Genomic DNA, 53,793 nt, shown 5'->3' on the forward strand with positions numbered 1-53,793 from the left:
TCAAGCGGAACAGCCGCGGCTTCGGGTTGCCGGGCTGCGGCCGCGCCGTGATCGTGCCGACCTCCACGTGGCCGAAGCCGAGCGCGCCGAGACCGGGGATGCCGAGCGCCTCCTTGTCGAACCCGGCCGCCAGGCCGAACGGCGACGGGAACTCCAGCCCGAGGGTGCGCACCGCGAGGGACCCGTCCGGGCGGGTCAGCGCCCGAGCGAGGGTGCGCAGCACCGGCCATCCGAGCATGCGGATGACGACGAACGCGAGGTGGTGGGCGGTCTCGGGGTCGAAGCGCGACAGGACGAGCCGGAAGAGGAGTCGGTACATGCCGCGCTCCAGGCTACTGGAGCGCGGCGCCCTCGCCCTCCGTGTCGTGTTCGGGGGCGTGCGCGACACGCAGCAGCGTGATCGCGGCCTCGAAGTCCTCGAGCGAGTCGAAGCCCTGGTAGACGCTCGCGAAGCGCAGGTAGGCGACCTCGTCGAGCTCCCGCAGCGGCGGCAGGATGGCGAGCCCGATGTCGTTGGCGTCGATCTGCGCCACGCCCGTCGCCCGGATGGTCTCCTCGACGCGCTGCGCGAGGAGCGCGAGGTCGGCATCGCTCACGGGGCGCCCCTGGCAGGCCTTCCGCACGCCCGACACGATCTTCTCGCGACTGAACGGCTCGACGATGCCGGAGCGCTTGATCACGTTGAGGCTCGCGGTCTCGGTCGTCGAGAACCGCCGCCCGCACTCGGGGCACTGGCGGCGTCGCCGGATCGACAAGCCGTCATCGCTCGTCCGCGAGTCGATGACCCGGCTGTCGGGGTGACGGCAGAAGGGGCAGAACATCCCGCTCAGGATACCCGCGGCGGCCGCGAGACGCGTGGTCGGTTCACTCGAAGCGACGCTGTACGGCGTCGCCGTGCGCGCTGGAGCTCGAAGCGAAGGCCATTTCTGGCCTTCGCCGCGACGCCAGCGCCGACGCCCGTCCGGGGCGTCGGTTCACTCGAAGCGACGCTGTACGGCGTCGCCGTGAGCCGGCAGCTGCTCCGCGTCGCTGAAGGCGCGGATGCGGTCGGCCACCTCCGCGAGGCCCTCGCGCCCGTATCGCACCACCTGCTGCGGGCGGAGGAAGGTCGCCGCCCCGAGGCCCGAGGAGAACCGCGCCTGTCCACCGGTGGGCAGCACGTGGTTCGACCCGGCGAGGTAGTCGCCAAGGCTCACGGGCGAGTACTCGCCCAGGAAGACGGCGCCGGCGGCGTCGATCCGCGCGAGCAGCGCATCCGGGTCGGCGGTCAGCAGCTCGAGGTGCTCCGGGCCGTAGAGGTTGCTGAACTCGGCGGCGGCGGGCAGGTCGTCGACGAGCACGATCGCCGACTGCGGTCCGTCGAGCGCGGCGGCGGCACGGTCGCGGTGCGCGGTCGCGGCGAGCTGGGGCTCGAGTGCGGCGGCGACGCGCACGGCCAGCTCGGGGGCGTCGGTGACGAGGATAGCGGCGGCGAGCTCGTCGTGCTCCGCCTGGCTCAGCAGGTCGGCCGCGACGAGGACCGGGTCGGCCTCCGCGTCGGCGATGACCAGGATCTCGGTGGGACCCGCCTCGGCGTCGATGCCGACGACGCCGCGCACGAGGCGCTTCGCCGCGGCGACGTAGACGTTGCCGGGCCCCGTGACGATGTCGACGGGGTCGAGCCCCGCGTCGGGCACGCCGTAGGCGAGTGCGCCGATGGCGCCCGCACCGCCCATCGCGAACACGTCGGAGACGCCGAGCAGCCCCGCCACGGCGAGGATGGTCGGGTGGACGGACCCGCCGTGCTCCGCCTGCGCAGGCGAGGCGATGACGACCGAGCCGACGCCCGCGACCTGCGCGGGGACCACGTTCATGATGACGCTGGACGGGTAGACCGCCTTGCCGCCCGGCACGTAGAAGCCGGCGCGCGCCACGGGCTGCCAGCGCTGCTCGACGCGCGCGCCGGGGCCGAGTTCGGTGACGGCGGGCGGCGGCACCTGAGCCGCGGAGGCGCGGCGCACCCGGGTGATCGCCTCCTCGACGGCGGCGCGCACCGCGGGGTCGAGCGCCTCCACGGCCGCCGCGATCGCCTCCGGCTCCACCCGCAGAGCGGTGGGACGCACGCCGTCGAAGCGCTCCGACTGGTCGCGGAGCGCCTCCGATCCGCGCGCACGGACGTCCTCGATGAGGGCGTGGGCGGCCTCGGCAGCGACGGCCACGTCCACACGGGCGCGCGGGATGAGTGCGCCGAGTTCGGCGCGTGTCGGACGGGTTCCACGGAGGTCGAGGGTCTGGATCATCGCGAGACAATGCTAGGGGGCGTGGAATGCGCCGGCCCCGCACGAGGTTGGAACCAGACGATGGAACACGAGAGCACCGCGCACGAACCCCGGATCGTCGACGATCTGTCCGCCTTCAAGCTGGCGTTCCGACGGCTCGCCGCCGGGGTGTCCGTCGTGACGGCGCGCGACCCCGACGGCCACCCGGTCGGCTTCACGGCGACGTCGCTCGCATCGCTCGCCGCCGTGCCTCCCCTCGCGACCTTCAACATGGCGCGGGTGTCGAGCGCCTGGCCGGCGGTCGAGCAGACCGACCACGTCGTGATCCACATCCTCGGCGCGCGCAATCGCGACGTCGCGGCGACGATGGCGGGTGACCACGACCACCGCTTCGACGGAGACCACTGGGCGCCCGGCCCGCTCGGCCTCCCGCTGCTGAAGGACGTGCCCGCCTGGATGCTCGGCCGCATCGTCGGCCGCTACCCGGTGCACGAGAACGCCGTCATCGTGGTGCAGATCGAGGACGGCGGTCTGGGCGCCGAGGACGAGGCGATGCTCTACCACGAGCGCAGCTACCTGCGCCCCGGCGACCCCGCCTAGCGTCCTCCGCCGTCGTCAAACAACGCAGTTCGGGCCGAGGAGGCTCTTCAGCTCGCCGTAGAGGTCGGCCGTGACGGCGACCGGGTAGGGGATCTCGAACAGCCGGGCGGACTCCCCGCGCACCAGCCGCAACCGCACCTCGTTGTCGCCCCGGTGACGGATGAGCACGTCGCCGAGCGCGGAGACCACCTCGGTCGTCGCCCGGTTCTCGGGCACCTGGATGACGAGGGGACCCGAGCCGAGGCTCTGGCCGGTGTCGGGCAGGAACATGCTCTGCGCGTGCAGTCCGATGCCGTCGTCGCGCTGGCTGACGCGCGCACGGATCACGGCGATGGTGTCGCTCTGCAGCCCCGGGGCGAACTCCTGGTAGGTCTTGCCGAGGAACATGACGCTCACCTCGCCGCCGAAGTCCTCGACGGTGACCACGCCGTACGGGTTGCCCGACTGACGCGCGGTGCGGTGCTGGACGCTCGTGAGGAGCCCGGCGACGGTGACGATCTCGCCGTCCTGGATCGACTCCGAGGCGAGCAGCTCGCCGATGCCGATCGACGCGTGCTTGGCGAGCACGACCTCGAGACCGTCGAGCGGATGCTCCGACACGTAGAGGCCCAGCATCTCGCGCTCGAACGCGAGCTTGTCCTTCTTCGACCACTCGGGCCGCTCCGGCACGTGGTCGACGGCCTCGGGCTCGTCCCACAGCGAGTCGAAGTCGAAGCCCACCTGCCCGTTCGCCTCGTTGCGCTTGACGGCGACCGCCGATTCGACCGACTCCTCGTGGATCTCGATGAGCGCGCGACGGGAGGCGCCGAGCGAGTCGAAGGCGCCCGCCTTGATGAGCGACTCGATGGTGCGCTTGTTGAGCGCGGTGAGCGGCACCTTGCGCAGGAAGTCGTGGAAGGAGGTGAACGCGCCCTTCTGCTCGCGCGCCGCCCGCACCTGGTCGACGACGCCGAAGCCGACGTTGCGCACGGCGCCGAGACCGAAGCGGATGTCCTCGCCGACGGCCGCGAAGAAGCCGATCGACTCGTTGACATCCGGCGGCAGCACCTGGATGCCCATGCGCCGGCACTCGTTCAGATACATCGCGAGCTTGTCGCGCGCGTCGCCGACGCTCGTGAGCAGCGCCGCCATGTACTCCGCCGGGTAGTGCGCCTTGAGGTACGCGGTCCAGTAGCTGAGCACCCCGTAGGCGGCCGAGTGCGCCTTGTTGAAGGCGTAGTCCGAGAACGGCAGCAGGATGTCCCAGAGGGTCTTGATCGCGGTGTCGGAGAACCCGCGCTCCTTCATGCCCGCGCTGAAGCCCTCGTACTGCTTGTCGAGCTCGGACTTCTTCTTCTTGCCCATGGCGCGACGCAGGATGTCGGCCTGGCCGAGCGAGAACCCCGCCACCCGCTGGGCGATGGCCATCACCTGCTCCTGGTAGATGATGAGGCCGTAGCTCGTGTCGAGGATGTCCTTCAGCGGCTCGGCGAGCTCGGGGTGGATCGGCGCGATCGCCTGCTGCCCGTTCTTGCGGAGCGCGTAGTTGGTGTGCGAGTTCGCGCCCATGGGACCCGGACGGTACAGCGCGATGACGGCCGAGATGTCCTCGAAGTTGTCGGGCTTCATGAGCCGCAGCAGCGATCGCATCGGGCCGCCGTCGAGCTGGAACACACCCAGGGTGTCGCCGCGCCCGAGCAGGTCGTAGGCCGCGGGGTCGTCGAGCTCGAGCTCCTCGAGCACGGGGCGGAAGCCGCGGTTGGCCTCGATGTTGTCGAGCGCGTCGTCGATGATCGTGAGGTTGCGCAGCCCCAGGAAGTCCATCTTGATGAGGCCGAGGGCCTCGGACGCCGGGTAGTCGAACTGCGTGACGATCTGACCGTCCTGTTCGCGGCGCATGATCGGGATGATGTCGATGAGGGGCTCGCTCGACATGATCACGCCCGCGGCGTGCACGCCCCACTGGCGCTTGAGGCCCTCGAGTCCGCGGGCGGTCTCGAAGACGGTGCGGGCGTCCGCGTCGGTGTCGAGGATCGCCCGGAAGTCGCCCGCCTCCTTGTAGCGCTCGTGGGCGGGGTCGACGATGCCGCCGAGCGGGATGTCCTTGCCCATGATGGCGGGTGGCATCGCCTTGGTCAGCTTCTCGCCCATCGAGAAGGGGAAGCCGAGCACCCGACCGGAGTCCTTGAGCGCCTGCTTCGCCTTGATCGTGCCGTAGGTGACGATCTGGGCGACCCGCTCCTCGCCGTACTTCTCGGTGACGTACCTGATGACCTCGCCGCGCCGACGCTCGTCGAAGTCCACGTCGAAGTCGGGCATCGAGACGCGGTCGGGGTTGAGGAACCGCTCGAAGATGAGGCCGTGCTGCAGGGGGTCGAGGTCGGTGATCTTCATCGCGTAGGCGGCCATCGAGCCGGCACCGGAGCCGCGTCCCGGGCCCACCCGGATGCCGTGGTCCTTCGACCAGTTGATGAAGTCGGCGACGACGAGGAAGTACCCCGGGAAGCCCATCTGGGTGATGACGCCCGTCTCGTACTCGGCCTGCGTGCGGACCTCGGCGGGGATGCCGCCGGGGTAGCGCTCGTGCAGGCCGCGTTCGACCTCCTTGATGAACCAGCTCTCCTCGGTCTCGCCGTCCGGCACCGGGTAGCGGGGCATGTAGTTGGCGGCGGTGTTGAAGGCGACATCGCACCGCTCGGCGATCAGGAGGGTGCTGTCGCACGCCTCGGGGTGATCGCGGAACAGCTCGCGCATCTGCGCGGGGGTCTTCAGGTAGAACTCCTGCGCATCGAACTTGAAGCGCTTCGGGTCGGCGAGCGTCGACCCCGACTGCACGCACAGCAGGATCTCGTGGGCCGAGGAGTCGTGGGCGTGCGTGTAGTGGAGGTCGTTGGTGGCGACGAGCGGGAGGTCGAGATCCTTCGCGAGTCGCACGAGATCGCCCATCACGCGGCGCTCGATGCCGAGTCCGTGGTCCATGAGCTCGACGAAGAAGTTGTCCTTGCCGAAGATGTCGCGGAACTCCGCCGCCGCGTCGCGCGCCGCCTCGTACTGGCCGAGCCGCAGCCGCGTCTGCACCTCGCCGGACGGGCAGCCCGTGGTGGCGATGATCCCGGACGAGTAGGTCTGCAGCAGCTCGCGATCCATGCGCGGCTTGAAGTAGTAGCCCTCGATGGAGGCGAGGCTCGAGAGGCGGAACAGGTTGTGCATGCCGGCGGTGTTCTCGGCCCACATCGTCATGTGCGTGTAGGCGCCGGCGCCCGAGACGTCGTCCTCTCCCCCGTCGCCCCAGCGCACGCGCGTCTTGTCGGTGCGGTGCGTTCCCGGCGTCAGGTACGCCTCCGTGCCGATGATGGGCTTCACGCCGTTGGCGTTCGCCTGCGACCAGAAGTCGAAGGCGCCGAAGTTGTTGCCGTGGTCGGTGACCGCGATCGCCGGCATCCCCTGGGCCGCGACCTCCTTCATGAGGTCGGAGACGCGGGCCGCCCCGTCGAGCATGCTGTATTCGCTGTGCACGTGCAGGTGCACGAAGGAATCGCTGCTCGTCACGCCTTCTCCGTCGGGGTCCGGACTCCAGACTAATCCGCGCGGAGGACGTCGAGCGCGTGCTCGAGGTCGGCGGGGTAGCGTGTCTCGAATTCCACGTGCTCTCCGGTCGCCGGATGCCGGAAGCCGAGCTTCACGGCGTGCAGCCACTGCCGGGTGAGCCCGAGCCGGGACGTGAGCGTCGGGTCGGCTCCGTAGAGCGCGTCGCCGACGCACGGATGCCGCTGCGCGGCCATGTGCACGCGGATCTGATGCGTGCGCCCCGTCTCGAGGTGGATCTCGAGGAGCGTCGCGGAACGCAGCGCCTCGAGCGTGTCGTAGTGGGTGACCGCGTGCTTGCCGTCCGCCGTCACCGCGAACTTCCAGCTCGACCCGGGATGACGTCCGACGGGTGCGTCGATCGTGCCCGAGAAGGGATCGGGATGCCCCTGGACGACGGCGTGGTAGATCTTGTCGACCTCGCGGTCGTGGAAGGCGCGCTTGAGCTCGCTGTAGGCGCGCTCGCTCTTCGCGACGACCATCAGCCCGCTCGTGCCGACGTCGAGCCGGTGCACGATGCCCTGCCGCTCGGCCGAGCCGGAGGTCGCGATCCGGTAGCCTGCCCCCGCGAGGGCGCCCAGCACCGTGGGTCCGTCCCAGCCGGATGCGGGGTGGGCGGCGACGCCCACCGGCTTGTCGATGACGACGATGTCGTCGTCGTCGTGCACGACGTGGAAGTCGGGCACGAGCTGCGGCACGACGGTCGGCTCGAGCCGCGGCGCCCACTCGACCTCGAGCCACCCCGGGCGCACGCGGTCCGACTTGCCGAGCACGGTGCCGTCGAGGCTCACGCCCCCCGCCTCGAGCACCTCCTGCGCGAAGGTGCGCGAGAACCCCATCAGGCGGGCGACCGCCGCGTCCGCGCGGTCTCCGACCAGACCGTCCGGGATCGGCATGCCGCGCCGCTCCATCACACCTCCGAGGTCGGCTTCGGGATCTGCTCGATGGTGTCCTGGGCCTTGGTGCCGTCGAGGCGCACGCCGCGCAGGGTCAGGAGCAGGAAGAGGCCCATCGCCGTGCAGATCGCCACGTCGGCGACGTTGAAGATCGCGGGGAAACCCCAGAACTGCAGGAAGTCGATCACGTGCCCCATGCCGAAGCTCGGCTCCCGGAACAGACGGTCCGTCACGTTGCCGAGGGCCCCGCCGAGCAGCAGCCCCAGCATCCACGCCCACGCGGTGGACTTGATCCGCTTGGCGAACACGATGATCGCGACGATGACGCCGACCGCCACGAGCGACAGGATCCAGGTGAAGCCGCTCGCGAGCGAGAAGGCGGCACCCGAGTTCTTCACGAAATGCAGCTGGAAGAACTCCCCCAGCACCGGGACGATCTGCCCGACCTCGAGATTGCTCACGACGAGGTACTTCGCGAGCTGGTCGACGGCCAGGATGCCGGCAGCCACCACCCCGAGCAGCACGAGGGCGCGCACGCTCACGCGCGCACGCCCCGTGTCGCTCGGCGCGGGCTGCGGCTCAGTTGCCGCCAAGGCCCGGGAAATCGTTGGTGCGCTGCGAGTAGGCGGGGTACTCGGGCTGCTGCGAGCTCTGCTCCGGCTGCGCGGCCGGGTACTCGCCCGTCACCTGCGGCGCCGGGAAGCCGGCGTAGGCGGGCGGGGCGGACGCGGTGGCCGGCTGGGGCGCGGGCGCCTGGCCGTACTCGCCGAATGACGGCGACCCGAAGTCCTGCGCGGGCTGCTCGACGACCGGCGAGTCGTAGACCGGTGCGGCGGACGGGGTCGGCGCGTCGTACGCCGGAGCGGCGACGGCCGGAGCGTCGTAGGCGGGCGGCGCCGAACCGAACGCGGGCTGCTGGGACGGGGCGGAGATCGGCGCGGCCGCCTCCAGCTCGTGCAGCTGACCCTCGATGTAGCCCTTGAGCTTCTCGCGGTACTCCGACTCGAAGATCCGCAGCTCCTCGACGCGCCGCTCGAGCCCCGTCTTCTCGGCCTCGAGCGCCTCGATGGCGGTGCGCTGCTGGGTCTCGGCATCCGAGACGAGGCGCGCGGCGGTCGCGTGGCCCTCGGCGATGAGCTGATCGCGCTTCTCCATGCCCTCGCGGACGTGCTCCTCGTGGAGGCGACGCGCGAGCTGGAGCAGGTTGTTGGTGTTGCTCTGGTCCATCGAGGCGTCCTGCCCGGCGAGCTCGGGCGCGGCCGACGGGGTGGGGACGGGGACGGGGGCGGGCACCGGGGCGGGTGCGGGAGCGGCCGCGGCGGGAGCGGCGGCCGGTGCCGGCGCGGACACCGGGGCCTGGCTGGCGGAGCGCTGGAGCTCGCTGATGCGGGAGTCGGCGGCGACCAGTCGCTGGCGCAGCTCCTCGTTCTCCTGGTTCAGGCGACGCAGCTCCACGACGACCTCGTCGAGGAAGTCGTCGACCTCGTCCTGGTCGTATCCCTCGCGGAACTTCGTCGGGTTGAAACGCTTGTTGACGACATCTTCCGGCGTCAGAGCCATGACCGCACCTCGATTGCTTTCCTCATCCGGTTCCCGAATCCCTCAACCGTAGCAAGGTTCATGCCTCGCTTGAGAGTCGCGCGAGGACCAGGGTACCGCGGCGCGGCTGAGAACGGGCTGCCCCCCGTTCGGTTGCCAGTGTGGCTGGCGTGACTGGTGTGATCAGCGCTCGGCGAAGAAGCCGGCGTCGACCTCGGACTCCGCCTCGGCCTGCTCGCCGCTCACGGCGACGTGCTCGGGCGAGAGGAGGAACACCTTGCTGGTGACGCGCTCGATCTTGCCGTAGAGGCCCATCGAGAGGCCGCTCGCGAAGTCGATCAGGCGACGCGCCTCGGGCTCGCTCATCTGCGAGAGGTTGATGATCACGGGGATGCCCTCGCGGAAGCTCTCGGCGATCGGCTGGGCGTCCTTGTAGTGGCGCGGGTGCACCGTGAGGATCTCGTTCATGCCTGCGGGGGCCGTGCGCGGCGCGTTCGCCCGGCGGAGCGGGGTGACGGGCGCGGGCCGGTTGTGGGTGGACGCGGCGGCGCTCTGCGAGACCGGCGCGGGGGCGGCCGCGAGCTCGGCGGCCTCGTCGTAGTCCTCGTCGGCGAGGCCCAGGTAGACCATCGTCTTGCGCAGCGGGTTCGCCATGACATCCTCCGGATCGTGCGGTTCCTGAACCCGAGATTAACCTCGGTCCGGGCGCTTTCCCGTGATTGCCGTGCCGATGCGGAGGTGTGTCGCGCCCTCGAGGATCGCCTCGGCGAAGTCGCCCGACATCCCCGCCGAGATCCTGTCGGCCCCCGGTGCGATCGCGCGCACGCGCTCCGAGACCGCCCGCAGGCGCGCGAACGCGGGCCGCGGCTGCTCGCCGAGCGGGGCGACCCCCATGACCCCGACCAGCTCGAGGCCCGGCGCCGCGAGCACCCGCTCGGCCAGACGCTCGGCGTCTGCCGGTGCGACGCCGCCGCGCCCCGGCTCGCCCGAGAGGTCGATCTCGAGGAAGACGTCGAGCGCGGCGGCGTCGGGGTCGGAGAGGGCGTCGACGAGCGAATCCCGGTCCACCGAGTGCACCGCTCGGGCGTAGCGCCGCACGGCGCGCGCCTTGTTGCTCTGGAGCTGTCCCACGAAATGCCAGTTCAGCGCGAGATCGGCCGTCTCGGCCGCCTTCGCCTGGGCCTCCTGGTGCCGGTTCTCGCCGACATCGCGTACGCCGAGAGCCGCCAGCTCCCGCACCAGCGACGCCGGATGGAACTTCGTGACGACGATGCGGGTGAGCTCTCCGGGATCCCGATCGGCGGCACGCGCCGCGTCCGCGATGGCGGCGTCGACCGCCGCGAGCCGTTCGGCGAGCGGTGCGTCGGCGCCCATCGGCTACTTGAGGAAGTCGGGGATGTCGAGGTCGCCGTCGTCGTCGAAGTCGTCGAGAGACGCGACCACGGGGACCTCCGGCTCACGCGCCCATCCCTCCGAGGGCGACGGCTCGTCACCCTCGGCCGCGGCGGCGACCGCCACCGGCACGGGCGCCTCGACGAAGTTGCTGCGCTTCTCGGTGTGCACGGGGCGGGAGCTCGGCTCTCCGCCGTCGAAGCCCGCCGCGATCACGGTGACGCGCACCTCGTCGCCGAGGGTGTCGTCGATCACCGCGCCGAAGATGATGTTCGCCTCCGGATGCACGGCCTCCTGCACGAGGCGCGCGGCGTCGTTGATCTCGAAGATGCCGAGGTTCGACCCGCCCTGGATCGACAGGAGCACTCCGTGCGCGCCGTCGATCGATGCCTCGAGCAGCGGGCTCGCGACCGCGAGCTCGGCCGCCTTGATGGCGCGGTCCGCTCCGCGGCTCGCGCCGATGCCCATGAGCGCGGAGCCCGCGCCCTGCATGACCGACTTGACGTCGGCGAAGTCGAGGTTGATGAGGCCCGGCGTCGTGATGAGGTCGGTGATGCCCTGGACGCCCGCGAGGAGCACCTGGTCGGCGGTCGAGAACGCCTCGAGCATCGAGATGCCCCGGTCGCTGATCTCGAGCAGCCGGTCGTTGGGGACGACGATGAGGGTGTCGACCTCGTTCTTGAGGGTCGCGACACCGATCTCGGCCTGCGCCTGCCGGCGCTTGCCCTCGAAGCCGAAGGGCTTGGTCACGACGCCGATCGTGAGGGCGCCGATCGACTTGGCGATGCGGGCCACGACTGGCGCTCCGCCGGTGCCGGTGCCACCGCCCTCGCCCGCGGTGACGAAGACCATGTCGGCGCCCGCGAGGGCCTCCTCGATCTCCTCCGCGTGGTCCTCGGCGGCGCGACGGCCGACCTCGGGGTCGGCGCCCGCGCCGAGTCCGCGGGTCAGCTCGCGCCCGACGTCGAGCTTGACGTCCGCGTCGCTCATGAGCAGCGCCTGGGCGTCGGTGTTGATGGCGATGAACTCGACGCCGCGGAGGCCCAGTTCGATCATCCGGTTCACCGCGTTCACGCCACCGCCGCCGATACCGACGACCTTGATGACGGCGAGGTAGTTCTGGTTCGAAGTCACGTCCGGCCTCCTGGAGAAAACCCTCAACCTCTACTTGAAGTTTGGAGTCTTTCTCAGTACTGTTCTGGTGCCCTCACGGTAAGCGCGCGCACTCGCCGCCATCGTGCGACACCCCGCGTGTCGCGAAACGGAGGACGGCTCACGCAGCCGGAGCACCGTCAGTCCTCGTGGAAGACCGCGGTGCCGGGAGCCGACACGTCGTAGCTGCCGGCGCCCGCTCCCCCGTGGATCGCGATGAGCGCCGCCAGCACGCGGGCCTTGTGATCCGAATCCTCGGCGGCACCCCACTCGACGCGCTGGGCGGAGCCCGCCAGGGTGAGGGTGACGTCGTCGCGCGTGGACGCCGAGATGGTGTCGACCTGGCCCCGGAGCGCATCCGGCATCGCGAGCAGCACCTCGGCGACCGAGCGGTACGCGGCCGAATCGACGTCCGCCTCCGCGACCTGGATGAGCGGCAGCCCCGCAGGCCGCTGGGGCACCGAGCCCAGCACGACGCCCGCCGCGTCGACGACGTCGAAGGCCCCACCCGCGACCATCACGCCGACCGGCGCGCGCTCGACCACGTGGATGATGAGGGTCCCGGGCGGCAGGATCTCGGTCGAATAGCTGCGGATGAGCGTGAACGAGCCGAGCTCGTCGCGGAGCGCGTCCTGGTCGAGCAGTGCGAGCGGGGTGCCGAGCTGGCCGTCGACCGCGTCCACGATCCGGGCGGGGTCGAGGCTCGTCGTGCCGTCGACGCGGATGTCGCGCAGCGCGAGCAGCGGCGAGTAGACCGCGCCGATGCTCATCGCCACGAGCGCGACCACCACCCCGATCCCGCCGAGCCAGGCGATGCGACGGCGACGCGCGCGCCGCGTGAACCGCTTGAGCTCGTGCTTCTCGGCGCGCCTGCGGGCGCGCTCCGCCGCGCGGAGCTCGGCATCCGCGACACGGCTGGCCGAGGGGCGCGGCGGGCGCTTCCGCGCGGGGCGCGGCGGCGCGGCGGGGGCCGCAGGCGTCGACGCGCGGGCGGGTTCGGCCGTCGCCGCCTCGCGGCGACGCGCGGCATCCGGACGGGCGGCGCGGGAGCGCGGTGCCGGCCGCTCCGCTGCGGGCGGGGCGGGGGCGTCGAACCCCTCGGGCCGCTTCACGCGCGCCGTCCGCTCACGTGCGCTCCGATCCCAGAGCCTCGATCACCTGCGGGATGATGCGGTACACGTCGCCGCAGCTGAGGGTCATCACCAGGTCGCCGTCGCGGGCGATCTCGGCGACGCGGTCGGCGGCGGCCTGCCAGTCGGGCAGGAAGTCGACGTGCGAGGGATCCGCGAAGCGCTCGGCGACGAGCGCGCCCGTGACGCCGGGCTCCGGATCCTCGCGGGCGCCGTACACGTCGAGCACGACCGTGTGGTCGGCGAGCTCCTCGTACACGGCGGCGAACTCGCCCGCCATCATCCGCGTGCGGCTGTAGAGGTGCGGCTGGTGGATGGCGATCACGCGCCCGGATCCCACGACCGAGCGCGCCGTGGCGAGCGCGGCGGCGACCTCGGTCGGATGGTGGGCGTAGTCGTCGAAGACGCGCACACCGCGCACCTCGCCGTGGAGCTCGAAGCGGCGCCCCGTGCCGGCGAACGCCTCGAGGCCGCGCACCACGGCCTCCGGATCGTGGCCCATGGCGACGAGCACGGCGAACGCGCCCGCGGCGTTGACGGCGTTGTGGGCGCCCGGGACGGCCAGCTGCACGGGGAGCTCGCGACCCTCGTAGCCGAGGGTGAACGACACCGGGCCGTCGGCGACGACGTCGAGCACGCGCACCTCCGCGTGCTCGGCGTGGCCGAAGGTCACGACCCGCTTGTCGACGAGGCGCCGGGTGACCGCGAGGGTGCCGGGGTCGTCGCTCGACGCGACCACGAACTCGCGCGCCTCCTGGGCGAAGCGCACGAAGGCGTCCTCGAAGGCCTGCTGCGTGCCGTAGTGGTCGAGGTGGTCGGCGTCGACGTTCGTGATGAGCGCGATCGCGGTGTCGTACAGCAGGAAGGAACCGTCGGACTCGTCGGCCTCCACCACGAAGAGCTCGTCGGCTCCGTAGGCCGAACTGCGCCCGTACCCGGCGATGACCCCGCCGTTGACGAAGCCCGGGTCGGCGCCCAGCTCGCGCAGCGCCGTCACGATCATGCCGGTCGAGGTGGTCTTGCCGTGCGCGCCGGCGACCGACACGAGCCGGTGACCCCGGATCAGCCAGTTGAGGGCGAGCGAGCGATGGAGCACGGGGATGCCCGACTCGATCGCCCGCCGGTACTCGGGGTTGTCCTGCCAGAGGGCGCCCGTCACCACGACCGTGTCGGCGTCGCCGACGTTGGCCGCGTCGTGGCCGATCGCGATCTCCGCACCTGCCGCGCGGAGCTCCGCGACCGCGTCCGTATCCCGCAGGTCCGAGCCGGTCACCCGGTGGCCGGCCTCCAGCAGCAGGCGGGCGATCCCGCTCATGCCGGAACCGCCGATGCCGACGAAGTGCACGGCGCCGAGCTGCTCGGGGAGCTCCTGGTCGAGGTCGGGCTTGATCATCCTGTCAACGCTACCCGTCCGCCGCGGGGGTCGCCGACGCGGCGCCCGGGGTCGAGGCGACCGCCTCTTGCACCATGTCGACCAGTCGATCCGCGCCGTCGCGGCGCCCCGTCTCGGCGATGCGCGCGGCCATGTCGGCGAGCAGCGCCGGATCCTCGAGCAGCCGCGGCAGCCGGTCCCGGACCCATGACGCGTCGAAATCGGCGTCGGGGACCAGCAGCGCTCCCCCCGCGTCGACCGCCTCGCGCGCGTTGAGCGCCTGCTCGCCGTTGCCGACGGCGTAGGGCACGAACACCGCCGGGATGCCGAGCGCGGCGAGCTCGCTCACGGTCGCGGATCCCGCGCGGCAGAGCGCCAGGTCGGCGGCCGCCAGCGCGAGATCCATCCGGTCGCAGTACCGGAGGATCCGGTACCCGACGAGCCCGGGATCCTCGACGGGCGAGCGCTCGCCCGTGATGTGCAGCACCTGCCACCCCGCGCCGAGGATGGTCGCGACGGACTGCGAGACCCCCTCGTTGAGCCGGCGGGCGCCGAGCGATCCGCCGGTGACGAGCAGCGTCGGCCGCCCGGGCACGAGTCCGAACTCGTCGGCCGCGTCCGGGCGCGCGGCGAAGCGGTCGAGCGTCTCGATCTCGCGCCAGAGCGGCAGGCCGACCACGCGGGCGTGGCGCAGCCGCGTGCCCGCGAACACCGTCGCCACGTGCCTGGTGAACCGCGCCCCGTAGCGGTTGGCGATCCCGGGGCGGGCGTTCGCCTCGTGGATGACGAGCGGGAGCCCCTCGCGGTGCGCCGCCGCGTACGCCGGAGCCGCCGCGTAGCCCCCGAAGCCGACGACGGCTTCGACTCCGCGATCCCGCAGGATGCCGCGGGTGCGCTCGACGCTCTCCCGCCAGCGCCCGGGGAACCGCAGAGCGTCGCCGTTCGGGCGGCGCGGGAACGGCAGCCGGGGCACCGTCACCAGCTCGTAGCCGCGCTGCGGCACGAGCCGGGCCTCGAGGCCCTCGGCGGTGCCGAGCACGAGCACCTCGGCATCCGGGTCGCGTTCGCGCAGGCGGTCGGCGGTGGCGAGCAGGGGGTTCACGTGACCGGCGGTCCCGCCGCCGGCCATGAGGTAGACGGTCACCTCGGGAGCCCCTGGTGCTGCCGGGCCGCCCGCGGATCGCGGCGCGCGAACGAGAGCACGACGCCGACGGCCACGAGGGTCGTCACGAGGGAGGAGCCGCCGGCGGAGATGAAGGGCAGCGGCACGCCGAGCACCGGGAGCAGCCCGAGCACCACCGCGATGTTGACGAGCGCCTGCCCGATGATCCACACCATGGCGACGCTCGTCGCGAGGCGCGCGAAGGGGTCGACCTGGCGGCGGATGATGCGCACGAAGCAGATCGCCAGCACCACGAAGAGCGCGACGACGAGCAGCGCGCCCACGAGGCCGAGCTCCTCGCCGATCACCGCGAAGATGAAGTCGGTCTCGGCTTCCGGCAGCCAGTTCCACTTCGACTCGGAGTTGCCGAGCCCGACGCCGAACACGCCGCCGCTCGCGAGGGCCTGCCAGCCGTGCAGCGTCTGATAGCAGTACTTGCCGATGAGGGCGGGGTCGCCGTCGGTGCATCCCGTGAGCCACGCGTCGATGCGGTCGCTGCGCGAGGTGCTGAGCCGGATCGCCGCGAAGGCGAGCACGGCGAGCACGGCCGTCACCGTGCCCATGATGCGCAGCCGCACCCCCGCGAAGAACATCGCCCCGAGCACCATGGCGGTCAGGATGATGACGGTGCCGAGGTCGTTGCCGAGCATGACGAGCAGCAGCGCACCGCCCGCGACCGGCACCAGCGGCAGCGCCACCTGCTTCCAGTCGCTCGAGCGCCAGTCGTTGATGACCGGGGTCTTGCGGGTCACGATGAGGGCGAGCCACACCACGAAGCCGAGCTTGATGAACTCGGAGGGCTGGAAGGTGAATCCGGCGATCGTGAGCCAGTTGTTGTTGTAGGCGCCCTGGCCGGTGCCGATCACGAACACGAGCGCCTGCAGCACGAGCGCGCCGATCACGGCGTGCCAGGCCCAGCGCTTCCAGAAGACCATGGGCGCGCGCGAGGCGATGAGCATGAGCGGCACACCGATGACGGCGAGGATCGCCTGCCTGCTGGTGCGGGCGAAGAAGTCGCCGTCCGACACCCACGACTCGATCGACGACGACGAGAGCACCATCACGAGACCGAAGACCACGAGGAAGAGCGTCGTGCCGAGCAGGAGGAAGTACTCGGGCGTCTCGGCGGCGAAGATCCTGCGGACCGCGACGACGGCGGTGGGTGCGCGACGCGACCCGTCGTCGGCCGGGTCAGGCGGGGTCGCTCCCGGACGCGGACGGGCCGGCGGCCTGGTCGTCGTCATCGGCCCCGCCTCCCAGGTGCTCGCGCACCGCCTCGGCGAACCGTCTTCCGCGGTCCGCGTAGTCCGTGAACTGATCCATCGACGCCGCCGCCGGGGCGAGCAGCACCACGTCGCCGGGTTCGGCGACGGATGCGGCCGCGCGCACCGCGGCGGACATCACCCCCTCAGTCTCCGATCCGTCGACCTCGAGCACCGGGACGCCGGGCGCGTGTCGTTCGAACGCGGAGCGCAGGGCGTCGCGGTCGACCCCGATGAGCACGGCGGCTCTCAGGCGTCCGGCGTGGCGCTCGACGAGCGGTGCGGGGTCGACGCCCTTCAGCAGGCCGCCCGCGATCCACACGACGCTCGACGAGGCCCGCAGCGAGGCGTCGGCGGCGTGGGCGTTCGTCGCCTTCGAGTCGTCGATCCACACCACCCCGGATGCGGTCGCCACGACCTCGGTGCGGTGGGCGTCCATCCGGAAGCTGCGCAGCGCCTCCCGGATGCGCGCCGGCTCGACCCCCGCGGCACGCGCGAGGGCGGAGGCGGCGAGCACGTTCTGCACGGAGTGCGGCGCGCCGAGACCCGCCTCGTGCAGCTCGTCGAGGGTCGTCAGCTCGAGCGCGTGGCTGTGGCGCTCCTCCAGGAAGGCCCGGTCGACGAGGATGCCCTCGATCACGCCGAGATCGCTGCGACCCGGCACCCCGAGGCCGAAGCCGATGGCGCGGCAGCCCTCCTGGACCTCCGCATCCTCGACGAGGTGCATGGTGGCCTCGTCGGCGATGTTGTAGACGCACGCGACGCGGGTGTTCTCGTACACCCGTCCCTTCGCCGCGACGTAGCCCTCGCGGGAGCCGTGCCAGTCGAGGTGGTCGTCGGCGATGTTGAGGCAGACGCTCGCGAGGGGCGCGAGCCCGCCGCCGTCGTTCCGGTGGCTCCAGTGCAGCTGGTAGCTCGAGAGCTCCACCACGAGCACGTCGAAGCCGGCCGGATCGCGCACCGCGTCGAGCACGGGGATGCCGATGTTGCCCGCGGGGGCGGCGCGCAGCCCGCCCGCGACGAGCATGTGCGCCGTCAGCTGCGTCGTCGTGGTCTTGCCGTTCGTGCCGGTCACCAGGATCCAGTCGGCCGGGGTGCCGTCCGTACGGACGACCTTGTCGCGCAGCCGCCAGGCCAGTTCGATGTCGCCCCAGATCGGGATGCCCGCCTGCTCGGCCCAGAGCAGCAGCGGGTGGTCGGGGTGGTACCCCGGCGAGACGACCAGCAGTTGCGGACCGAACGCGAGCAGCTCCTCCGGGACCCCCGCGTCGTCCGAGTGCTCGAGGAACCGCGACCCGATGACGTTGAGCAGCTGCCGGTGCTCGTCGCTCCCCCGCGCCGCGACGACGAGCGTCTCGGCGCCGAGCTCCTGGAGGGTGTCGGCGACCGCGAACCCCGTGACGCCGAGGCCCAGCACCGCGACACGGAGACCGGACCAGTCGGCACGCCAGCTGGTGAGCTCCTCCAGGTGCGCGCTCAGCGGATCTGCCATTCGAGGTAGAAGACGCCGACGCCCGCCGCGACGAACAGCGCGGCGATGAGCCAGAACCGCACGACGACCGTGATCTCCGCCCATCCCTTGAGTTCGAAGTGATGGTGCAGCGGGCTCATGAGGAAGATGCGCCTGCCCGCGCCGAACCTCCACTTGGTGAGCTTGAAGTACGCGCGCTGCAGGATGACCGATCCGGTGGTGATGATGAACAGGCCGCCGATGAGCACGAGCAGGAGCTCGGTGCGGCTCAGGATCGCCAGGGCCGCGAGGGCGCCGCCGAGGGCCAGGGAGCCCGTGTCTCCCATGAACAGCTGGGCGGGCGAGGTGTTCCACCAGAGGAAGCCGACGAGGCTGCCGGTGATCGCGGCGGCGACCACGGCGAGGTCGAGAGGATCGCGCACCTCGTAGCACTTGTAGAGGTTGTCGGGATCGATGTTGACGTTGAAGCAGGACTGGTTCGCCTGCCAGAAGCCGATGAAGATGTAGGCCGAGATCGCGAAGATCGCGGCGCCGCTCGCGAGGCCGTCGAGGCCGTCGGCGACGTTCACGCCGTTCGACGCCGACACGGTGACGAGGTTCACCCAGAGCAGGAACAGGACGACGCCGATGATGGGCCCGAAAGTGAACAGGTCCAGCCACGGGATGTCGCGCACCCACGAGATCGCGGTCGACGCGGGGGTCAGATCGTTCTCGTCGGGGAAGTTCAGCGCGAGCACGCCGAACACCGTGGCGACGATCACCTGACCCGCGATCTTCGACCATCCGCCGAGACCGAGGCTGCGCTGCTTGCGGGTCTTCAGGAAGTCGTCGACGAAGCCCACGAGACCGAGCCCGACCATCATCCCGATGACGAGCATGGCGACCATCGTCCACGGCACCTCGTTGATGATGTGTCCGGTGAGGTAGCCGACGACGGTGCCGAGGATGAAGACGATCCCGCCCATGGTGGGCGTGCCGCGCTTGGTGTGATGGCTCTGCGGCCCGTCGTCGCGGATGAACTGCCCCCAGCCGAGCCGGTTGAAGAGGCGGATCCAGAGCGGCGTGGTCAGCAGCGTGAAGGCGAGCGAGACGCCCGCGGCGATGAGCAGGGCGATCACGGGTTCTCCCCCGCCCCCGCGAGCCGGTCGCCGAGGAACCGCAGGCCCGCCGACTTCGACGACTTCACGAGCACGATGTCGCCCGGACGAAGTTGCTCACGCAGCACATCGTAGGCGGCGTCGATGTCGGCCACGAGCACCGACTCCCCGTCCCACGAGCCCTCGAGTCCGGCGGCGGCGTGGATGTGCCGGGCCGCGTCGCCCACGACGACGAGCTGCCGGATGTCGAGGCGCACCGCCAGCCGGCCGATCCGGTCGTGCTCCTCCTGCGCGTAGGGGCCGAGCTCCGCCATCTCGCCGAGGACCGCGACAGTACGCCGGCCGCCGTCGCGTCCGAGCTGGGCGAGGGTCTTGAGGGCCGCGGCGGTCGAGTCGGGGCTCGCGTTGTAGGCGTCGTTGATGACGACCACGTCGTCGTCGCGGCGGAACAGCTCCATGCGCCAGCGCTCGGCGCGCGGCACCTCGGCCAGCGCCGCGACGGCGCGGTCGAGGTCGATCCCGAGCTCCCGCGCGACGGTCAGCGCCGCCAGGGCGTTCATGACGTGGTGCTCGCCCAGGATGCGCAGGGCGACGGGCCGCCGGACCCCATCCGCCTCGAGCGTGAACCGGGTGCCGTCGACACCGGTCGCGACGTCGAGCGCGCGCACCTCGGCCGCGCCCGACAGGCCGAACCCCACCACGCGCGCTGCCGTGCGCCGCGCCATCCGCGCCACGCGCTGGTCGTCGACGTTGAGCACCGCCACCGCCGACGACGGCAGATCGGTCACCATCTCGGACTTCGCCGCCTCGGTCGCGTCGATGCCGCCGAACTCGCCGGCGTGCGCGAGCCCGACCTTCAGCACGACGCCGATGTCGGGCCGGGCGATGGTCACGAGCCGGGCGATCTCGCCCGCTCCGCTCGCGCCCATCTCGACGATGAGGTAGCGCGTGTCGGCGTCGATGCGGAGCATCGAGATCGGGGCCCCGACCTGGTTGTTGAAGGAGCCCTCGGGTGCCACGGTCGGCCCCTCGGCGGCCAGGACCGCGCGCAGCAGGTTCTTGGTGGTGGTCTTGCCGTTCGAGCCCGTGATGCCGACGACTCGCAGCGCGCCGAGCGCGTGCACCCGGGCGACGACCTCGCGTGCAAGCGCGGCGAGGGCGTCCAAGCCGTCGGCGACGACGAGCTGCGGAACCGGGACACCGAGGTCCTCACGGCAGATCACGAGCGCGGCGCCCGCCTCGGCGGCCGCAGGGGCGAAGAGGTGCCCGTCGGTCACCTCTCCCGGCAGCGCCACGAAGACCGAACCGGGCCCGACGAGGCGGGAGTCGGTCTCCACGGAGCCCGCGACGACCGTCTCGGGCCCGATCCCGTCGGGGAGCAGCAGGCGACCGTCGAGGAGCTCCGCGAGCTCCCCGAGCTGCAGCGGGATCATGCCCAGCCCGCCTCGCGCAGAGCGGCACGCGCCTCCTCGCGGGCGGAGTACGGCGTGCGCACCCCCCGGATGTCGCGGTAGTCCTGGTGCCCCGGTCCCGCCCAGAGGATCGAGTCGCCCTCCTTCGCGAGCCCGACGGCGACGCGGATGGCCTGCTCGGGCGGGCTGACCTCGTGGATCTCCGGCTGGTGCTCGGCGAGCGCCGCGCCCTCGAGCAGCGTCTTGCGGATCGACACCGGGTCCTCGAAGCGCGGGTGGTGGTCGGTGATCACGAGGATGTCGCACCCCTCGGCCGCGACCCGCGCCATGTCGTGGCGCTTCGTCGCGTCGCGGTCCCCGTCCGCCCCGAAGACCATGATCGTGCGGCCGGGGGTGAACTTGCGCACCGCCGCCAGGGTGTTCTGGAAGGCGTCCGGGCTGTGGCCGAAGTCGACGTAGACGCTCGGGCCGCGCTCGCCGGACACGCGCTCCGTGCGCCCCGGAAGGTATGCCTGGATGCCGCCGCCCGCCTCGAGCGCGGCGCCGATGGCCTCGAGCTCGAACCCCGCCTCGACGAGCATGACGATCGCGAGAGCCGCGTTGGCGGCCATGTGCCACCCGATGAGCGGCTCGCGGGTGACGAGCTCGCGGCCGTCCGGTCCCGTGAGACGGAACTCGGTGTAGGCCGCCGTCTCGTCGAGCACCTCGACCGTCCACTCGGCGGCCTCGACGTCCTCCGGGGTCGCGTGCCCGACGGTGGCGATCGTGGTGACCGGGATGCGCGACGCGTCGACCACCCGGCGCCCGTACGGCGAGTCGAGGCAGACGACGCCGCGGCGGGCGTGCTCGGGCTCGAACAGCGGCAGCTTCGCCCGGAAGTACTCCTCCATGTCGGCGTAGTCGTCGAGGTGGTCGTGGCTCAGGTTGGTGAAGCCGGCCACGTCGAAGACGATGCCGTCCACCCGGTGCCGGGAGAGCGCCTGCGCGCTGACCTCGACGGCGACGGCGCGGACGCCTGCCTCGCGCATCCGCGCCAGCAGCGCGTGCATCTCGCTGGCCTCCGGCGTGGTGAGGAGGCTCACCACGGAGAGCTCGCCGATGTGTCGCTCCGCGGTGGTGGACAGTCCCGTGACGAGTCCCAGCTGCCGCAGCACTCCCTCGAGCAGGTAGCTCGTGGAGGTCTTGCCGTTGGTGCCGGTGGTTCCGAAGAGGAGGGGCGGTTCGTCGTCGGTGCGGTAGACCCACGCCGACAGCTCGCCGAGCGCGGCACGCGGCGACGGGACGAGCACGATCGGGAGCCCGCTGCCGGCGGCGAGCTCGGCGCCCGCCTCGTCGGTGAGGATCGCGACGGCTCCGCCCTCGGCGGCCTGGTTCGCGAAGCTCGCCCCGTGCGCCTTGAGCCCCGGGACGCCCACGAACAGGTCGCCGGGGTGCAGGTCGTTCGTCGAGAGCGTCACCCCCGTCACCTCGACGCCGTCGAGGTCGCCGCGGTGCTCCAGACCGAATTCCTGGACGAGCGTGGCCAGCGGGCGCGGGGTGGGATGCTCGGGGCGGAGGATCGGAGGGATCCGTGAGCTCACGCTGCGTGGCCTCCTCTGTCTCTGGTCGTCCTCCGGGCTCCTCGCGCGGGGGCGGTTCTCACCACTCGAGCGGGTTGGCCGGGGCGGGCTCCGTCGACGGTGTGACGCGGAAGGTCTTGATGACCTGCTTCACGATCGCGTTGAAGGTGGGCGCCGCGGCGGCGGATGTCTTCATCGTAACCGGCTTCGCGAAGGTCACGACAACCGCGTACTGCGGGTGGTCGATCGGGAACACGCCGGCCATCGAGACGATCCGGTCGGAGCCGTAGCCGTTGCCGTCCGCCACCTCCGCGGTGCCGGACTTGGCGGCGATCCGGTAGCCGGGAACCGCCAGCACGCTCGCCAGGTGGTACTGGGTCGTCACACCCTCCATCATGAGGAGGGTCTGCTGCGCGGCGGTCGCCGACACCACCCGGGAGCCCTGCGGATCGGGCACGTCCGTGTAGCTGCCGTCGGCCTGCTCGCATCCGTCGACGAGGGTGAGCGGAACCCGCACCCCGCCGTTCCCGAGGGTCTGGTACATGCTCGCGAGCTGCGCGCTCGTCGCGGTCATGCCCTGGCCGAACTGCTGCGTGATCGAGGTGATCGAGTCGCTCTGCGAGACGGAGCGCACGAGGCCGTCGTCCTCACCGAGGAAGTCGGCGCCGGAGGTCTCGCTGCCGAAGCCGAACTTCTTCAGGTAGGCGATGCGCTCGTCGAGCGGCAGGAGCTGCGACATCTCGGCGATGCCGATGTTCGAGGAGTTCACGAGGATGCCGGCCGTCGTGTAGTGGAGCTCGCCGTGCCCCACCGAGTCCCGGATGGTGAAGCCGACCCCGGGGATGGTGTAGCCGGAGGGCACCACGAACTGGGTGGTCGGGGTGAGCGCGCCCGCGTCGAGGAGCGAGGCGACGGTCGCCGGCTTGATGATCGATCCGGGCTCGAACGGGGCGGTGAAGCTGCGCGCACCCGAGTCCTCGGCCGAGACCGAGTCGAGGTCGTTGGGATCGACGGAGGGCCAGTCGGCCGCCGCGCGGATCTTGCCCGTGCCGATCTCCACCACCATCGCGGTCGCCCACTCGGCGCCGATCGCCGAGCCCTGCTCGGCGAGGGCCTGCTGGGCGAACCACTGCAGGTCGGCGTCGATGGTGAGATGCACCGTGCCGCCGTCCTTGGCGGGCTGCTCGACGACCTCGGACCCGGGCATGCGGACGCCGTCCTCGCTGACGGCGTACCCGGTCTCGCCGTTCTCCGAGGCGAGGCACTGCTCCCACTGCACCTCGGTACCCGACAGCGGTCCGTCGGTGCCCATGAGGCCGACCAGGTTGCCGGCGATGGCGCCGTTCGGATAGCTGCGCGCCGGCTGCGGCTCGGAGTACACCCACGGGATGTGCAGCGCCGTGACGGCCTGGAAGACGTCGAGCTTGACCGACTTCACGAGGTAGGCGAACTTCGAGGTCGGATCCTCGGTCAGCGCCGTCGTCAACTGCGCGGGGTCGGCACCGGTCAGACCGGCGATCTCCTGCACGGCATCCGAGAAGCTCACATGGGTGCGGGTCTTCTTACCGTCGACCTCCTCCACGCGGTCGAAGCCGGCGAGGTCGACGAGATCCGGTGCCGCGGTGATGTTGAAGCGGTCGACGCTCGTCGCGAGCACGGTGCCGTTCTCGTCGACGATGCTGCCGCGCGTGCCCCACACGGTGTCCGTGCGGTAGTTGGTCCCCGCGGCGGTCTTCAGCTCGTCGGCGCGCACCACCTGGATGTCGAAGAGCCGGATCGAGAAGACGACCACGATCGCGAAGACGGCGATCACCGCGACCGCGAGCCGGCGGCGGGTCCTGCGTGCCTCGATCACCGTTCTCCCCCGGTCAGCGTGTCGTCGGCGACGGTAGCGTCCCGGTCCCGCCCTGGACCGGAGCGACACCCGATTGGGCGGTCGTCGTCGTGGGGGTGGCGTCGAGCGTCGTGCCGTGCTCGGCGGCCTGGGCGGCCGCGATGGCCGCCGGGTCGAGGAGGTTGCTGCCGTCGCCGAGCAGCGCGTTGCCGATGAGGTTGCCGCCGGCGCCGACGATCTGCCCCTTGGGCGCGCCCGCCGTGCCGAGCGCCTGCCCCGTGGCGACGTCGAGGAACACCGGGTTGCCGCTCGAGGCCATGCCGAGGGCGGTGGCGTTGTCGATGAGGCTCTGGGTCGAGCTCAGCTGCTCGAGCCGCTCCTGCGCCGCGTGCTGTTCGCGGGTGAGGTCGCGGTTGTCGCGCTGCAGGCTCGTGATCCGATAGGCGCCGTCCGCGAGCACGATGCTCATCAGCAGCTGGGCGAGGAGGATGACGACGATGCCGCCGACCGCGACGAGCGCCGCGTAGATCCGCGGGCGCGCGCGCTTCTGGGCGCGTGTCGGCGCGATGTCGAGGTGCCGCTGCGGCGCCTGCTCGGGCGCCCTCCGCGGAAGCCGGACGGCGGTGGCGGTGCTCATGCGGCCTCCCGGATCCGCTCGGCGGCACGCAGCCGCACGGGGGTGGCGCGCGGGTTGCGCGCCCGCTCCTCGTCGTCGGCGAGCTCGGCGCCGCGGGTGAGGAGCGACAGCTCGGGGCGGTGCTCCGGAAGCTCGACCGGCAGCCCGCGGGGCGCCGTCGAAGTGGAGCGCGCCTGGAACTCGCGCTTGACGATGCGGTCCTCGAGCGACTGGTAGGACATGACGACGATCCGCCCCCCGACCTCGAGCGCGTCGATCGCGGCGGGGATCGCCGCCTCGAGCACGGCGAGCTCCTGGTTGACCTCGATCCGCAGCGCCTGGAACACGCGCTTGGACTGGTGGCCCGCCCGGCGGGCGGCCGCGGGCGTCGCCGCGTCGATGATCGCGACGAGGCGTGCCGAGGTCTCGATCGGGGCCTTCCGGCGTTCCTCGACGATGCGCCGCGCGTAGCGGGGGGCCAGCTTCTCGTCGCCGTACTCCCAGAAGATGCGACGCAGCGCGGCTTCGTCGTATTCGGAGATGATGCGGGCGGCGGTGAGCTCGGCCGTGTCGTCCATCCGCATGTCGAGCGGCGCGTCCTGCGAGTAGGAGAACCCCCGCTCGGCCTCGTCGAGCTGCATCGAGGAGACGCCGAGGTCGAAGAGGATGCCGGCGGCCCGCGCGATCCCGAGCTGCGCGAGCGCCTCGGGCAGCCGGTCGTAGACGGTGTGCACGAGGTGGATGCGGTCGGCGAACGGCGCGAGCCGCTCGCCGGCGAGGGCGAGCGCGTGGCGGTCGCGGTCGAGACCCACGAGCTGGATGCGGTCGAAGCGACGCAGCAGCGCCTCGGAGTGGCCCCCGAGGCCGAGGGTGGCGTCGACGACGACGGCGCCCGGGGCGGTCAGCGACGGGGCGAGCAGCTCGATGCAGCGCTCGAGCAGGACGGGGACGTGGAGCTCGTTCATGGTGGTTCGGGATCGAGCCCCCGGATCCGATCCCCATCCGGCGCTCCCTGACACCGGGGAAGGTGCGTCAGGAAACGCGGCTGAGGGTCGCATCCGAGGGATCAGAACAGGCCCGCGATCACCTCCTCGTCGGTGTCGGCGAAGTCGGACTCGGTCGCCTCGTAGTACGCGTTCCACGCGGAGGTGGACCAGATCTCGGCGCGGTTGCCCGTTCCGATGACGGTGAGTTCGCGATCGAGCCCCGCGTACTCGCGCAGCATCGGCGGGATGGTGACGCGGTGCTGCTTGTCGGGCACCTCCTGGGAGGCGCCGCTCAGCAGCAGTCGCAGGAAGTCGCGGCCCTTCTTGCCGGTCACGGGCGCCTGCCGGGCGCGCTCGTGCAGGTCCTCGAACTCCCGCTGGCTGAACACGTAGATGCAGCGTTCCTGGCCGCGGGTCATCACGATGCCGCCGGCGAAGTCGTCCATGAACTTCGCCGGGAGGATGATGCGCCCCTTCTCGTCGAGCTTGGGGACGAACGTGCCGAGCAGCATGTCTCCCCCTTCGCTCCGGCCAGGTCCAGGTATTGCTCCACTTTACTCCACACTCCACCACCGAACAAGCATTTCTGGCTTCTGAAACACGAAAGCCGCCTGAACTGCCCTGTTTTTACAGGGAGTCAGGCGGTGGAGGGAGGTGGAGGGTTCTGGCGCGACGGGGAGCGATCCGGCTCGATTCCGGACATGCGAAAGGCCGGCCCGAAGGCCGGCCTGTCAGCGCGGGGAGATCAGCGGATGCGTGTCAGCGCCGGGGACGCGGGCTCGACGGGACCGTGAACCGCAGCGGCGGGGCGACGACGAGCACCACGCCCGCGAACATCGCGGCGAAACCGAGCACGCCGACGAGCGGCTGCCGCACGACGACACCGGTCAGCAGCAGACCGAGCCCGATCAGGATGCCCACGGCGGCGAGCACGATCGCGGTGCCGTTCGCTCGACCCCGGCGCGCACCGACCGTCGTGACGTCCTCCGCCTCGCTGTGGTAGAGGTTGCGCTCCATCTCGTCGAGGAGGCGCTGCTCCTGTTCCGAAAGCGGCATCTCGAGCTCCTTCAGGCATCCGGCGCCCGCGGGTGTCGCCGGTGAAGTCGATTGTAGGCGTCTGCGGCCTGGCTAGGCTAGGCGCGTGGCTGAGAGTACGCGGTTAGTCGACCGGGTGGCAGCTCGGATCGACGACGCGCTCGACACCCGGGAGACCGTGCTGGCCGCGATCTCGCCCGACCTCGCGCCCCTCGTCAGGCAGTCGAGGGAGCTCCTCGCCGGCGGCAAGCGGTTCCGTGCGCTGTTCTGCTACTGGGGCTGGCAGTCGGTCGCCGCGATCGCGCACGATGCCGACGGTCTCGCCGAGCTCGAGGGGGCCGACCTCGAACGCGAACTCCCGGCGGTGGTCTCCGTGGCGGCCGCGCTCGAGCTGTTCCACGCGGCCGCCCTGGTCCACGACGACATCATGGACCGCTCCGACCTGCGTCGCGGACGCCTCTCGGCGCACCGCGCGTTCGAGCGGCTGCACCGCGACGCGGAGTGGGACGGCGACGCCGCCACCTTCGGCACCTCCACCGCACTGCTGCTCGGCGACCTGCTGCTCGGGTGGAGCGACGAGCTCTTCGAGGAGGGGCTCGCCCTCCTCGCCGACCGCGAGGCCGCCCAGGCGGCGCGCGCCGAGTTCTTCCGCATGCGCACCGAGGTCACCGTCGGGCAGTACCTCGACGTGCTGGAGGAGGACTCCTGGCGCTCGCGCCCCGACAACGAGGCGCTCCCCCGCGCCCACCGGGTGATCGTGTACAAGTCGGCGAAGTACAGCGTCGAGGCGCCCCTCGCGATCGGCGGGGCCCTCGCCGGCGGCTCGCTCGCCCAGCTCGCCGCGCTGCGCGAGTTCGGGCTGCCGCTCGGGGTGGCCTTCCAGTTGCGCGACGACATGCTCGGCGTCTTCGGCGATCCGGAGGTCACGGGGAAGCCCTCCGGCGACGACCTGCGCGAGGGCAAGCGCACCGTGCTCGTGGGACTCGCCCGCCAGAAGATGCCCCCCACCGCCGTGCGCGTCCTCGACGAGCTCCTCGGCGATCCGGGTCTCGACGACGCGCAGGTGCGGATGCTGCAGAACACCATGCGCGACAGCGGCGCGGCCGACCAGGTCGAGCGGATCATCGCCCACAACGTGCGGGTGGCACGGGAGGCGCTGGCCGACGCGCCGCTCAGCGGCTCGGCCCGCGCGGAGCTCGCGCAGCTCGCCGATCGCGTCACCCGCCGGGATTCGTGACGGACACGACCCCCGTTCCGCCATCTCCAGGATACCTCCCGAGCCTCCACGGGAGCCCGGTGAAAAGCTCCGCCATCCGTGTGACGATGGCAGGCCGACCCCGCGACCACACACCGGAGCACCCGTGACCACCGCATTCGACCTCCCCGACCGCCTCCGCGCGAAGGCGGACCCGGCCCTCGTGGCCGACGACGAGCGACGCTTCGCGGCCATCGCGGCGGCCGTCGCACGGCAGACGGCGGAGCTCGAGCAGCGTCTCGCCGAGGCGAGGCTCCGCGTCGGCGACAACAACCAGGAGGTGCTGGAGCGCGATCTCGAGGTGCACGAGCTGGCCGCGCGCCTGCGGTTGCTGCGCCGGTTCGGGCTGGACGTCTGCCTCGGCCGCATGGTCGCGGCAGACGGATCGGAACCCGTGTACGTGGGACGGCTCAGCCTCGCGGACGCCGACGGCACCCGCCTGCTCGTCGACTGGCGGGCTCCGGCGGCGGAGCCGTTCTTCGCCGCGACCCACGCCGACCCGATGGGTCTCGCGAGTCGGCGCCGCTACCGCTGGACGCGCGGCCGGGTGACGGACTACTGGGACGAGGTGTTCACGGCCGACGCCCTCGAGCACCACGCGGCCCTCGACGACCAGTCGGCCTTCATCGCGAGCCTCGGCGCCAGCCGCTCGCCGCAGATGCGCGACGTGCTCGCGACCATCCAGGCCGACCAGGACGCCATCATCCGCGCCTCGTCGCGCGGACCGCTCGTGGTCGACGGGGGTCCCGGCACCGGCAAGACGGTCGTCGCGCTGCATCGCACCGCCTACCTGCTCTACGCCGACCCGCGGCTCGGGCACCGGCGAGGCGGTGTGCTCTTCGTCGGCCCGCACGAGCCGTACCTCTCCTACGTCGCGGACGTGCTCCCGAGCCTCGGCGAGGAGGGGGTGCAGACCTGCACCGTGCGCGACCTGGTGCCCGAGGGGGCGACGGCCGCGGACGAGGTCGACCCCGAGACGGCCCGGCTCAAGCAGGATGCGCGACTGCTCGAGGCGGTCGAGAACGCCGTGCGCGGCTACGAGCACCGCCCCGTGGACGACCTCGCCGTGCAGACGCCCTGGGGCGTCGCGGTGCTCGGCCCGCAGGAGTGGGCGGAGGCGTTCGACGCCGCCGAGCCGGACGTGTCGCACAACGCCGCGCGGGCGCAGGTCTGGGAGACCCTCCTCGAGATCCTGGCCGACCAGTTCGACCCCGAGACCGCCCCGGCCCGCCTGCTGCGCCGCGCCCTCGCCCAGAACGGCGAGCTGACGAGCCGGTTCTCCCGCGCCTGGCCGCTGCTCGATCCGGCCGGCGTGGTGGCCGATCTGTGGACCGTGCCCGCCTACCTCCGGCTCTGCGCCCCCTGGCTCGACGACGCGCAGCTGCGCGCGCTCACGCGGGTCGACGGCCGCGCGTGGACCACGGCCGACCTGCCGTTCCTCGACGCCGCGCGTCAGCGGATCGGGGATCCGGAGATCGCCCGGGTGGCTCGTCGCCGCGCCGCGGCCCTCGCATCCGAGAAGGAGGTGCGCGATCGGGTGATCGAGGAGCTGCTCGCCGGCGAGGACGACTACGAGGGCGAGGTGCAGGCGCTGCGACAGGAACCGTTCGCCGAGCGCCTGATCGACGAGGACGCGCTGCCGTCGCTGCGCCCGGACGAGCTCGCCGGCCCCTACGCGCACCTCGTCGTCGACGAGGCGCAGGAGCTCACCGACGCCGAGTGGACGATGCTGCTGCGGCGGGTGCCGTCGCGCAGCCTCACGATCGTCGGCGATCGCGCGCAGGCCCGACACGGATTCCGCGACAGCTGGGAGGCGCGCCTGTCGCGTGTCGGTCTCCACGACGTGCGGATCGCGACCCTCACCGTGAACTACCGCACGCCCGAAGAGGTGATGGCCGAGGCCGAGCCGGTCATCCGCGCCGTGATCCCGGACGCGAACGTGCCGGTCGCGATCCGCCGCAGCGGCATCCCGGTGGTGCACCTGCCGCGCTCCGAGCGCGACGCGGTCGTCGACCGCTGGCTCGCCGACCACGACGAAGGCATCGCCTGCGTCATCGGCGATCCGGACTTCGAACCGCGACCGCGCGTCCGCTCGCTCAGCCCCGCGCTCGCGAAGGGCCTCGAGTTCGACCTCGTCGTGCTCGTGGACCCCGAGGGCTGGGGCGACGGGACGGAGGCCTCGGTCGACCGCTACGTCGCCATGACCCGTGCGACGCGGGAACTCGTGATCCTGAGCTAGAACGCGAGCGCCTGGGCGACCCGTCGCACCTCGGCCTTGCGCCCGGCCCGCAGCGCGGCGATAGGACTGACTCCGAGGCTGTCGTCGACGCCGGTGAGCCAGTGCATGGCCTCCTCGTCGCTGTAGCCGGAGTCGGCGAGCAGCATGAGCGTGCCGCGCAGCTCGTGCAGCGGCTCGCCGTCCTTGAGGAAGTCGGCCGGCACCCGCAGCACGCCGTCGACCCGGATCGCGAGGAGGTGCCGGTCCTCGATCAGCCGATGCACCTTGCTGGGCGAGATGCCGAGCAGTTCGACGAGGTCGGGCATGCTGAGCCACCCGGCGGCGGGATCTGTCACGTCTCTAGCGTGCACGACCGGCACCTCCGAACCGCAGTCGCGAAATGTTACGAACATGTGAACTCAAATAACACCAGTCACGGTAATTGACACTGTTAAACATCTGTGACACGTTATCCCGGAACCGGTGATGCCCCCGGGGCCGGAGGGGAAGGCAGGACGGCGATGCAGCAGGAGCAGCAGACGGGTGATCTCGCCCGTGCGGTGTTCGCAGGGCTCACGCCCACTCAGGTGATCCCCGCGCGCCCGGTGCGCGACGCCGGCACCTCGTCGGCGCTGACCAAGAGCATGATGGCGACCATGCCCCTCGTGCTCGCGGGGACGCTCGCCGTCACGGGTGCCGTCGCCCCCGTGAACGCCTCCCCGTCCGTCGAGCGCAAGCCCGAGAAGCCCAAGACCAGTTTCGGCAGCACCGTGCGCGCGGTGGTGTCGGCCGCATCGACCGCGACGGCGTCCGCCGCCCAGACCGCCGCGCCCTCCACCTACACCGTCAAGGCCGGCGACACCGTCTCGTCGATCGCGGGGCGCTACGGCCTGGCGACCGCGAGCGTGCTCGCCCTCAACGGCCTCGGCTGGAAGTCGCTCATCTTCCCCGGCCAGGTGCTCAAGCTCACCGGCGGCGCCGTCGCCCCCAGCACCGGCACCTCGACGAACGCCACCACGGGCGGCCGCTACACGATCCAGAAGGGCGACACGATCAGCAGGATCGCGGCGAGGTTCGGCGTCTCGACCCAGGCTGTGTTGACCGCGAACGGCCTCGGCTGGTCGAGCATCATCTACCCCGGCCAGACCATCGCGATCCCCGGCACCGTCCTCGCCGCCGACAACGTCTCGTCGGTCACCCCGATCACGCCCGCGCCGACGGCGTCGGCGCCGGAACCGACCACGCCCGTGGTGTCGGCACCCGCGCCCGTGCTGAACACGAGCTACCTCATCAAGTCGGGCGACACGCTCTCGTCGATCGCGCGGACGTTCGGCGTCAGCATCCAGGCCCTGCTCGACGCGAACGGCCTCGGCTGGTCGAGCATCATCTACGCGGGGCGCACTCTCACGATCCCCGGGGTCAACGTCGTCCAGGACGGCTCCACCGTCACGCCCCTCACCGCCGAGATGGCCGCGAACGCGTCGATCATCATCCAGGTCGGACGCGAGCTCGGCGTCCCCGACCGCGGCATCGTGATCGCCCTCGCCGCCGCCATGCAGGAGTCGAGCCTGCGCAACATCGACTACGGCGACCGCGACTCGCTCGGGCTCTTCCAGCAGCGTCCGAGCACCGGCTGGGGCACGCCGGATCAGATCCTCAACGCCTCGCACGCCGCCCGGCTGTTCTACGGGGGGCCGTCGAACCCGAACAAGGGCAAGACGCGGGGCCTGCTCGACATCGCCGGCTGGCAGTCGATGAGCCTCACCCAGGCTGCCCAGGCCGTGCAGATCTCCGCCTACCCGAACGCCTACGCCAAGTGGGAGACGAGCGCGACCTCGTGGCTGGCGCAACTGGGCTGACCGAGCCGCTCGCGACGGTTCCCGAGGCCGCGTGGCGGCCCGGGGGCGACGACGCGCTCTCCTACACTCGAAAGGTGACCACGAGCACCACCGATCCCCTGATCGGCCGCCTCATCGACGGGCGGTACCAGGTGCGCTCGCGCATCGCCCGGGGCGGCATGGCGACGGTGTACCTCGCGACGGACCTGCGGCTCGAGCGCCGGGTCGCGGTGAAGGTCATGCACGGGCACCTGGCCGACGACAGCCAGTTCAAGCAGCGCTTCATCCAGGAGGCGCGCTCCGCCGCGCGGCTCGCGCACCCGAACGTCGTCAACGTCTTCGACCAGGGACAGGACGAGGACTCCGCCTACCTCGTGATGGAGTACCTGCCCGGCATCACCCTGCGCGACCTGCTGCAGGAGCACGGCGCGCTCACCTCGGAGCAGACCATCGACATCGCCGAGTCCGTCCTCGCCGGGCTCGCCGCCGCGCACAAGGCGGGGATCGTGCACCGCGACCTCAAGCCCGAGAACGTGCTGCTGGCCGACGACGGCCGCATCAAGATCGGCGACTTCGGGCTCGCGCGCGCCGCATCCGCCAACACCGCGACGGGCGCCGCGCTGCTCGGCACGATCGCCTACCTCTCCCCCGAGCTCGTCACGCGCGGCATCGCGGATGCCCGCAGCGACATCTACGCGGTCGGCATCATGATGTACGAGATGCTCACCGGCGAGCAGCCGTACAAGGGCGAGCAGCCGATGCAGATCGCCTACCAGCACGCCAACGACTCGGTGCCGCCGCCCTCGAACGCGAATGCGCGGGTGCCGGCCGAGCTCGACGAGCTCGTGCTGTGGGCGACGGCGCGCGACCCGGAGGAGCGCCCGCGCGACGCCCGTGTGATGCTCGAGCAGCTGCGCGAGACGGAGACGCTGCTGCACACCGCGCTGCCCACGGCGGCGACCGCGGTGCAGAAGACGATGGTGCTCCCGTCCGCCCGCCAGAACACGGCCGAGACCCAGGTGCTCGGCGCGCGCGGCGCGGTGGCCACGACCCAGGAGACCGCCCCCGTCAGCCCCAACGCCGGCCGACTCCGCGCCAAGGGCGACAGCCGGCGACGGCGCGGCTGGCTCGTGTTCGTGCTCGTGCTGGTGCTCGCGATCGCGGCGGGAGGCACCGGCTGGTGGTTCGGGCCGGGCCCGGGCGGCCACGTGACGATCCCCGAGTCGATCAAGGGGCTCTCCCCCGAGGCCGCCACCGCGGAACTGCGGGCCCTCGACCTCGAGGTCGCCGACAGCACCGAGGTGTTCAGCGTCGACGTGGCGCAGGGACTCGTCGCCGACACCGACCCGCCCCTCGGATCGAGCATCCGGAAGGGCACGCCCGTCGTCCTCCAGGTCTCCAAGGGCCCGAAGCCCACCTCGATCGGTCCGCTCGCCGGGCAGACGCTCTCGGCCGCCGAGGACGCCGTCGACGCCGCGAACCTCGTGCGGGACGACGACGTCGAGTACGTGTTCAGCGACCAGCCCGAGGACGTCGTGCTGAGCGCCGCTGTGGGCGAGACCGACATCTCCCAGGGCAGCACGGCGCTGCTCGAGGGGCAGAAGGTCGACCTCGTCGTGTCCGCGGGTGCGCTCCCCGACATCGCGGGCCTCAGCATCGAGGACGCCACCGCGAAGCTGACGGCCGCCGGGCTGCAGGTGGATCCCTCCGAGCAGCGCAACTACAACGACGACGTCCCGAAGGACGCCGTCATCGGCATCGTCGACCGGGGCGCCGTGCACCCCGACGACACGGTGATCCTCGACGTCTCCGACGGCCCGCAGCCCATCCCGGTTCCCGACATCGTCGGCCGCACCTGGTACGAGGCGAAGAAGATGCTCACCGAGGCGGGCCTCGGCTTCGAGTACTGGAACCTCAAGAGCCAGCTCCTCGGCGACGGGGCGCCGAGCGACGCCGTCGTCGAGGCGATCGACCCCGACGCGGGCGCCGAGCTCCACAAGGGCGACAAGGTGCGCGTGCGGCTCAGCTGAGCCGTGCGCCGCGCGGACTCAGCGCGCCGAGAGCTCCTCGGCGACGAGGAACGCGAGCTCCAGCGACTGCATGTGGTTCAGGCGCGGGTCGCACAGCGACTCGTACTTCGTGGCGAGGGTCGCCTCGTCGATCATCTCGGACCCGCCCAGGCACTCGGTCACGTCGTCGCCCGTGAGCTCGACGTGGATGCCACCGGGGTGCGTGCCGGCCGCCCGGTGCGCCTCGAAGAAGCCGCGCACCTCGTCGACCACGTCGTCGAAGCGCCGCGTCTTGTAGCCGGTCGGCGTCGTGATGCCGTTGCCGTGCATCGGGTCGGTGACCCACAGCGGCGTCGCCTCCATCTTCCGGATCGCCTCCAGCAGCGGCGGCAGGGCGTCGCGGATCCTCCCCGCGCCCATCCGGGTGATGAAGGTGAGGCGGCCCGGCTCGCGCTCGGGGTCGAGCTTGTCGATCAGCCGCTCCATCGTGGCGACATCGGTCGTCGGACCGAGCTTGATGCCGATGGGGTTGCGGATGCGCGAGAAGTAGTCGATGTGCGCGCCGTCGAGGTCGCGGGTGCGCTCCCCGACCCACAGGAAGTGGGCCGAGGTGTTCACGGGCGTGCCGTTGCGCGAGTCGATGCGGGTCATCGGCCGCTCGTAGTCCATGAGCAGGCCCTCGTGCGAGGTGTAGAACTCGACGCGCTTCAGCTCGTCGAAGTCGGCGCCCGCCGCCTCCATGAAGCGCACGGCGCGGTCGATCTCCTTCGCCAGGCCTTCGTAGCGCTGGTTCGCCGGGTTCTGCGCGAAGCCCTTGTTCCAGGAGTGCACCTGGCGCAGGTCGGCGAATCCGCCCTGGGTGAAGGCGCGGATGAGGTTCAGCGTCGACGCGGCGGTGTGGTAGCCCTGCACGAGCCGCTTCGGGTCGGCCTGCCGGGACTCGGGCGTGAAGTCGTAGCCGTTGACGATGTCGCCGCGGTAGGCGGGCAGGGTGACGTCTCCGCGCGTCTCGAAGTCGCTCGAGCGGGGCTTGGCGAACTGGCCCGCCATCCGGCCCATCTTCACGATCGGCATCGAGGCGCCGTAGGTGAGCACCACGGCCATCTGCAGGATGGTCTTGACCCGGTTGCGGATCTGCTCGGCCGTGGCGCCGGCGAAGGTCTCGGCGCAGTCCCCGCCCTGCAGCAGGAACGACTCGCCGCGCGCGGCGCGTGCCAGGCGGTCGCGCAGGATGTCGATCTCTCCGGCGAAGACGAGCGGCGGCAGGCCGGCGATCTCGGCGGAGGCCGCGGCCACCGCCTCCGGGTCGGACCACTCCGGCTGCTGCTTGATCGGCAGCTCCCGCCAATAGTCGAGACCGGCGATCACGGCGGGATCTGCCTGCACGACGGGCTCGGTCGGGTCTACCACGGGAGGTTCCTCTGGTTCGGGGTGATCGGATGCGGGGCGACTGCCCAGCAGTCGAGCCTATCCGAGCATCGATCACGCCGCCGACGCGGGCTGCTCACGCGGCGGGCTTGGCCTGCGGTCGTCCCTTGACGCTCGACGCGTAGACGTCGACGTACTCCTGCCCACCGAGATGCGCGAGCTCGTACATGATCTCGTCGGTGATGGAACGCAGCACGAAGCGGTCGCCCTCCATGCCGGCGAAACGCGAGAAGTCGAGCGGCTCGCCGAACACGATGCCGACGCGGCGCACCTTGGGGATCTTCGTGCCGACGGGCATGACCTTCTCGGTGTCGATCATCGCGACCGGGACCACCGGGACCCCCGCCTCGAGCACCATGCGCGCGATGCCCGTGCGTCCGCGGTACAGCCGTCCGTCGTGGCTGCGGGTGCCCTCCGGGTAGATGCCGAGCCATCCGCCCGCCGACAGGTGGTCGAGGCCGGTGTTGAGGGACGCCTCCGACGCCTTGCCGCCCGAGCGGTCGATCGGCAGCTGACCGACGGCGAGGAAGAACCACCGCACGATGCGACCCCGGATGCCGCGGCCGGTGAAGTACTCGCTCTTGGCCAGGAACCGGATCTGCCGGTCGACGACGAGCGGCAGGAAGATCGAGTCCATGAACGAGAGGTGATTGCTCGCGAAGATCACGGCGCCCTTCGGGGGCACGTTGTCGTAGCCGCGCACCCAGGGCCGGAACACCGAGAGCAGGAAGGGTCCGACGATGAAGTTCTTCAGGAACAGATAGAACACCGACGCACTCCTTCCGCCGATCCGGGTCCGGACACGAGTCTAGGAGCGCCGGATGCCGTGCCCGTCATGCGCTCCGGGTGGACGCGTGCAGGCGGGCGATGTCCGCCGCGCCGACGACGCCCGCGTCGTTCACGAGCTCCGCGGTGGCGAAGGTCGGCTCGGGGTGGAATCCGCGTGCCGGCAGATGGGCGAGATAGGCCTCGCGGATGGGCTCGAGCAGCAGCTCCCCCGCCGCCGCCACGCCACCGCCGAACACGAACACCTCCGGGTCGAGCACGGCGCTGAGCGACGCCGCCGCCTGCCCGAGCCAGCCGCCGAGCTCGCGCAGCGCGTAGAGCGCGCCCGGGTCCTCCGCAACGATCAGGTCGTAGACGAGGTGGCCGTCGAGCTCGCCGTGCTCCTCGCGGGCCGCGGCGAGGGCCTGCCCGATTCCGCGCTGATCGGCGATCTCGCCGGCGAAGCGCAGCAGCGCGCGTCCGGAACCGTACTGCTCGATGCAGCCGCGCTGACCGCAGCCGCACGGCAGGCCGCCCGGCACGACGCGCATGTGCCCGATCTCGGCCGCCGCGCCGAAGCCGCCGCGCAGCAGGCGTCCGTCGGCGACGATCGCGCCGCCCACGCCCGTTCCGATGGTCAGCAGCGTCATGTCGCGGTAGCCGCGCCCCGCTCCGAACCGGTACTCCGCCCACCCCGCGGCGTTGGCGTCGTTGTCGATCGTGATGTCGAGTCCGGGCAGCCGCGCCGAGAGGTCGGCGCGCAGCGGCTCGCTGCGCCACGGGATGTTCGGCGTGTAGTAGACGGTCGACTGCGCGGCGTCGATGAACCCCGGCGCGGCGACGCCCACGGCGGAGACCTGCTCGGACGATCGCAGGCTCTCCACGACCTCCACCACCGCCTGGATGATGGCTCCCCCGTCGCCCGCGGGGGTGGGGCGACGCTCCTGCCGGATGATCGCGCCGTCCTCGGCGACGAGGCCGCCCGCGATCTTCGTCCCGCCGATGTCGATTCCGATGGCATGCACGAGCCACGAGTCTAGCCAGCCGCCGCGCCGCACCCCCGAAGCGGGGCGTGCGGGCGGCGCTGACGGGGGACGCACCGGGTTACAGTTGATCCAACGCCCGACCCTCTCCGGTACCGAAGGAGCTGCCGTGAACGAGATCTACGTCCCCGCCGTCGTCCCCGCCGACCCGGAGGCCAACACGACCGATCTGCTGATCGACCGGGTTGCCGCGAGCCCGGATGCGCCGCTCTTCGCGCTCCCGACCGCCGACGGCGGGTGGGAGGACGTCTCGACCGCCGAGTTCCACCGACAGGTGGTCGCTCTCGCGAAGGGCTTCATCGCCGCGGGCGTCCAGCCGGGCGACAAGATCGGCTTCATCTGCCGCACCCGCTACGAGTGGACGCTCGTCGACTTCGCCACCTGGTTCGCCGGCGCCGTGCTCGTGCCGATCTACGAGACCTCGGCTCCCGCGCAGATCGCGTACACCCTGCAGGACTCCGGGGCGAGCGCGATCATCGTCGAGAACCCCGACCACTTCGCCCGGTTCGACGAGGTCGCGGCCGACCTGCCTCAGGTCACGAAGGTGTGGCAGCTGCACCTCGGCGACCTCGACAAGCTCGTCGCGGGCGGCGGCGAGGTCACCGACGCCGAGGTGGAGGACCGCCGCAGCGCGGCGAAGGGCTCCGACCTCGCCACCCTGATCTACACCTCCGGGTCGACGGGCACGCCCAAGGGCTGCATCCTCACCCACTCGAACTTCGTCGAGCTCTCGCGCAACGCCGCGGTGGCGATGAAGGAGGTCGTGGAGCCCGGCGCCTCGACCCTGCTGTTCATCACGACGGCTCACGTCTTCGCCCGGTTCATCTCGATCCTCGGCGTCCACGCGGGTGTCAAGGTGGGCCACCAGGCCGACACCAAGCAGCTCCTCCCCGCTCTCGGCAGCTTCCAGCCGACCTTCCTCCTCGCCGTGCCGCGCGTGTTCGAGAAGGTCTACAACTCGGCCGAGCAGAAGGCGGCCGCGGGCGGCAGGCAGAAGATCTTCCAGCGGGCGGCCCAGGTCGCGATCGACCACTCGAAGGCCCTCGACGCGGGTCGCGTGCCGTTCGGGCTCAAGGCGCAGTTCGCGCTCTTCGACCGCCTCGTGTACTCGAAGCTCAAGTCGGCGATGGGCGGCCGTATCAAGTACGCCGTCTCCGGCTCGGCGCCGCTCGGGCTGCGTCTCGGGCACTTCTTCCGCAGCCTCGACGTGAAGATCCTCGAGGGCTACGGCCTCACCGAGACCACCGCCCCCGCGACCGTGAACGTCGTGTCGAAGTTCAAGATCGGCACGGTCGGCACCCCGCTGCCGGGTATCGGCATCCGGATCGCCGAGGACGGCGAGATCCTCGTGAAGGGCGTCGACGTGTTCGGCGGCTACTGGAACAAGCCCGAGGAGACCGCCGCGGTGTTCACCGACGACTGGTTCCACACGGGTGATGTGGGCACGCTCGACGACGAGGGCTACCTCACCATCACGGGCCGCAAGAAGGAGATCATCGTGACGGCGGGCGGCAAGAACGTCTCGCCCGCGGCGCTCGAGGACCCGATCCGCGCCAACCCGATCGTCGGCCAGGTGGTGGTCGTGGGCGACCAGAAGCCGTTCATCTCGGCGCTCATCACGCTCGACACCGAGATGCTGCCGGTGTGGCTGAACAACAACGGCGAGGCGGGCGACATGAGCCTCGCCGAGGCGGCCCGCAACCCGAAGGTGCGCGCGGAGGTCCAGCGGGCGATCGACGTCGCGAACGCCAAGGTGTCCCGAGCCGAGTCGATCCGCAAGTTCACGATCCTCGACACCGAGTTCACCGAGGACTCCGGGCACCTGACGCCGAAGATGTCGATCAAGCGCAACGTCATCGTGAAGGACTTCGCCCCGGTGATCGAGGAGCTCTACTCGGGTGCCCCGATCACGGAGGGCATCTCACTCAAGCACTGAACCAGTCGGCCTGGCGGATGGCGCGCATCGCCTCGCGCTTGGTCTCGGGTTCGAGCCCCTCGATGTAGAGCTTGCCGTCGAGATGGTCGGTCTCGTGCTGCAGCGCCTGCGCCATGAGGCCGTCGCCCTCGAGCACGACCTCGTTGCCGTCGACGTCGACGCCCGTGACGCGCGCCCACGGGTGGCGCAGCCGCGGGAAGTAGAAGCCCGGCACCGAGAGGCAGCCCTCGTCGACCGGCTCGGGCTCACCCGAGACCTCGAGGACCGGGTTGATGACGTAGGCGATGTCGCCGTCGATGTTGACGCTGAACGCGCGCAGACCGACGCCGATCTGGGTGGCCGCGACCCCGGCACGACCGGGCGCCTCGACGGTGTCGACGAGGTCCTCGACGAGCGCGCGCACGCGCGCGTCACCCGGATCGGTGATCGGATCGGTGCGGGAGCGGAGCACGGGGTCGCCGAAGAGGCGGATCTGTCGTTCGGTCATGCGTTTCTGTTCGTCGGCAGGCCGTCCATCACGAGCGCGGCGAGCTCGCGGGCTGAGGCCCGGGTGAAGGGCTTGAGGTTCTCCCAGCGCACGACCGACCCCGCCGCGAGCTCCGGGTCGTAGGGCATGCGCACCACCGCGCGCACCCGGGAGGAGAAGTGCGCGTCGATCTCGTCGAGCTTCACGAGGTTGGTGCCGTGGGTGGCGGTGTTGATCGCGACCACCGCGTTGCGCACGAGCTCGCCGTAGTTGTTCGCCTCGAGCCAGGTGAGCGTCTCGGATGCCAGCCGCGCCTCGTCGACGCTGCCTCCCGACACCACGACGATCGAGTCGGCGCGCTGCAGCGTGGCGCGCATCACCGAGTGCACGATGCCGGTGCCGCAGTCGGTCAGGCAGATCGAGTAGTACCGCGACACGAGGTCGGCGACCACGTTGTAGTCGTTCTCGTCGAAGGCCTCCGAGAGCAGCGGATCGGTGTCGGAGGCGAGCACGTCGAGCCGTGTCTCGTCGCGCGAGACGTGCGTCGAGAACTCGCTGAAGTCCTTGATGGCGGCGGCATGGGTCACGATGTCGCGCACGGTCGACCGGGTCTGCTTGGCGATCCGCTCGGAGAGCGTGCCGCGGTCGGGGTTGGCGTCGACGGCGATCGTGCGGTCCTCCCGCACGTCCGACAGCGCCATCCCGAGGAGCGTGGTGACCGTGGTCTTGCCCACGCCCCCCTTGCGGGTGAGCACGGGCACGAAACGGGTTCCGCCTTCGAAGCGCTTCGCGATGCGCGCGTCGAGCGCCTTGCGCTCGCGCACCTTCGGCGAGTCGCCGATGTTCACCAGGTGCAGCGTGCTCGCGTAGACGAAGGCCGGCCACGGGCCCTCGGGCGCGTGCCTGTTGCGCTTGGGCTCCAGCAGACGGTCGGGCGTCAGCATGGCCGCGGGTTCCGGGGATGCGGCGATGCCCCGCTTGCGATCCCTCCGCGAGTAGATCTCGTCGTCTCCCGGGAGCGGCACGATCGGCGACTCGGCCGTCGGGACCGCCTCCTCGTCGGCGACGTGCACGAGGTCGGGCACGACCTCGATCGACATCGTGCCGATGCCCGTCGCGATGCCCGCGTCGGAGCCGATCGGGGCGACGGATCCGGGCATGGCCACGATCTCGTCGAGGGCGACCTGCTCCTCGTCCTCGGGCAGCTCGCGGTGCTCCGCCGGGAGCTCGATCGAGACCGTGAGGCTCTCGGGCAGGGCCGCGGCGAGCTCGGCGTCGCCCGCACCCGCGAGCGGCGCGCCGCCGACCCCGGGGTCCTCCCCCGCCGTGTTCCGCACCATGGTGCCGACCCTACTCGACGACGACGAGCAGGTCTCCGGCGTCGACCTGCTGGGTGGCGAGGATCGCGAGCCGCTTCACGGTGCCCGCGACGGGCGAGGTGATGGCGGCCTCCATCTTCATGGCCTCGATCGTGGCGATCGGCTGCCCGGCCTCGACCTCGTCGCCCTCGGCGACCTTGAGGGTGACGACGCCCGAGAACGGCGCGGCGACCTGACCGGGCTTCGTGCTGTCGGCCTTCTCGGCGCTGGCGGTCTGCACCGAGATGGAGCGGTCGCGCACGAACACCGGGCGCAGCTGCCCGTTGAGGGTGGTCATGACCGTGCGCATGCCCTTCTCGTCGGCCTCGCCGATGGCCTCCAGGCCCACGAAGAGGTCGACGCCCGGGCCGATGTCGACGGTGTGCTCGACCCCGGACTTGAGGCCGTAGAGATAGTCGACCGTGTCGACGTTGGAGAGGTCGCCGAACTGCTCGCGCACCTCCTCGAACTGTCGGGTCGGCCCCGCGAAGAGCAGGCGGTTGAGGGTCGAGCGGCGGGCCGCGGTGTCGCCGGCGAGACCCGCGCGGTCCTCGGCGGAGAGCTGCTCGACCCCGATGCGCACCTCGCGCCCGGTGAGCACCTTGGTGCGGAAGGGCTCGGGCCAGCCGCCGGGCAGGTCGCCGAGCTCGCCCGCCATGAAGCCGATCACGGAGTCGGGGATGTCGTACTTGTCGGGGTTCTGCTCGAAGTCGGCCGGGTCGGCGCCGGTCGCCGCCAGCTGCAGGGCGAGGTCGCCGACGACCTTCGACGACGGCGTCACCTTGGTGGGACGGCCGAGGATGCGGTTCGCCGCCGCGTACCAGTCCTCCACCTTCTCGAACTGGTCGCCGAGGCCGAGCGCGATCGCCTGCTGCCGCAGGTTGGAGAGCTGACCGCCCGGGATCTCGTGGTGGTAGACGCGTCCGGTGGGGCCCGGCAGGCCCGACTCGAACGGCTTGTACGCGCGCCGCACCGCCTCCCAGTAGGGCTCCAGGTCGCTCACCGCCTGCAGCGAGAGGCCCGTGTCGCGCTCGGTGTGCGCGGTGGCCGCGACGAGCGCCGAGAGGCTCGGCTGGCTCGTGGTGCCCGCCATCGGCGCGCTGGCCGCGTCGACGGCGTCCGCGCCGGCACGGCTCGCCGCGAGCAGCGTCGCGAGCTGGCCGCCGGCGGTGTCGTGGGTGTGCACGTGCACGGGGAGGTCGAAGCGCTCCCGGAGCGCCCCCACGAGCTTCTCGGCGGCACCGGCGCGCAGCAGACCCGCCATGTCCTTGATGGCGAGGATGTGCGCGCCCGCGGCGACGATCTTCTCGGCGAGGGCCAGGTAGTAGTCGAGGGTGTAGAGGTCCTCGGCGGGGTCGAGCAGATCGCCCGAGTAGCACAGCGCCACCTCGGCGACCGTGGACCCGGTGGCGAGCACCGCGTCGATCGCGGGGCGCATCTGGTCGACGTCGTTCAGGGCGTCGAAGATGCGGAAGATGTCGACGCCGGTCGCGGCGGCCTCCTGCACGAAGGCCTCCGTGACCTCCGTGGGGTAGGGCGTGTAGCCGACCGTGTTGCGCCCGCGCAGCAGCATCTGGATCGCGATGTTCGGCAGCGCCTCGCGCATCTTGGCGAGCCGCTCCCACGGGTCCTCTCCGAGGAAGCGCAGGGCGACGTCGTAGGTCGCCCCTCCCCAGGCCTCGACCGACAGGAGCTCGGGGGTGAGCCGCGCGACGTGCGGCATGACCGCGACGAGGTCCTTGGTGCGCACCCGCGTCGCGAGCAGCGACTGGTGGGCGTCGCGGAACGTGGTGTCGGTCACGGCCAGCGCGGTCTGCCCGCGCAGCGCGGCGGCGAATCCGGCCGGGCCGAGTTCGAGCAGCCGCTGCCGCGAGCCGGCCGGTGCGGGATGCGCGAGGTCGACCTCCGGCAGCTTGATCGCGGGGTCGATCGCCCCCGCGCCGTCGCCGTTGGGCTGGTTGACCGTCACGTCGGCCAGCCAGTTGAGGATCTTGGTGCCGCGATCGCGCGACTCGCGGCCGCGCACGAGCCACGGGCGCTCCTCGATGAACGAGGTCGACACGTCGCCCGCGAGGAACTCCGGATCGTCGAACACCGCCTGCAGGAAGGGGATGTTGGTCGCGACGCCCCGCAGCCGGAACTCCGCGAGCCCGCGGCGCGCACGGCGCACGGCCGAGGGGAAGTCGCGCCCCCGGCAGATCATCTTCACGAGCATCGAGTCGAAGTAGGGCGAGACCTGCGCGCCCGCCGCGACCGTGCCGCCGTCGAGGCGGATGCCCGCGCCGCCCGGCGAGCGGTAGGTCGTGATCTTGCCGGTGTCCGGGCGGAAGCCGGCGGCCGGGTCCTCGGTGGTGATGCGGCACTGGATGGCGAATCCGCGCGGGCGCAGCTCGTCCTGCCGGATGCCCAGCTCGGCGAGCGTCTCGCCCGCCGCGATCCGCATCTGCGACTGGACGAGGTCGACGTCGGTGACCTCCTCGGTCACCGTGTGCTCGACCTGGATGCGGGGGTTCATCTCGATGAAGACGTGCTGACCGGCGCGCTCGCCCGCGGTGTCGAGCAGGAACTCGACGGTGCCCGCGTTGACGTAGCCGATCGACTTCGCGAACGCGACGGCGTCGCGGTACATGGCCTGCCGGATCGAGTCGTCGAGGTTCGGCGCCGGGGCGATCTCGACGACCTTCTGATGACGGCGCTGCACGGAGCAGTCGCGCTCGAACAGATGGAAGGTCTCGCCCGTCGCGTCCGCGAGGATCTGCACCTCGATGTGACGCGGCCGCACGACCGCCTGCTCGATGAACATGGTGGGATCGCCGAAGGCGCTGTCGGCCTCGCGCATGGCGGCCTCGAGCGCCGGGCGCAGCTCCTCGCGGGTGTCGACGCGCCGCATGCCGCGGCCACCGCCTCCCGCGACCGCCTTCGCGAACACCGGGAAGCCGATCTCGTCGGCACCGCGCAGCAGCTCCTCGATGTCGGTCGTCGCGGGCGTCGACTTCAGCACGGGGACGCCGGCGGAGATCGCGTGCTCCTTGGCGGTGACCTTGTTGCCGGCCATCTCGAGCACGTGCTCGCCCGGCCCGATGAAGGTGATGCCGTTGGCCGCCGCCGCGGCGGCCAGCTCCGGGTTCTCGGAGAGGAATCCGTACCCCGGGTAGATCGCGTCGGCGCCCGACTCCTTCGCCACGCGGATGATCTCGTCGACGTCGAGATACGCGCGGACCGGGTGCCCCTCCTCGCCGATCAGGTACGCCTCGTCCGCCTTCAGGCGGTGCATCGAGTTGCGATCCTCCCAGGGGTACACGGCGACCGTGCGCGCCCCCAGTTCGTACGCCGCGCGGAAGGCGCGGATGGCGATCTCACCTCGGTTGGCGACCAGGATCTTCGAGAACATGCGGTCCTTCCTGCCGAGAGGCCGGTCGAGCTCGGGGGTTTTGGGTTCTTTCAGACTAGTGAAGGTAGGGTGGCTTCTCGTGCACGTTCTGAGCGTCAGCTCCCTCAAGGGGGGCGTGGGGAAGACCACGGTCACGCTCGGCCTGGCATCGGCCGCCTTCGCTCGCGGCATCTCGACGCTCGTCGTCGACCTCGACCCGCAGTCCGACGTGTCGACCGGCATGGACATCAACGTGGCCGGACACCTGAACGTCGCCGACGTGCTCGCGTCCCCCAAGGAGAAGATCGTGCGGGCCGCGATCGCCCCCTCGGGATGGACCCGCGGTCGCACCGGCAAGATCGACGTGCTCATCGGATCCCCGTCGGCGATCAACTTCGACGGACCGCATCCGTCGATCCGCGACATCTGGAAGCTCGAGGAGGCGCTCGCGCACGTCGAGAAGGAGTACGAGCTCGTGCTCATCGACTGCGCTCCCTCGCTCAACGCGCTCACCCGCACGGCGTGGGCGGCGTCGGATCGCGTCGTCGTCGTCACGGAGCCGGGCCTGTTCTCGGTCGCCGCGGCGGACCGCGCCCTGCGCGCCATCGAGGAGATCCGTCGCGGCATCTCGCCCCGCCTGCAGCCGCTCGGCATCATCGTGAACCGCGCGCGCGTCCAGTCGCTCGAGCACCAGTTCCGCATCAAGGAGCTGCGCGACATGTTCGGGCCGCTCGTGATGTCGCCGCAGCTGCCCGAGCGCACCTCGCTGCAGCAGGCGCAGGGTGCCGCGAAGCCCCTGCACGTGTGGCCGGGCGAGGGCGCCCAGGAGATGGCGCACAACTTCGACGTGCTGCTCGAGCGCGTGCTGCGCACCTCGCGCATCGCCGAGGTGCAGCCCACCAACTAGGTGGACCCGCTGTCGGTCGTGCCGACCGGCCCGCCTGTCAGCTGGCGGCGCGCTTGGCGCGTCGCGCGGCGAGCTCGTCCGCGGGGTCGACGCTCGCGGAGTCGAGCTCCACGAGGCTCGACTCGACCTCGCGGAGCACCTTGCCGACCGCGATGCCGAACACGCCCTGGCCGCGGCTCACGAGGTCGATGACCTCGTCGTCGGAGGTGCACAGGTACACGCTCGCCCCGTCGGACATGAGGGTCGTCTGCGCGAGGTCGTTGACCCCCGCCTCACGGAGCTGGCCGATGGCGGTGCGGATCTGCTGCAGCGAGATGCCGGTGTCGAGGAGCCGCTTGACGAGCTTGAGCACCAGGATGTCGCGGAAGCCGTAGAGGCGCTGCGATCCGGAGCCCGCCGCGCCGCGGATCGTCGGCTCGACGAGCTCGGTGCGCGCCCAGTAGTCGAGCTGCCGGTAGCTGATGCCGGCGGCGCGTGCCGCCACGGTGCCGCGATAGCCCGCGGTGTCGTCGAGGTCGGGCAGGCCGTCGGTGAAGAGGAGGCCGAGGTCGTACCGCGTCCCCGCGTCGCGCGCGCTCTGCTCGCCGGTGTCGCTCATGTCGACCGTCCTCCTCGGTGCGCGCCCGTCTTCTTAACCTTCAGGTTGAAGTTGAAGTTCAGACTCGCTGTCGCTGTCCACGGTACCCACCCGGAGGGGCACCATCAATCACATCCGCACGAGTGCGCGGCGTGTCGCGGGGAAATCCCCGCGATCGACCTCAGAGCCTCCCGAGAGCGGAGCGGATGAGACTCGACCGCACCACCTCGAGCTGCACCGCGATCTCACGTGCCAGCTCCTGCGCCTTCGCCCGGCTCGACGCGTCCTTCCGGCGGGCGATCGGGATGAGCGCCGACTCGATGAGGCCGAGCTCGCGCTCCGCCGCGGCACGGAATCCGCGCAGGTGACGCGGTTCGATGCCCGAGCGCTGCAGCTCGACGAGCGCCTTGAGCACGGCGAGCGAATCGTCGCCGTAGTGGTCGGCCGGCACGATCAGCGACGCCGACACCGCATCCTGCAGCAGCATCGTGTTGGCGCCCGCCTCGCGGACCAGCTCGTCGCGGCTCAGTCGCCGCTCGCTCGGCAGCATCGACGGCGCGGCCACCTTGGCGCCGCCCGGCAGCACCGGCTCGCGACCGGCGTCGAGTTCGGCGAGATAGCGGTGGATGACCTTGAGCGGCACGAAGTAGTCGCGCTGGATCGACAGGATCAGGCGCAGGCGGTCGACGTCGGCGGCCGAGAACTTGCGGTAGCCCGACTCGGTCCGCGCGGGGTTGACGAGCCCCTTCTCCTCCAGGAACCGCAGCTTCGAGGGGCTGAGGTCGGGGAACTCCGGATTGAGGCGCGCGAGCACCTGGCCGATGCTGAGAAGAGGGGACCCGCTCTGCGAGCGGGCCGCGGACGACGCCGGCATCAGCGGGTCGGAACCCGGTCGGCGCGCGAGGCGTAGAACGTCAGCCGGAACTTGCCCACCTGCACCTCGGCGCCGTCGCTCAGCAGCGCGGAGTCGATGCGCACGCCGTCGAAATAGGTGCCGTTGAGCGAGCCGAGATCGCGCACCTGGAAGGCGCTGCCCGTGCGGACGAACTCGGCGTGACGACGCGAGACGGTGACGTCGTCGAGGAAGATGTCGGCGTCGGGGTGGCGCCCCGCGACGGTGGTGTCGGCGTCGAGGAGGAAGCGGGCACCCACGTTCGGACCGCGGCGGACCACCAGCAGGGCAGAGCCGGAGGGAAGGGCGGCGATCGCGTCCTGCTCCTCGTCGGAGACGCCCGCCTCCATCGCCGCGAGCTGCGTGCGGAAGTCCTCGGTGAAGTGGGCGGTCGTGTCGTTGGACGCCGGATCGGGCACCGCGGGGGTGTTCACCGCGTCCGGTTCGCCCGTGCTCCCCGGACCATCAGTGGCGTCGTCGACCATGGCGCCCTCCTTCAATCCCCCAGAGTATCCGATGCGGGAGCCTGCGCCACCTGCTCATCGCGGACCAGCCGCAGCGTCTCGCGCAGGTAGATCGCCCCGGCCCACCAGTAGAGGAACGCACCCCACAGGGCGAGCGCCCAGCCCACCGGATCGCTGAAGGCCGCGATCGACGGGAAGGCCGCGCCGAGCACCAGGGTGGGCAGCGCGAAGAGCAGCGAGAAGGTGGCCACCTTGCCCAGATGGTGCACGGGGAGCGGGCCGTAGCCGTGGCTCGCGAGCACCGGACCGAGGGCGACGATGCCGAGGTCGCGCAACACGATGACGGCCACCAGCCACCACGGCAGGAACCCCTGCCAGGCGAGCCCGATGAGCGTGGAGAAGATGAACAGCCGATCGACGGCGGGATCGAGGATCTGCCCGAGCCGGCTCACCTGGTTGAAACGGCGGGCGATGAAGCCGTCGACGAAGTCGGTCAGGCTCGACACGACGATCACGATGAGGGCCCAGCCGTACTGGGCGCTCCCGAGCAGCCACAGGAACAGCGGGATGAGGACCAGGCGCACGGCGCTGAGCACATTGGGGATCGTCACGATCCGCGTGCTGACCACCTGCATCCGACCTCCTCGTCGTGAGTCTAGCGATGCGTAGGATGCCGCCATGAACCCGATGCTCGTCGTCCTCGCCGTCGCGGCCGCCGTCAGCGCCCTGTGCTGGATCGCCTCCCTCGTGACGAAGGACACCTCGTGGGTCGACCGGATCTGGTCGATCGTGCCGGTCGTCTACGTCTGGATCTTCGCCGCGGGGGCGGGATTCGCGGATGCGCGGCTGCTCGTCATGGCGGTGCTCGTCACGCTGTGGGGTGCGCGGCTGACCTTCAACTTCGCCCGCAAGGGCGGGTACACCGGGGTCGAGGACTACCGCTGGGCGGTGCTGCGGGCGCGGATGTCGCCCGGACGCTTCCAGCTGTTCAACCTGTTCTTCATCGTGCTGTACCAGAACGCGCTGCTCGTGCTGATCACCCTCCCGGCGCTGACCGCCCTCGAGCACCCGGCGCCGTTCGGTCCCCTCGACGCGATCCTCACGGTGCTGTTCCTCGGAGCGCTCGCGGGCGAGACGATCGCCGACCAGCAGCAGTGGGACTTCCACGCCCGCAAGCGCGCCGAGATCGAGGCGGGGCGGGAGCCGTCGGCACGGTTCGTGCAGACGGGCCTCTGGCGCGTCTCGCGGCACCCGAACTTCTTCTTCGAGCAGGCCCAGTGGTGGCTGGTCTTCCTGTTCGGCGCCGTGGCGGCGGGCTCGGTGCTGATCTGGACCGTCGCGGGAGCCGGCCTGCTGACCGTGCTGTTCGTCGGCTCGACGGTCTTCACCGAGTCGATCACCCGCAGCAAGTACCCCGAGTACACCGACTACCAGGCCCGCGTGTCGCCCGTCGTGCCATGGTTCCCGAAGCGCTCCGTAGCGGTAGCCGAGGGCTGAGGTCAAGGGGTTTTCGCGATTTCGCGGACGGCGCTTGACTGATCACGGTCGAACGGATGCCACCGGCACCCCGGCGGGCACCGCGACCGTGTGACCGCTCCCCCACCAGGGAGGCGGAGAAGGAGACGCCATCATGAACATCCTCGGAATCATCATCGCGATCGTGGCCCTGATCCTGCTGTTCACCGGCGGATTCGTGCAGTCGCTGAACTTCCTCCTCTGGGTGGGGATCGTGCTGCTCGTCATCGCGGCGATCGTGCTGCTGCTGCGCTTCATCAGCGGGCGCCGCGTGTAGCACGCGAACCGCAGCGAAGCGCCGGAGCCGGGCGCGGACTCGCCGTCATCACGACGGGGTCCGCGCCCGGCTCCGGCGTTAGCGTGGGGGGATGTCGTGCATCCGCTTCAACACCCCGGCGCAGCGGGCGCAGCTCGCGGCGCTCGCCCCGAGCATGCTGACCCCCGAGGAGGCCGCGGCGCAGCATCCCGCGCCCCCGGTGACCGACTCCAAGATCCGGCGCCTGCGGCTGCTCGCGGCGGACGCCGACCCGAAGATCCGGGAGGCGGCAGCCAGCTCGTATCACGTGCCCACCGAGCTCTACGGCGTGCTCGCGCATGACGCCGACGAGGGCGTGCGCGCCTGCGTGGCCCGCAACACCACGACGCCCTGCGACGTGCTTCGCGAGCTCGCGGACGACGCCTCGGCGACGGTGCGCGGCTGGGTCGCCGTGAACTACTTCGTGCCCGCCGACGTCATGGACCGGCTCGCGGACGACGAGGATCCGACGGTGCGCGGCCTCGTCGCCTGGAAGTCGTCGCTCGCCGACGATGCCCAGGCAGAGTCCCAGGCGGAGGCGTTCGCCCGCTAGCCCCGGATCGCGGCGGCCAGCTCGGGGTCGAGTCGGGCGAGCGCGTCCCGCCCGGACGACCACGCGGCCGCCAGCCCGGGATGCAGCGGCAGGCGCTCCACCTCGGCGAACGGCACCCACCGCAGCGACACGCTCTCGGCGTCGCCGATCACCGGCTCGAAGTGCTCGAGGGCACGCCCGTACACCGTCGTGTACGACCAGTAGCCGAGATCCCAGACCGCCTCGCCGAGCACGCGGACGAGGTGCTGCGGCACGCCCGCCTCCTCGTCCGCCTCCCGCAGCGCGCCGGCCACCGCCGTCTCGTGCTCGTCGTGGCGGGCGCCCCCCGGGATCCCCCAGGTGCCCCCGAGATGGCTCCACTCGGCGCGCAGCTGCAGCAGCACGCCGGCATCCGGATGCGCCAGCAGCAGTCCCGCCGCGCCGAAGCGACCCCAGAACCGGCCCTGCGCCCCCTCGACCCAGGCGTCGCCCGGCCCGTGCGGTCGCCGCGCGCGCGGATCGTGGGGGGCTCGGGTCATGGCGCCAGCCTACGTGGGGCGGGCGGGGCCCCGCCCGGAGCGGTCTCGGGGGTGCGGCGTAGGCTCCCCCGCATGGTCCAGAGCATCGTCCCCCCGTACCTGCTCGCCCGGATCGCCTCTGCCGACTCGGAGCGGTTCCCCGCCGCATCCGCCGCCGCCCGCCGCACGCTGCGCCTGGACGCGCCGCGCCGCTCGGCGCGGCTCACCCTCAGCATCGACGGCGACACCCTCGTCGCGGAGCTCTCCGACGCCCCCGACCGCGAGATCGCCGACGCCGGAGGGCGCGAGCGGCTGCCGGGTCGCGTGGTGCGCCGCGAGGGAGGTCCGGCGACGGGCGACCTCGCGGCCGACGAGGCCTACGAGGGTCTCGGCGCCACCTTCGACCTGTACTCCGAGGTCTACGGGCGCAACTCGATCGACGGGGCCGGACTGCCGTTGCGCGCGACCGTGCACTACGGCGAGCTCTACGACAACGCGTTCTGGGACGGCGAGCGGATGGTCTTCGGAGACGGCGACGGCGAGGTCTTCCAGAGGTTCACGCGCTCGCTCTCGGTGATCGGCCACGAGCTCACGCACGGGGTCACGCAGTTCAGCTCGGGGCTCGCGTACCAGGGGCAGTCGGGCGCGCTCAACGAGTCGATCTCGGACGTCTTCGGCGCGCTCGTCGAACAGCACGCGGCGACGCAGACGAGCGCCGAGGCGAGCTGGCTCATCGGCGAGGGGCTCTTCACCCCCGAGGTGCAGGGCCGTGCGCTGCGCTCGATGCGGCATCCGGGCACCGCCTACGACGACGACGTGCTGGGACGGGACCCGCAGCCGGATCACCTGGACGGCTACGTCGAGACCACCGACGACAACGGCGGGGTGCACCTGAACTCGGGCATCCCCAACCGGGCCTTCGTGCTGGTCGCGGACGCGCTCGGCGGGCACGCGTGGGAGCGGGCGGGCCTCATCTGGTACGACACCCTGACCGGGTCGCTCGCCCCCGACGTCGACTTCGCGGGGTTCGCGGCCGCGACTGCGCGGGCCGCGGCCGCGCGTTACGGTGGAGCGTCGGCGGAGGTCGACGCCGTACGCGCCGGCTGGGAGGGTGTGGGAGTGACGATCGATGGCGGACGAGCCTGACCCCGATCGCGACTCCCCCGCGGTCGACATCCGGGTGACGCGTTCCGGCGGAGTCGCCGGGATGCGCCGCGGTTGGGCTGTGGCCTCACCCGACGCCCGGCGGTGGGAGCCGCTCGTCGACGCGTGCCCGTGGGACGACGACGGCCCGGGGCTGCTCGTGCGCGACGACGGCCCCGACCGGATGCTGTGGCGCATCGAGGTGCTCGCGCCCGGACCGGCGCGGTCCGCGGAGCTGCCGGAGAGCGCCGTGGAGGGGCCGTGGCGCGCGCTCGTCGAGACCGTGCGCGACGAGGGCTCCCGGGTGCGCCCGGAGCCGCCGCACGGGAGCGCGGGGACCGCGGATGGCTGACGCGGCGGTGCGCATCGACGCCTGGCTCTGGGCGGTGCGGGTGACGAAGTCGCGCTCGGCGGCCACGGCCCTGTGCAAGGCCGGGCACGTCAAGGTCGGCGGCGAGACGGCGAAACCCGCCCAGCTCGTGCGCCCCGGCCTCGAGGTGCGGGTGGTGACCCCGCACGGGGCGCGCATCCTGGTGGTGCGACAGCTGCTCGTGAAGCGCGTGAGCGCGCCGCTCGCCGCCGCCGCCTTCGACGATCTGACGCCCGCTCCACCCCCGCGGGAGGAGCGCACCATCTTCGCCGAGCGGGATCGCGGGACGGGGCGTCCCACCAAGCGCGATCGCCGCGAGATCGAGCGCCTGCGCGGCTACTGAGGCGTCCGCCGCGCGTCCGCCTCGACCTCGAGGTGCGGTGCCTTCGTCACGAGCAGCCAGGTGGGCAGGGTGATGACGCACAGCAGCGGGAGCAGCGCCACGTCGCCGGTGATCGTGAGGGCGAGGAAGATGGCGATCCAGCCGTCGCGGGTCGCGACGAGCACGATCCCGAGCGCGCCGCAGGCGATCGCGAGCCCCATCGGCATGCCGGGGATGAGCGCGTGGCCGGCCAGCCCCATGGCGACCCCCGCGAACACCGCCGGGAAGATGCGGCCGCCGCGGAACCCGGAGCTCGCCGCGACGAGCAGCGCGATCACCTTGACCACCGCGAGCACGAGGAGCGCGCCGACGGTGTACCGCCCGGCCTCGTGCACGAGCTCGGCCGTCTGCTCGAGCCCCTTGAACATCGTCAGCGGCCCGCCGAGCACGGCGAGCGCCCCCAGCACCGCGCCGCCGAGCGTCGTGAAGACCACCGGATCGCGCAGCGCGTGGAAGAGCCGGTGCAGGTACGGGAACGCGAACGCGGCCGCGATGCCGAGCAGCGCCGAGGCGGCGGCCACCGCGAAACCGGTGGCCAGGTCGAGCAGCTGCGGGTCGGTGTAGGGCGCGACGTCGACCTGCATCGAGTCGACCCCGAGCATCCGCATCGTGAGGGCCCCGGCGGCGGCAGAGGCGACCGGCAGGAAGAGCTTGTCCCACAGCGACCCCCCGCCCCGGATCGCGGCGACGGCCCCCGTCAGCACGAGGGCGGCCGCGACCGGGGTGCCGAAGAGCGCGCCGATGGTGCCCGCGACCGCGAGCGTGACCGCGAGGCGCTGCGGCACGAGGCGGGAGACCCGTGCGAACGCCGCGACGGCGAGCGCGCCGTTGATCGCGATGATCGGGTTCTCGGGGCCGAGGCTCACCCCGCCGGCGAGTCCCAGCACCACCGCGATCGCGATGCTCGGCACCGCCGTCGCGGGCGGGGGCGGGCTGTCGAACTCGGTGGTGGCCGAGTCGGCCCCGCCGTGACCGGGCACGAACCGCAGCGTCAGCCCGACGAGCAGCCCCGTCGCGGTGAGCACGGCGATCGTCCACCACGGGCTCCCGTTCGCGACGCCCACCGCGTCCGGCACGATCGTCCAGAGCAGCTCGCCGAGGGCATCGGAGGCCACGTCGAGCACCCACAGGGTGAGCGCCGATCCGACGCCGACCGCCAGCGCGGGCAGCGCGAGCAGCAGCAGGGCGCGGACCCGCGGCTCGGGGGCGACGGCCTCACCGGCCCCGCCCGCCTCGTGCTCGTCCACGGCATCACGCTAGGGACAGCGGCGCGCGAGCACCAGTGCCCGCTGCGGATGCGCGCTCAGGCCGGGAGCGCGCCCTCGATCGCCGAGATCACGGCCGGGTCGTCGGGCTGCGTTTTGGGACGGAACCGGGTGACCGTCCCGTCGGGCGCGATGAGGAACTTCTCGAAGTTCCAGCTGACGCGCCCCGCCTTGCCGTCGGCATCCGGCACCTGGGTGAGCTTCGCGTAGAGCGGGTGCTTGTGCCAGCCGTTGACGCGGGTCTTCTCCATGAGCGGGAAGGTGACGCCGTAGGTCGTGGAGCAGAACTCCTGGATCTCCTCGGCGCTGCCCGGCTCCTGCCCCATGAACTGGTTGCACGGGAATCCGAGCACGGTGAAGCCGCGGTCCTCGTAGTCCCTCTGCAGCTGCTCGAGCTTCTCGTACTGGGGCGTCAGGCCGCAGCGCGAGGCGACGTTCACGACCATGACGGCCTTGTCGCCGTAGTCGGCGAGGGTCGTCGGCGCGCCGTCGATGGTCGTCAGGGGGATGTCACGGATGCCCACCGTGCCAGCCTACGAGCCGATCTGTGCCTACGCTGGCAGCATGGCGATCGAGCTGGCGCACGAACCAGACGCGCATCGGTACACCCTGCGCCGCGACGGGGCGATCCTCAGCGTGCTGGAGTACCGCGACCAGGGGACGAGCGTGGTGTTCCACCACACGGTGACGGTGCCGAACCAGCGCGGTCACGGGTACGCGGCCCGCCTCGTCGAGTTCGCCGTCGACGACGTCGAGCGCGCGGGCGGCCGCATCACCCCGACGTGCTGGTACGTCGCCGACTGGTTCGCCGCGCATCCGGAGCGCGCGGCGGTGCTCGCGCGCTGAACCGCCGGCGGGATACGGGACCGCTAGCTGTAGTTCCTCGTGAGGTTGTGAACGCGTGCTGCGG

Annotated in this window: 50 protein-coding genes and 1 pseudogene; 14 read left to right on the plus strand and 37 right to left on the minus strand. The window is 71.6% G+C overall.

Annotation, left to right across the window (positions count from 1 at the left end):
- The 3 genes and pseudogenes from NUH29_RS00005 to hisD all read right to left on the minus strand — a co-directional run.
- A pseudogene (locus tag NUH29_RS00005) lies at positions 1-319 on the minus strand (quinone-dependent dihydroorotate dehydrogenase); the annotation flags it as partial.
- Between the two features lie 13 nt (positions 320-332).
- Complete coding sequence (gene nrdR, locus NUH29_RS00010; protein WP_258796813.1) at positions 333-821, minus strand: transcriptional regulator NrdR; 489 nt, start codon at positions 819-821, stop codon at positions 333-335.
- Positions 822-974: 153 nt separating this feature from the next.
- Positions 975-2,279, minus strand: a complete 1,305-nt coding sequence (gene hisD / locus NUH29_RS00015; protein ID WP_258796814.1) for a histidinol dehydrogenase — start codon at positions 2,277-2,279, stop codon at positions 975-977.
- Positions 2,280-2,339: 60 nt separating this feature from the next.
- Between hisD and NUH29_RS00020 the strand changes: the two genes are divergently transcribed.
- On the plus strand, positions 2,340-2,858 hold the full coding sequence (locus tag NUH29_RS00020) for a flavin reductase family protein (RefSeq protein WP_258796815.1): 519 nt from the start codon (positions 2,340-2,342) through the stop codon (positions 2,856-2,858).
- Between the two features lie 15 nt (positions 2,859-2,873).
- On the opposite strand, the gene dnaE is transcribed toward NUH29_RS00020, so the two are convergent.
- From dnaE to NUH29_RS00120, 20 genes are all read right to left on the minus strand, one after another.
- Complete coding sequence (dnaE, locus tag NUH29_RS00025) at positions 2,874-6,335, minus strand: DNA polymerase III subunit alpha (RefSeq protein ID WP_373317414.1); 3,462 nt, start codon at positions 6,333-6,335, stop codon at positions 2,874-2,876.
- Between the two features lie 80 nt (positions 6,336-6,415).
- On the minus strand, positions 6,416-7,333 hold the full coding sequence (locus NUH29_RS00030; protein ID WP_258796817.1) for an RluA family pseudouridine synthase: 918 nt from the start codon (positions 7,331-7,333) through the stop codon (positions 6,416-6,418).
- On the minus strand, positions 7,333-7,860 hold the full coding sequence (lspA, locus tag NUH29_RS00035; protein WP_258796818.1) for a signal peptidase II: 528 nt from the start codon (positions 7,858-7,860) through the stop codon (positions 7,333-7,335). Before lspA ends, NUH29_RS00030 begins: the two co-directional genes overlap by 1 nt.
- Positions 7,861-7,897: 37 nt before the next feature.
- Positions 7,898-8,878 carry a DivIVA domain-containing protein gene (locus NUH29_RS14550; RefSeq protein ID WP_308445729.1) on the minus strand — a complete coding sequence of 327 codons (981 nt, stop codon included), beginning with the start codon at positions 8,876-8,878 and terminating at the stop codon, positions 7,898-7,900.
- Positions 8,879-9,040: 162 nt separating this feature from the next.
- A complete protein-coding gene (locus tag NUH29_RS00045; protein WP_258796819.1) occupies positions 9,041-9,511 on the minus strand; it encodes a cell division protein SepF in 471 nt (156 codons plus the stop codon).
- Positions 9,512-9,547: 36 nt separating this feature from the next.
- Positions 9,548-10,231, minus strand: coding sequence for a YggS family pyridoxal phosphate-dependent enzyme (locus NUH29_RS00050; RefSeq protein WP_258796820.1), 684 nt, complete (start codon positions 10,229-10,231; stop codon positions 9,548-9,550).
- A 3-nt stretch (positions 10,232-10,234) separates the two neighbouring features.
- Positions 10,235-11,383: a cell division protein FtsZ gene (gene ftsZ, locus NUH29_RS00055; RefSeq protein WP_258796821.1), complete on the minus strand. Its 1,149-nt coding sequence runs from the start codon at positions 11,381-11,383 to the stop codon at positions 10,235-10,237.
- 158 nt (positions 11,384-11,541) lie between these two features.
- Positions 11,542-12,513, minus strand: coding sequence for an FtsQ-type POTRA domain-containing protein (locus tag NUH29_RS00060; RefSeq protein ID WP_258796822.1), 972 nt, complete (start codon positions 12,511-12,513; stop codon positions 11,542-11,544).
- Between the two features lie 13 nt (positions 12,514-12,526).
- Positions 12,527-13,924, minus strand: coding sequence for a UDP-N-acetylmuramate--L-alanine ligase (gene murC / locus NUH29_RS00065; RefSeq protein ID WP_258796823.1), 1,398 nt, complete (start codon positions 13,922-13,924; stop codon positions 12,527-12,529).
- A gap of 10 nt (positions 13,925-13,934) precedes the next feature.
- Positions 13,935-15,047 (minus strand): UDP-N-acetylglucosamine--N-acetylmuramyl-(pentapeptide) pyrophosphoryl-undecaprenol N-acetylglucosamine transferase, encoded by a 1,113-nt coding sequence (locus NUH29_RS00070; RefSeq protein ID WP_258796824.1) that lies wholly within the window; start codon positions 15,045-15,047, stop codon positions 13,935-13,937.
- The gene (ftsW, locus tag NUH29_RS00075; protein ID WP_258796825.1) at positions 15,044-16,309 is read right to left on the minus strand and encodes a putative lipid II flippase FtsW; all 1,266 of its coding nucleotides are present in this window, start codon (positions 16,307-16,309) and stop codon (positions 15,044-15,046) included. Before ftsW ends, NUH29_RS00070 begins: the two co-directional genes overlap by 4 nt.
- Complete coding sequence (gene murD, locus NUH29_RS00080) at positions 16,257-17,819, minus strand: UDP-N-acetylmuramoyl-L-alanine--D-glutamate ligase (RefSeq protein ID WP_258796826.1); 1,563 nt, start codon at positions 17,817-17,819, stop codon at positions 16,257-16,259. The genes ftsW and murD overlap by 53 nt, the downstream gene beginning before the upstream one ends.
- Positions 17,804-18,916 (minus strand): phospho-N-acetylmuramoyl-pentapeptide-transferase, encoded by a 1,113-nt coding sequence (gene mraY, locus NUH29_RS00085; RefSeq protein WP_258796827.1) that lies wholly within the window; start codon positions 18,914-18,916, stop codon positions 17,804-17,806. The genes murD and mraY overlap by 16 nt, the downstream gene beginning before the upstream one ends.
- Positions 18,913-20,328, minus strand: a complete 1,416-nt coding sequence (locus tag NUH29_RS00090) for a UDP-N-acetylmuramoyl-tripeptide--D-alanyl-D-alanine ligase (RefSeq protein ID WP_258796828.1) — start codon at positions 20,326-20,328, stop codon at positions 18,913-18,915. Before NUH29_RS00090 ends, mraY begins: the two co-directional genes overlap by 4 nt.
- A complete protein-coding gene (locus NUH29_RS00095) occupies positions 20,325-21,887 on the minus strand; it encodes a Mur ligase family protein (RefSeq protein WP_258796829.1) in 1,563 nt (520 codons plus the stop codon). Before NUH29_RS00095 ends, NUH29_RS00090 begins: the two co-directional genes overlap by 4 nt.
- 58 nt (positions 21,888-21,945) lie before the next feature.
- Complete coding sequence (locus NUH29_RS00100; RefSeq protein ID WP_258796830.1) at positions 21,946-23,721, minus strand: peptidoglycan D,D-transpeptidase FtsI family protein; 1,776 nt, start codon at positions 23,719-23,721, stop codon at positions 21,946-21,948.
- A 13-nt stretch (positions 23,722-23,734) separates the two neighbouring features.
- On the minus strand, positions 23,735-24,337 hold the full coding sequence (ftsL, locus tag NUH29_RS00105) for a cell division protein FtsL (RefSeq protein ID WP_258796831.1): 603 nt from the start codon (positions 24,335-24,337) through the stop codon (positions 23,735-23,737).
- Positions 24,334-25,281: a 16S rRNA (cytosine(1402)-N(4))-methyltransferase RsmH gene (gene rsmH, locus NUH29_RS00110; protein ID WP_258796832.1), complete on the minus strand. Its 948-nt coding sequence runs from the start codon at positions 25,279-25,281 to the stop codon at positions 24,334-24,336. The genes ftsL and rsmH overlap by 4 nt, the downstream gene beginning before the upstream one ends.
- A gap of 101 nt (positions 25,282-25,382) precedes the next feature.
- Entirely contained in the window at positions 25,383-25,814 is a 432-nt protein-coding gene (gene mraZ, locus NUH29_RS00115; RefSeq protein WP_258796833.1) for a division/cell wall cluster transcriptional repressor MraZ, read from the minus strand.
- Positions 25,815-26,061: 247 nt separating this feature from the next.
- Complete coding sequence (locus NUH29_RS00120) at positions 26,062-26,358, minus strand: DUF3040 domain-containing protein (RefSeq protein WP_258796834.1); 297 nt, start codon at positions 26,356-26,358, stop codon at positions 26,062-26,064.
- 85 nt (positions 26,359-26,443) lie between these two features.
- On the opposite strand from NUH29_RS00120, the gene NUH29_RS00125 reads away from it, so the two are divergent.
- Positions 26,444-27,574 (plus strand): polyprenyl synthetase family protein, encoded by a 1,131-nt coding sequence (locus NUH29_RS00125; protein WP_258796835.1) that lies wholly within the window; start codon positions 26,444-26,446, stop codon positions 27,572-27,574.
- Between the two features lie 124 nt (positions 27,575-27,698).
- Positions 27,699-29,831: an RNA polymerase recycling motor ATPase HelR gene (helR, locus tag NUH29_RS00130; RefSeq protein WP_258796836.1), complete on the plus strand. Its 2,133-nt coding sequence runs from the start codon at positions 27,699-27,701 to the stop codon at positions 29,829-29,831.
- On the opposite strand, the gene NUH29_RS00135 is transcribed toward helR, so the two are convergent.
- Positions 29,828-30,166 carry an Rv2175c family DNA-binding protein gene (locus tag NUH29_RS00135; protein ID WP_373317411.1) on the minus strand — a complete coding sequence of 113 codons (339 nt, stop codon included), beginning with the start codon at positions 30,164-30,166 and terminating at the stop codon, positions 29,828-29,830. The genes helR and NUH29_RS00135 overlap by 4 nt on opposite strands.
- A 288-nt stretch (positions 30,167-30,454) precedes the next feature.
- Here NUH29_RS00135 and NUH29_RS00140 point away from each other — a divergent pair, with 288 nt between their 5' ends.
- Both NUH29_RS00140 and pknB read left to right on the plus strand, forming a co-directional pair.
- Positions 30,455-31,669, plus strand: coding sequence for a LysM peptidoglycan-binding domain-containing protein (locus tag NUH29_RS00140; RefSeq protein WP_444544368.1), 1,215 nt, complete (start codon positions 30,455-30,457; stop codon positions 31,667-31,669).
- Positions 31,670-31,743: 74 nt separating this feature from the next.
- A complete protein-coding gene (gene pknB, locus NUH29_RS00145; RefSeq protein ID WP_258796838.1) occupies positions 31,744-33,678 on the plus strand; it encodes a Stk1 family PASTA domain-containing Ser/Thr kinase in 1,935 nt (644 codons plus the stop codon).
- Between the two features lie 18 nt (positions 33,679-33,696).
- On the opposite strand, the gene NUH29_RS00150 is transcribed toward pknB, so the two are convergent.
- From NUH29_RS00150 to NUH29_RS00160, 3 genes are all read right to left on the minus strand, one after another.
- Positions 33,697-35,067, minus strand: a complete 1,371-nt coding sequence (locus NUH29_RS00150; RefSeq protein WP_373317412.1) for a class II 3-deoxy-7-phosphoheptulonate synthase — start codon at positions 35,065-35,067, stop codon at positions 33,697-33,699.
- A gap of 94 nt (positions 35,068-35,161) precedes the next feature.
- The gene (locus NUH29_RS00155) at positions 35,162-35,854 is read right to left on the minus strand and encodes a lysophospholipid acyltransferase family protein (RefSeq protein ID WP_258796839.1); all 693 of its coding nucleotides are present in this window, start codon (positions 35,852-35,854) and stop codon (positions 35,162-35,164) included.
- A gap of 64 nt (positions 35,855-35,918) precedes the next feature.
- A complete protein-coding gene (locus NUH29_RS00160) occupies positions 35,919-36,875 on the minus strand; it encodes an ROK family glucokinase (protein ID WP_258796840.1) in 957 nt (318 codons plus the stop codon).
- A gap of 127 nt (positions 36,876-37,002) precedes the next feature.
- On the opposite strand from NUH29_RS00160, the gene NUH29_RS00165 reads away from it, so the two are divergent.
- Positions 37,003-38,829, plus strand: coding sequence for an AMP-dependent synthetase/ligase (locus NUH29_RS00165; RefSeq protein WP_258796841.1), 1,827 nt, complete (start codon positions 37,003-37,005; stop codon positions 38,827-38,829).
- Here NUH29_RS00165 and NUH29_RS00170 read toward each other — a convergent pair.
- The 3 genes from NUH29_RS00170 to NUH29_RS00180 are packed head-to-tail and all read right to left on the minus strand — an operon-like array spanning position 38,819 to position 44,044.
- Complete coding sequence (locus tag NUH29_RS00170) at positions 38,819-39,316, minus strand: peptide deformylase (RefSeq protein WP_258796842.1); 498 nt, start codon at positions 39,314-39,316, stop codon at positions 38,819-38,821. The two genes, NUH29_RS00165 and NUH29_RS00170, sit on opposite strands and share 11 nt — an antisense overlap.
- Complete coding sequence (locus tag NUH29_RS00175; protein WP_258796843.1) at positions 39,313-40,635, minus strand: MinD/ParA family ATP-binding protein; 1,323 nt, start codon at positions 40,633-40,635, stop codon at positions 39,313-39,315. Before NUH29_RS00175 ends, NUH29_RS00170 begins: the two co-directional genes overlap by 4 nt.
- Positions 40,636-40,645: 10 nt before the next feature.
- A complete protein-coding gene (locus NUH29_RS00180; protein ID WP_258796844.1) occupies positions 40,646-44,044 on the minus strand; it encodes a pyruvate carboxylase in 3,399 nt (1,132 codons plus the stop codon).
- Positions 44,045-44,123: 79 nt separating this feature from the next.
- Here NUH29_RS00180 and NUH29_RS00185 point away from each other — a divergent pair, with 79 nt between their 5' ends.
- The gene (locus NUH29_RS00185; protein ID WP_258796845.1) at positions 44,124-44,930 is read left to right on the plus strand and encodes a ParA family protein; all 807 of its coding nucleotides are present in this window, start codon (positions 44,124-44,126) and stop codon (positions 44,928-44,930) included.
- 37 nt (positions 44,931-44,967) lie between these two features.
- Here NUH29_RS00185 and NUH29_RS00190 read toward each other — a convergent pair whose 3' ends face one another.
- The 4 genes from NUH29_RS00190 to NUH29_RS00205 form a co-directional block, all read right to left on the minus strand.
- A complete protein-coding gene (locus tag NUH29_RS00190) occupies positions 44,968-45,528 on the minus strand; it encodes a MerR family transcriptional regulator (RefSeq protein ID WP_258796846.1) in 561 nt (186 codons plus the stop codon).
- A gap of 160 nt (positions 45,529-45,688) precedes the next feature.
- On the minus strand, positions 45,689-46,381 hold the full coding sequence (ftsR, locus tag NUH29_RS00195; protein WP_258796847.1) for a transcriptional regulator FtsR: 693 nt from the start codon (positions 46,379-46,381) through the stop codon (positions 45,689-45,691).
- Positions 46,381-46,884 (minus strand): FHA domain-containing protein, encoded by a 504-nt coding sequence (locus NUH29_RS00200; RefSeq protein ID WP_258796848.1) that lies wholly within the window; start codon positions 46,882-46,884, stop codon positions 46,381-46,383. The genes ftsR and NUH29_RS00200 overlap by 1 nt, the downstream gene beginning before the upstream one ends.
- 11 nt (positions 46,885-46,895) lie before the next feature.
- Complete coding sequence (locus tag NUH29_RS00205; protein WP_258796849.1) at positions 46,896-47,498, minus strand: CDP-alcohol phosphatidyltransferase family protein; 603 nt, start codon at positions 47,496-47,498, stop codon at positions 46,896-46,898.
- A 43-nt stretch (positions 47,499-47,541) separates the two neighbouring features.
- On the opposite strand from NUH29_RS00205, the gene NUH29_RS00210 reads away from it, so the two are divergent.
- The 3 genes from NUH29_RS00210 to NUH29_RS00220 all read left to right on the plus strand — a co-directional run bounded on the left by NUH29_RS00210 (position 47,542) and on the right by NUH29_RS00220 (position 49,226).
- Entirely contained in the window at positions 47,542-48,360 is an 819-nt protein-coding gene (locus tag NUH29_RS00210; protein WP_258796850.1) for a DUF1295 domain-containing protein, read from the plus strand.
- A gap of 133 nt (positions 48,361-48,493) precedes the next feature.
- Complete coding sequence (locus NUH29_RS00215) at positions 48,494-48,655, plus strand: hypothetical protein (protein ID WP_258796851.1); 162 nt, start codon at positions 48,494-48,496, stop codon at positions 48,653-48,655.
- A gap of 91 nt (positions 48,656-48,746) precedes the next feature.
- Positions 48,747-49,226 (plus strand): hypothetical protein, encoded by a 480-nt coding sequence (locus NUH29_RS00220; protein WP_258796852.1) that lies wholly within the window; start codon positions 48,747-48,749, stop codon positions 49,224-49,226.
- Here the strand turns inward: NUH29_RS00220 and NUH29_RS00225 are convergent.
- The gene (locus NUH29_RS00225; RefSeq protein ID WP_258796853.1) at positions 49,223-49,744 is read right to left on the minus strand and encodes an NUDIX domain-containing protein; all 522 of its coding nucleotides are present in this window, start codon (positions 49,742-49,744) and stop codon (positions 49,223-49,225) included. The genes NUH29_RS00220 and NUH29_RS00225 overlap by 4 nt on opposite strands.
- A gap of 72 nt (positions 49,745-49,816) precedes the next feature.
- On the opposite strand from NUH29_RS00225, the gene NUH29_RS00230 reads away from it, so the two are divergent.
- From NUH29_RS00230 to NUH29_RS00240, 3 genes are read left to right on the plus strand one after another with little or no spacing between them, the layout of a single operon-like run.
- Positions 49,817-50,869, plus strand: a complete 1,053-nt coding sequence (locus tag NUH29_RS00230) for a M4 family metallopeptidase (RefSeq protein WP_258796854.1) — start codon at positions 49,817-49,819, stop codon at positions 50,867-50,869.
- A complete protein-coding gene (locus NUH29_RS00235; protein ID WP_258796855.1) occupies positions 50,853-51,218 on the plus strand; it encodes a protealysin inhibitor emfourin in 366 nt (121 codons plus the stop codon). Before NUH29_RS00230 ends, NUH29_RS00235 begins: the two co-directional genes overlap by 17 nt.
- Positions 51,211-51,579 carry an RNA-binding S4 domain-containing protein gene (locus tag NUH29_RS00240; RefSeq protein ID WP_258796856.1) on the plus strand — a complete coding sequence of 123 codons (369 nt, stop codon included), beginning with the start codon at positions 51,211-51,213 and terminating at the stop codon, positions 51,577-51,579. The genes NUH29_RS00235 and NUH29_RS00240 overlap by 8 nt, the downstream gene beginning before the upstream one ends.
- On the opposite strand, the gene NUH29_RS00245 is transcribed toward NUH29_RS00240, so the two are convergent.
- Both NUH29_RS00245 and NUH29_RS00250 read right to left on the minus strand, forming a co-directional pair.
- Entirely contained in the window at positions 51,573-52,865 is a 1,293-nt protein-coding gene (locus NUH29_RS00245) for an ion channel protein (protein WP_258796857.1), read from the minus strand. The genes NUH29_RS00240 and NUH29_RS00245 overlap by 7 nt on opposite strands.
- 56 nt (positions 52,866-52,921) lie before the next feature.
- Complete coding sequence (locus NUH29_RS00250) at positions 52,922-53,407, minus strand: glutathione peroxidase (RefSeq protein WP_308445731.1); 486 nt, start codon at positions 53,405-53,407, stop codon at positions 52,922-52,924.
- 40 nt (positions 53,408-53,447) lie between these two features.
- Here NUH29_RS00250 and NUH29_RS00255 point away from each other — a divergent pair, with 40 nt between their 5' ends.
- Positions 53,448-53,729 (plus strand): GNAT family N-acetyltransferase, encoded by a 282-nt coding sequence (locus NUH29_RS00255; protein ID WP_258796858.1) that lies wholly within the window; start codon positions 53,448-53,450, stop codon positions 53,727-53,729.
- The last annotated feature ends 64 nt before the right edge of the window (positions 53,730-53,793 follow it).

The sequence above is a fragment of the Protaetiibacter mangrovi genome (assembly GCF_024752305.1).
GTDB classification, from domain to species: Bacteria; Actinomycetota; Actinomycetes; order Actinomycetales; family Microbacteriaceae; genus Homoserinibacter; species Homoserinibacter mangrovi.

What these genes read in the sequence shown, in the direction of transcription:
- NUH29_RS00120 (WP_258796834.1), bottom strand. Translation starts at nt 26,358, where the DNA reads ATGCCGCTTTCGGAACAGGAGCAGCGCCTCCTCGACGAGATGGAGCGC.
- nrdR (WP_258796813.1), bottom strand. Translation starts at nt 821, where the DNA reads ATGTTCTGCCCCTTCTGCCGTCACCCCGACAGCCGGGTCATCGACTCG.
- dnaE (WP_373317414.1), bottom strand. Translation starts at nt 6,335, where the DNA reads ATGCTCGACGGGGCGGCCCGCGTCTCCGACCTCATGAAGGAGGTCGCG.
- mraZ (WP_258796833.1), bottom strand. Translation starts at nt 25,814, where the DNA reads ATGCTGCTCGGCACGTTCGTCCCCAAGCTCGACGAGAAGGGGCGCATC.
- ftsW (WP_258796825.1), bottom strand. Translation starts at nt 16,309, where the DNA reads ATGACGACGACCAGGCCGCCGGCCCGTCCGCGTCCGGGAGCGACCCCG.
- NUH29_RS00140 (WP_444544368.1), top strand. Translation starts at nt 30,455, where the DNA reads ATGATGGCGACCATGCCCCTCGTGCTCGCGGGGACGCTCGCCGTCACG.
- NUH29_RS00180 (WP_258796844.1), bottom strand. Translation starts at nt 44,044, where the DNA reads ATGTTCTCGAAGATCCTGGTCGCCAACCGAGGTGAGATCGCCATCCGC.
- NUH29_RS00020 (WP_258796815.1), top strand. Translation starts at nt 2,340, where the DNA reads ATGGAACACGAGAGCACCGCGCACGAACCCCGGATCGTCGACGATCTG.
- NUH29_RS00215 (WP_258796851.1), top strand. Translation starts at nt 48,494, where the DNA reads ATGAACATCCTCGGAATCATCATCGCGATCGTGGCCCTGATCCTGCTG.
- NUH29_RS00200 (WP_258796848.1), bottom strand. Translation starts at nt 46,884, where the DNA reads ATGGTCGACGACGCCACTGATGGTCCGGGGAGCACGGGCGAACCGGAC.
- NUH29_RS00090 (WP_258796828.1), bottom strand. Translation starts at nt 20,328, where the DNA reads ATGATCCCGCTGCAGCTCGGGGAGCTCGCGGAGCTCCTCGACGGTCGC.
- NUH29_RS00050 (WP_258796820.1), bottom strand. Translation starts at nt 10,231, where the DNA reads ATGGGCGCCGACGCACCGCTCGCCGAACGGCTCGCGGCGGTCGACGCC.
- NUH29_RS00235 (WP_258796855.1), top strand. Translation starts at nt 50,853, where the DNA reads ATGGCGGACGAGCCTGACCCCGATCGCGACTCCCCCGCGGTCGACATC.
- NUH29_RS00190 (WP_258796846.1), bottom strand. Translation starts at nt 45,528, where the DNA reads ATGAGCGACACCGGCGAGCAGAGCGCGCGCGACGCGGGGACGCGGTAC.
- NUH29_RS00225 (WP_258796853.1), bottom strand. Translation starts at nt 49,744, where the DNA reads ATGACCCGAGCCCCCCACGATCCGCGCGCGCGGCGACCGCACGGGCCG.
- NUH29_RS00175 (WP_258796843.1), bottom strand. Translation starts at nt 40,635, where the DNA reads ATGGTGCGGAACACGGCGGGGGAGGACCCCGGGGTCGGCGGCGCGCCG.
- NUH29_RS00045 (WP_258796819.1), bottom strand. Translation starts at nt 9,511, where the DNA reads ATGGCGAACCCGCTGCGCAAGACGATGGTCTACCTGGGCCTCGCCGAC.
- NUH29_RS00255 (WP_258796858.1), top strand. Translation starts at nt 53,448, where the DNA reads ATGGCGATCGAGCTGGCGCACGAACCAGACGCGCATCGGTACACCCTG.
- NUH29_RS00170 (WP_258796842.1), bottom strand. Translation starts at nt 39,316, where the DNA reads ATGACCGAACGACAGATCCGCCTCTTCGGCGACCCCGTGCTCCGCTCC.
- NUH29_RS00240 (WP_258796856.1), top strand. Translation starts at nt 51,211, where the DNA reads ATGGCTGACGCGGCGGTGCGCATCGACGCCTGGCTCTGGGCGGTGCGG.
- NUH29_RS14550 (WP_308445729.1), bottom strand. Translation starts at nt 8,878, where the DNA reads ATGGCTCTGACGCCGGAAGATGTCGTCAACAAGCGTTTCAACCCGACG.
- rsmH (WP_258796832.1), bottom strand. Translation starts at nt 25,281, where the DNA reads ATGAACGAGCTCCACGTCCCCGTCCTGCTCGAGCGCTGCATCGAGCTG.
- ftsR (WP_258796847.1), bottom strand. Translation starts at nt 46,381, where the DNA reads ATGCCGGCGTCGTCCGCGGCCCGCTCGCAGAGCGGGTCCCCTCTTCTC.
- NUH29_RS00230 (WP_258796854.1), top strand. Translation starts at nt 49,817, where the DNA reads ATGGTCCAGAGCATCGTCCCCCCGTACCTGCTCGCCCGGATCGCCTCT.
- murD (WP_258796826.1), bottom strand. Translation starts at nt 17,819, where the DNA reads ATGGCAGATCCGCTGAGCGCGCACCTGGAGGAGCTCACCAGCTGGCGT.
- hisD (WP_258796814.1), bottom strand. Translation starts at nt 2,279, where the DNA reads ATGATCCAGACCCTCGACCTCCGTGGAACCCGTCCGACACGCGCCGAA.
- murC (WP_258796823.1), bottom strand. Translation starts at nt 13,924, where the DNA reads ATGATCAAGCCCGACCTCGACCAGGAGCTCCCCGAGCAGCTCGGCGCC.
- NUH29_RS00205 (WP_258796849.1), bottom strand. Translation starts at nt 47,498, where the DNA reads ATGCAGGTGGTCAGCACGCGGATCGTGACGATCCCCAATGTGCTCAGC.
- ftsL (WP_258796831.1), bottom strand. Translation starts at nt 24,337, where the DNA reads ATGAGCACCGCCACCGCCGTCCGGCTTCCGCGGAGGGCGCCCGAGCAG.
- NUH29_RS00030 (WP_258796817.1), bottom strand. Translation starts at nt 7,333, where the DNA reads ATGGAGCGGCGCGGCATGCCGATCCCGGACGGTCTGGTCGGAGACCGC.
- NUH29_RS00210 (WP_258796850.1), top strand. Translation starts at nt 47,542, where the DNA reads ATGAACCCGATGCTCGTCGTCCTCGCCGTCGCGGCCGCCGTCAGCGCC.
- NUH29_RS00220 (WP_258796852.1), top strand. Translation starts at nt 48,747, where the DNA reads ATGTCGTGCATCCGCTTCAACACCCCGGCGCAGCGGGCGCAGCTCGCG.